Source organism: Mycobacterium sp. IDUB_9 (assembly GCF_055419505.1).
The window spans coordinates 653,921-711,591 of sequence record NZ_JBVAXU010000003.1; the positions used below are offsets into that span (position 1 = coordinate 653,921).

Genomic DNA, 57,671 nt, shown 5'->3' on the forward strand with positions numbered 1-57,671 from the left:
GAACGTGTCACCACAAGCCATGAACAACGTGGTGCGCGGCCTTCAGGACCGCGGCGTGGTGCGCAGGCCGGCCACCGTCGACTCCGGACGGGCGCTGCCCGCCGAGTTGACCGCCGAGGGTGTCGAATTACTCAAACGTGCCGAATCGGCAGTGCTCGCCGCCGAGGACGAGGTGCTCGACCGCCTCGACCCCGAGCAGCGCCGCGAGCTCAAACGGCTCCTGGCGCACGCGGTCAACTGAGCTGCCTTCAGTTCTGCCGCGCCGAGCAGCGCCGCAGTCGGTAATGTCCCGAGCCGATGAAGATCGTGCTGGCCCCGGACTCCTTCAAGGAGTCGATGACCGCGTCGCAAGCGGTGGCGGCGCTGCGCGAGGGCGTCCGGTCGGTCCTACCCGACGCCGAGTGCATCGGGGTGCCGATGGCCGACGGCGGTGAAGGCACAGTCGACGCCGTTGTCGACGCCCTCGGCGGTGACCGCGTGGCGGTCGAGGTCAGCGACCCACTGGGTCGGCCTACGCGCGCCACCTATGGCTACATCGACGGCCGTCGCCTGGCCGTGATCGAGATGGCCAGCGCCTCCGGCCTGGAGCTGGTGACCCCTTCCGACCGGGATATACTGTGCGCCAGCACATTCGGTGTCGGACAGTTGATCATCTCGGCTCTGGACCACGGCGCGACCGAGTTGCTGATCGGCATCGGCGGTTCGGCGACGAATGACGGCGGGGCCGGCATGCTCACCGCTCTGGGCGTCGCCTTCACCGATGCCGACGGTGCTGCCCTGCCGCCCGGCGGCGCGGCACTGGCACGGCTGCAGCACATCGACGTCTCCGGCCTGGACCCCAGACTGGCCGGTGTCCACGTCCGGATCGCCTCTGACGTGACCGCGCCGCTGCTCGGAACCGATGGCGCCAGTGCGGTTTTCGGACCGCAGAAAGGCGCCGGCCCGGCAGACGTTGCGACCCTCGAATCCGCGTTGACCCGCTTCGTCGAGGTGACCGAGACCTCGCTCGGCCACGCCCGACCCGATCGAGCGGGCGCCGGCGCTGCCGGGGGCCTGGGCTTCGGGCTGATGGAATTCCTTGCGGCCGAATGCGACCCGGGCGTCGAGATGATCGCCCAAACCGTTGGACTGGAACAGGCGTTGACCGGAGCCGACTGGGTGTTCACCGGGGAGGGTGGTGTCGACGCCCAGACCATCTTGGGCAAGACACCGTTCGGCGTCGCCCGGCTGGCCGCGCGCACCGGCGCCAGGGTGGTGATCTTCGGCGGCCGGGTGTCCCCCGGCGCCGAGGTCCTCCTGGCCAACGGCGTGGACAAATTGGTGGCAATCACCGCACCGGGCGTCCCACTGGAACAGGCTCTGCGTGACGGCCCGGCCGCGTTGGCCCGTGCGGCCGCCGAAGTCTGCCGCACGCTCGGGCCAGAGGCCTAGAGGATCGCAGCCGCCACGATCAGCCCGAACGCCAGGTAGGACGCCGTCACGACCAGGACCTGGGGGGTAAATCGTTCGGCGGCGAGCACCCCGCCGATGTCGATCCCTTTGATCGCGCCGACCAGCCGCACCGAAAAGGCCTGGGCCGCAATGCCCACCAACCCGAACACCAGGGTGGTGATCAGCCCCTGGACCAGGTCACCCGACGAGCTGTAGATGGCCAGCACGATGATCAACGACATCGAGACCACGCCGGAGGCCGCCACGGCGGCGGCGTTGGGTCGCCCAGCCTGAACCAGGGTGCGCAACGGGCCCGGGGTGGTCCAGTCGATCACGTAGAAACCCAGGACCATCAGCGCCACACCGACGATCGAGTACAGCACGATGGCCGATACCCCATGGCCGAGGACCGACCAGTAATCGGAGCCGAGCGCAACCAAGGTGGTTGTCATAGGTTATTCCTTCCGGGTCACTGCGGGATGCGGTGTGGCACAAAGGCAGCGCCGTTGTCGGTGACGAGACCGGAGGTCTCGCGGATCCCGAGTCCGGCGGATTCGTCTCCGACGATCCATGCGCCCAACGCCGGGCGCATGTCGTCGAATTGCGGTAGCGGATCGAGCAACTGGTACACGTAGCCCTCCTCGCCGTACACACCGCCGGTCTCGGTTTCGTATCCGGCGCCGACGATGGTGATGTTGGCGCCCTCCCGGCCGAGTTTCGGTTTGCGCACGTACTCGGTCAGCTCATGCGGGTCATCGACGTAGGCCGGCAACAGGTTCGGGTGCCCGGGATACATCTCCCACAGCACCGCCAGGATCGCCTTGTTGCTCAACAGTGTCTTCCACAGCGGCTCCACCCACATGGTGGCGGGCAACTGCTCGATCGCCCGGCGGCCGAAATCGTCGTCGAGCATCCACTCCCACGGATAGAGCTTGAACACCGACGACATGGGAGCTTCCTCCAGGTCGACGAACCGGTCGAGGTCCTGGTCAAATCCGATGTCCTCGATCGCCAGACCCACGGTGCGCAGACCGGCTTCGGCCGCACACTCCTGGAGATAGGCCACGGTCACGTGGTCCTCACCGCTGGTCTCGGCCCCTGACCAGGTGAAGTACGTCTCGGCGCCCGGAAGACGATCACGGATCTCGGTCCAGCGGGCAACCAGTCTCTCGTGCAAGGAGTTCCATTGATCATCGGCCGGGTAGACGTCGGTCTTCCAGTGCCACTGCAGGATCGCCGCCTCGAGCAGTGTGGTCGGGGTGTCGGCGTTGTACTCGAGCAGAACTGGTGGCCGGCGACCGTCGTAGCGCAGGTCGAAGCGGCCGTACAGGTGTGGATCACTGCGCCGCCACGACTTCTCGATGTGCTCCCAGCTCCATTCGGGAAGCCCGAAGTCGCGATAGCGGCCGGTCAGCACGACGTGCTCGACAGCCTCCAGGCACATCGAGTGCAGCACCTCGACGGAAGCCTCGATCGACAGCACCTCGTCCATGTCGAAGACGTAGTGCACCGATTCATCCCAGTACGGGCGGTCGGCACCGGTCGCGTCACGCGCCGGAGTTCCGTAACACATACCTTGGTCGGCGATGATCTGTTCCCAGCCGAGTCGCGGGGAACTACGTTGACGGCGCATTCAGCTTCCTGAGCTTCCGCCGTAGCTCGATGACGAGCCGAATCCGCCTCGTTTGATCGACGTGCCCGATTTGGTCTTGGCCGTGGTGCCCTTGGGAACCTCCAGGGTGCCACCCCGGGCCACGGTGCCCACCCCGCCGTTGCTGCCGCCGTAGTAATAGCGGTACGGCGAGCCGAGGTAGATGAAAGTGCCCCCTGAACTGCTGTGGCCACTGGAGCAGTACGAGTCGGGCACCACCTCGTTGGAGCCGTCCTTGACGCAACTGGCCGCGATTTCCTCTTTGTGCAGCAAGTGGTAGCCCAGGGCAACCACCCCGACCACACCGACCACGGCCACCGAGCCCATCAGTATCTTCTTGTTGGTAGCGGCCCGCCGTTCGCGCGTCTCCTCCTGCTGCCTGGCCCACTCCTCGGCGGCCTCGCGCTCCTTCTGCATCTTGTCCCGCTGGCGCGCTTCGGCCACGGTCGGGGGCCGCGGCGTCGCGGTACTCGGGTCCTGCCAGCGGATCGAGCCCGGCTTCGGACCCGGCGGGTCGTGACTCATCGAGTGGTTCGGCTCGTTCGGCCCAGACGTCATTCACACCCCCACAGCAGTGACTCCTGCCGGTCATCATAGGAGCACACGGCCGTTGGGGGTCCCGGCACCTGACGTTTATCTGGTCGGAGTGCTATCACTCAGTGGTGGTGGCAGGCCGCCGGAGGTGACGGCGGAACATCCAGCGCCGGGTTGCCGTCGAAGAAACCCACCGGCTTGAGCTTGAAGCCGGTGTAGTGGCAGGGCATCACCGGCCAGTCCTCCGGGCACACGACGTGATGGGCGCCCACCGTGTACCAGAGCACGACGTCGGTGTCCTCCAGCGGCGCGTCATCGGCCACATACTGCGGTAGCCCCTGGGCCTCGGCACACTGATACATGTAGTCCCCCGCCGCGTACAGCTCCCGGGCGTCGTAACGGGTGACCCACAGGTTGTGCTGAACGAATCGGGCCCGGTCGTAGATCACCGACCCTTCCTGCACCATCACCGGGACGATGTCCTTGGGCATCAGCTTGTAGGCCACCGGTGTCCCGAACTCGTTGAGCTTGGACGGGTTGACCACCTTCCAGTACCGGCCGGTCGAGTGCTCCCAGTCGCGTGCACCCTCCGTCTCGGATGCCACCAGGGTGTCCCGGGTGATCCAGGCGTTGTGATGCGGGTTCAGTGCCGGATCCGGTTCGGGAATCGAATCCACCTCGTACACACTGTTTCCCGGGCCGTCGACGCTCATGTCCATCCGGAAGTTGAAGAAGTGCTGATGGTTGGGCCCATACATTCCCGGCGCCACCATCTTGCCCCAGCGCGGCGACTCTCCCCCGACGATCGCCCCGGTGGTCAGCACGCCCGTGAGTTTGACCTCCATCTCGATGGACGCGTCGTTATAGAGATACCAGAAGAAGCCGTACTCGTAGTTGCCCACCGTGCAGATCATCGAGATCACCAGCCGCCGCGACCGCCGCACCTCGACCTCCCCGGTGCGGAAGTCGGTGTGCTTCCAGGAGATACCGAAGTCCTCCTCATGCATGCAGATGGCATTGGGAATGGTGACCGCGTTGCCGCTCGAATCATTGACCGTGCCGTCGAAGTAGAAGATCTCGCCCAGACAGTCACAACCCAGGGTGAGCGGGTTGGCCGAGAAGCCCATCCCCACCTCACCCATGTCGAAGACGTTCTTGTTCCAGTGGGTAGGCGACGAATCTCCGTAGGGCACCACCATTTCCGAAAGCGCCGCCCGGTACATGATGGGCCGAACCGTACCGCGGTCGTTGTAGCTGAGCTCGTGCAGTACCAGGCCCTCACGCGGGTTGAAACCGACCCGCAGCGACCACTTCTGCCACGTGACGTTCCAGCCGTCCACGGTGTAGCTCGGCCCGTCGGGCTGGATGATCTCGATGGTCTTGACGTCGTCACGGAACTGGGTGAATGTGGGCCGATTTTCCCGGGTGAACATGAACTGCTCGGAATAGTTGCCGCCCTTGGACGGTAACGGCACGGCACCGTGGTCCTCGATACCGATGACCTCCATGTTGTCCAGGTCGAAGGTGACGATCAGGCCTTCGACCGGTCGCGCATAGCCGTTCTCCGACGGCGCCGCGCGCATGAAAGTCAGCGGCCGGCAGATCAGCGGCGAGTTCTCGTAATGGTCCTGCGCGCCGTAGTAGCCGGCCGGCCACGGGTCGATCATCGCCAGACTGAAATCGGTGACGCCCCGTTTACGCATGGCCTCCTGCCAGCGGGGGTCTTCTCGCACCTTCTCCTCCACCCCGGTCATGTGCTCGACCAGGTAAGACGGGAATCGGCCGGGAATCGGTGTCCATGAGTCGATGACACGGGCGTCGATGTCCACGATCGCCTCGTAGATCATCTTCGCGGCACCGTCGTACATCGTCACGAACGCCTGGCGCGGAACATCGGTTGTCCCAGCGAAAGACAATGCGGCGGACTTGGCCGGTTCAGCCAGCTGGATCATGACGAACTTCAATGTCGGTGTGGCGTAGTCGGATCCGTTGATGACGGCGGCAGCCGCCTCGATCTCGGCACCGGTCAGTGGGTCGAGCGGATACCGGGTTGCGCCCCCGGTCGATTCGGTCGGGGCCAGGGTGCTGTCCATGGTCATTTGGTTGTGTCCTCCGCTTCAGTCTTGTCGAGGTCGAATACGGCCAGATGCGCCAAGCTGTCGGCCTGCGACACCTTGTGCGCCGAGCGGCGCCCGAAGACGTACACGAGGAGCCCGAGTGCGAACATCCCCAGGCTGATCCCGCCGACCCACGTCATCCAGGTCGCGGTGGGTACGTCGAGCCATGGGGTGACGAATGAGTAGTAGATGCCGCCGATCGTGGCCAAGGTCCCGACCACGACGGTGATCCACACGCCCACCATGCCGCCGGGGATGCGCCAGAATTGTTCGTTCTCATAGCGATCGGAGTACTTCTTGCGGGCCACCACCACCGGGATCAGGAAGAAGAACCCGGACAACAGCCACACCGTGGACAGGCCGCCCTGCAGGTAAACGGTGACATTGGCCATGCTCGACTGCGAGTAGAGCCCGACCAGGATCAGCGACGAGATGACACCCTGGATCAGGATCGCGGTTACCGGGTTGCGGGTGCGCGGATTGAGATGGGTGAAAATGCGCGGCAGATGCCGTTCCAGCCCGGAGACAAAGATGAGCCGTGAGTAGGCGACCTGGTAGGTCATCAGCGCCACGATGATGATCCCCGCCAGCACCACCGCGCAGATCTCCATCAATCCGGGGAAGCCGGCGACGTCCAACATGCCGATTATCCCGGTCACCGGGTCGATCTCGTCACCGGGTAGAGCCATCATGGTGCCGAGCGTGGTCATCAGATAGATCGCCACCAACGCGGCCGAGCCCCACAGGATCATCCGCGGTCCGCTCTTGCGCACCGATAGAAACTCCGCGCCCATGTTGTACGGGGTCTCCACACCCAGCAGGTAGAGCAGCACCGTGCCGTAGAGGAACCCTGCGACGGCGAAGTTGGGGATCGTTGCCTCCGCCCAGCTGAACGGGGTGGCGGAGCCGTGCTCGACGGCGAAGAGCAGTCCGCAGACGAAGATCGTCAGCGTCAGCACGCCGTAGACGACGAAGACCACGTTCATGATGCGTTGGTTGGCAGCCAGTTTCGCCAACGCCAACCCGACCACCGTCCACAGGATCACCAACTGCAGGATGATGGTCGTCATCAGTCCGAGTTCGGTGTGGAAGGCCAGCAGTAGTAACTGCAGCACAATCGCCGGCGAGGATGCGGCGTTGAGGATCACCGGCACCCACGACAGATACCCGCCGATGAATCCCCAGGTTTCACCCATGGTTCGGGTGGCCCAGATGTACACACCGCCCTGCCCGGGCCAGAGGTTGCCGAGTTCCACCACGGCCATGCCCGCCGGGATCAGAAAAGTGAGGATACCTAGCACCCACATCGGGATCGCGGTCCAGCCCCCGCCAGCCATCACCGAGGATCCGGTGACCCAGCAGATGATGAACACGTACGCCGCGGTCAGACCGAACGTGCTCATCACCTTGGGCAGGATCTGCTCCGGCACCAGCTCGGTCGTCATCAGCTTGTCGCGACCCGCCGGTTCCAACTCTGTTGAATTGCTCCTCGCGTGCGAGGCCGCTAACTCTTGGGTCATACACTTTCTCCCAATGCCGTTGGTTCAGTTGACGATTTGTCCGTCTCGCATCCGGACGACACGGCTCGCTTCGTCGGCCACCGTGGGATCGTGGGTGCTCGCGACGACCGTGACGCCCAATGTCGAGCACAGGTCGCGCAGCATGCGCACCACCGTCTCCCCCGTGCGGTGGTCGAGGTTGGCCGTCGGCTCGTCGGCAAGCACCAGTGTCGGACTACTGATCAGCGATCGCGCAATCGCTGTGCGCTGCTGCTCGCCGCCCGACATCTTGGTGGGCTGGTGGTGCACGCGATGGCCGAGGCCCACCATCTCCAGCAGTTCGGTTGCTCTCTTGCGCAACGACTTCCGATCGTAGGGCTCGAACATCAAGGGCATTTCGACGTTCTCGACCGCGGACAGGAACGGGATCAGGTTGTAACTCTGAAAGATGAAGCCGATGGTGTCGTGACGCAGCGCCGCGAACTGGCTCTCGGTCAGTTGCGCGGTATCCTGCCCGCTGATCACGACGGAGCCCTTCGTGGGACGGTCCAGCCCGCCGATGATGTTGAGTAGTGTGGATTTTCCGCTGCCGCTCGGCCCCATCAGGCAGACGAACTCCCCAGGCAGCACCCGGAGTTCGGCGGCAACGAGGGCCTTGACCACCTCGTCGCCGAGCTTGTGCAGTTTCCATACGTTGCTGACCTCGATCACGGGCTTCTTGGGCACCTCCGCATCGCCCAAGCCGGCCGTGACGGTGTCGTCGAGTGCAGTCATGATCGGATCAACCCTCCGCGGTCAGGGATCGAATGGGCGGACGTGAAGCGGCATTGAAGGTGGGGACGAAACTCGTTGCGACCGCGGCGAAGACACTGACCGCGACGGATACCATCGCGCCGGCCGCCAACCCGGCGTAGGAGACTCCGGTGGGCGCCAAGCCCAAAAGTGCAACCACGATTCCGGCGATCGCCGCGCCGACGGCACCCACCAACGCACCGAGAACGGCAGCCAGCAGCGGTTCGACAAGCAGGGCGGCGATCACGGGAGCACGGGGAATGCCGTTGGCGCCCAGCACACCGAGTTCGCGGGTTCGGTGCGCCACGGTTCGGGTGGTGGCGACCGCAACCTCGACCACGCCGACCAGCAGTACGGTCACCGCGATGAGGAACACTGCCCGGTTGATCTCCTCGGCGTGGCCCAGTGCCGCCGACTGCGCGCGAATCCCTGCCGACAACCCGAACACCAGCACCACCAGGAATGCCCCGGTGGCAGTGGTGACCACAGGCAACACCATCTCGCGGATGCGCCGGCACGCCGACAACCAGCCGTATGCCAGACCTTTGCCGATCACCTTGCCCCCAGGAGCTCGACGGGCCGTTGCTGCAGCAGCCGGTGCACGGGAACCAGGGCGCCGACGATGGCCATCGCGGGTAGAAACGCCGCCACCATGCCCGCGGCCTGGGCCCACGCTGTAGGTGTGGCGATACCCGGAATAACCAGTGCCACAGCCACACCCGCGCCGATGACGCCGAGCGCATAGGCCACGACGAAGACGAACGCCGATTCTACGAGAAAGAAATACAGCACCTCGTCGGCCAAGCCGATGCTGCTCATGATCCCGAATTCACGCTTGCGTTCGGTGACTGCGGCCAGGAATGACGACACCGCGATGACAAAGCCCAGCCCCAGCCCGATCGTGGAGATCAGGCCCAGCGTCGAGCCCGTGACCTTGCCCGAGAACAACGCCGAGAACTTCTGCTCGAAGCTCAGTGGCCCCGAACCGCCGACCGTGTCGTAGATCAGGCCAGGTCCATCGGGCGTCGGAGACACTGACGGATCCGACGTGGACGGCAGCCCCACCGCGGCACCGAGGGTCTGGGCCAGGTCGCGGCGATGCTCGTCACCGGCCGGCGCCGTGATCGTCCACCACCCGTTGTCACCGACCAGCAACCGGGCCAACGCCGGAGCCACCGTCATCGACTCCCCCGAGCCGGAGACCCGCGCGACCAACGGGAGGGCACCCACGTCGATCACATCCCCCGAGGTGATGTGCAGGCGATCAGCCAGACCGGTTCCCAAAACTGCTTGACCCGAGTCGACTTCGTCGCTGCCGCGCAGTGATACCGCGGTGCCGCTGACGGTTGTCACCCCCGAGATGGTCAGTCTGCCCTGCCAGCCGTCGGGCAGGGCGAGTGACGGCGGTGGCCCGTCGGCGACCAAGGCGCGTGCCTCGTTGTCGAAGTGCACACCGGCTGCCGGCACCGCCCACAGCTGAGCGCCACCGAGCACATCGGTGACCGAGTCGGCCCCGGTGAGGGCAAAGCTCGCCGAGATGGTGCGCACCACGGTGACGCAGGCGATCGCCAGCGCAATCCCGAGTACCGACAGCACAAATCGTTCCGGCCGGCGGCGAATGTTCGCCAGTGCGAAACGGATCAGGCACCCGAAGGTACCCCCGGTGCCCATATCACCGGTCGCGATCTCCGGCGATCGATGGGCTGTGGACGATTGAGACGACGATGGGAAAGCTACGGTTTCCACAGAGAGGATGCTGCGAGCCGCGTGTTTCGTCCAGAGCAGATCGAAGCGTCGCCAGAGTTAAATGCCTCGGATTGGCGTTACGTCATCATGTCGTCGGCGCAACCGATTTCGTCGTCCAGGAGCATCATCGGACGCAAAACCAGCCTATTTCACCGCTTTTCGCGCCCGTTTCCGCGGGGTTGCCGGAACCGGCTCTTGGATGCGCGGCCAGGGCCTGGCCTCTTCGAGCTCGTACGCCAGCTCCAGCAGCAGAGCTTCGCGGCCACGGGCCGCCGACAGCATCATGCCGGCCGGGAGGCCGGTCTTCGTCTGGGCCAGCGGCAGCGAGATGGCCGGATCCCCGGTGGCGTTCTGCAGAGGTGTGAACGCCACCCAACCGAGCAGCCGGTCGATGATCTGCTCGTAGTCCGCGGCCGGGTCGAGCCGGCCGATCTCCAGGGTGGGTTCGGCCAGGGTCGGCATGAGCACTGCGTCATAGCTGTTGGACAACCGCTCGGTGATCCGCCGCGACCGGGCCAGCCGGGTGATTGCGGCCGGGAGCCGGTGCAGGTTGCGGGAGGCGAGTCGCTCCAGCCCGAGGGTGAGGTTGTCGAGCTTGGCCCGGTCGAAACTGGGGCCGAAGGACCGCTTCCCGCCTCGCACGATCGCGTACGCCAGGAACGCCCAGTACAGCAGGAAGTCGTCCTTGAACCGGGCCGGGACCGGGTTACCGATCACCGTGATCTGGTGGCCGAGCTCCTCGAGCAGTGCGGCGGTCTTGTGGGTCAGCTCGGTCATCTCCGGACCGGCGTCGTGCACGACGGACTGCGTGCACACCGCGATGCGCAGGCGCTGCTTGCCCGGGCGGCTGACGTCGCCGATCGGCGGCAACTTGGGGTTGCGGTAGACGCGCTCCATCTCCCGGTAGAGCGCCGCGGTGTCACGCACCGATCGGGTGAGCACCCCGTCGGACACGATCCGCAGCGGCATCATCCGCAGGTCCCTGTCCTGCGGCAGCCGGCCTCGGGTGGGCTTGAGACCGACCAGCCCGTTGCAGGCGGCGGGGATCCGGATCGAGCCGCCGCCGTCGTTGGCGTGCGCGATCGGGACCGCGCCCGCCGCGACGAACGCGCCCGAACCCGACGAGGAGGCACCTGCGGTGTACAGGGGGTTCCACGGATTGCGGACCGGTCCCAGGCGCGGATGCTCGCAGGAGGCACTGAAGCCGAATTCCGAGAGCCTGGTCTTGCCCAGGGGCACCAAGCCGGTGGCGAGGTACGCACGGGCAAAGTCGCCGTGGGCCGTTTCGGGACGGGGTTCCCACGCGTCGGTACCGCGCATGGTGGGCATGCCCTGGACCGCGGCGTTGTCCTTGACGAAAGTCGGGACACCGTCGAAGAACCCGCCGTAGCGGCTCGGTGCGGCTCCGCGGGCGTGCGCCCGGTCGAAGGCCTCGAACGCCAGTCCGTTGAGGGTGGGGTTGACCGCTTCGACCCGCGCCACGGCGGCCTCGATCAGGTCGGCCGGCGAGACCCGGCCTGCTCGCAGCTCCTCCACGAGGCCGACTGCGTCGTGCTCACCCAGGGCGTCGTCGCCGAAGGCGAAGATTCGACTCATGCTCAGACGGTACCAAGTAGTACCGCGCTGCGGCGGTCGGCTCTCGCCGCCGCCGGAAGACCACCGTCACTGCGTCCGGGCCACGGTCTGCAGCGCCGCCAGATGCTCGTCGACGGTCCGCAGACCCGCTCCCATGGTGTTCACCGAGACGTGGGTGGCTCCGGCGTCGGCCCACGCGGCGATGTCGGCCGCGGTCTTGTCCGGGTCACCGGTCCAGGCCACCCGGCCCTCCATGCCGATGGTGGCGGGATCTCGCCCGGCGGCGACGGCGGCACGCTCGACCCGCGCACGTGCGTCGTCGAGTTCCAGCCCGGGCCCGACCATCGGGAACCAGCCGTCGCCGAGTCGCCCGGCCCGCTCCAGTGCCCGGGCAGAGACCGCTCCGAACCACACCGGGATCGGACGCTGCACCGGCAGCGGGGCCAGACCCGCACCGGTCACCCGGTGGTGGCGGCCCTCGAAGGTCACCGACGATTCGGTCCACAGCCGGCGCATCAGCTCGACCTGCTCCTCGGAGCGCCTGCCGCGGTTCCTGAACTCCTCGCCGAGCGCCTCGTACTCGACCGCGTTCCAGCCCAGCCCGACACCCAAGCGCAGGCGCCCGCCGCTGAGCAGGTCGACCTCGGCAGCCTGCTTGGCCACCAGAACCGCCTGGCGCTGCGGCAGGATGATCACCCCGGTCACCAATTCCAGCGAAGTGACCGCGGCCAGGTAGCCGAACATCACCATCGGCTCGTGAAATGTGGTGTAGAGGTCATAAGGCCCGGCCCAGTCCCGATGGACCGCCGGATCGGCGCCGACGACATGGTCGTAAGCCAGGATGTGGGTGAAGCCCAACTCTTCGACACGCTGGCCGTAGGTTCGCACGGCCCCTGGATCCCCGCCCAGTTCCGTCTGGGGGAAAACAACCCCTACACGCATGCTCACCTCCAACACCATTGGTACCTGCCACACTCCCACACCGGCAAAGCTCCCCGCGCCGGCGTGAGCAACTACCCGGCACCGACCACGTCACGAATGAACAAAACCCCGCGCTTTCCGGGATCGCCGGATGAGCGCGGGGTTTTGCGACGGGCGGCGGTGGGTGTGCCGCCCGAGTCTTCTTCGGTGCTAGGCCTGGCCGACCTCGAACCGCACGAAGCGGGTCACGGTGACCCCGGCCTCGTCCAGCAGGGCCTTCACGGTCTTCTTGTTGTCGGACACCGACGGCTGATCCAGCAGCACGACGTCCTTGTAGTAGCCCGTGACGCGACCTTCGACGATCTTGGGCAGCGCCTGCTCCGGCTTGCCCTCTGACTTCGCGGTCTCCTCGGCGATACGGCGCTCGTTGGCGACGATGTCCTCGGGCACCTCGTCACGGGTGAGGTACTTGGCCTTGAGCGCAGCGATCTGCAGTGCGACCGCGTGCGCGGCCTCCTTGCCCTCGTCCGCGTCGCCGGCCTGGTACTCGACCAGCACACCGACGGCCGGCGGCAGGTCCGCGGCGCGCTTGTGCAGGTAGGTCTCGACCGTGCCGTCGAAGTAGGCGGCACGACGCAGCTCGAGCTTCTCGCCGATCTTGGCGCTCAGATCCGCGATGGACTGCTCGACCGTGGTATCGCCGACCTTGGCGGCCTTGAGGGCATCCACGTCGCCGGCGTTCGCAGCGGCGGCAGCCGCGACGACCTTGTCGGCCAGCTCCTGGAATTCGGCGTTCTTGGCGACGAAGTCCGTCTCGGAGTTCAGCTCGATCAGCGCGCCGTCCTTGGCCGCGACCAGACCCTCGGCGGTGGCGCGCTCAGCGCGCTTGCCGACGTCCTTGGCGCCCTTGATACGAAGCAGCTCAACGGCCTTGTCGAAGTCGCCGCCGGCCTCGACCAGAGCATTCTTCGAGGCGAGCATGCCGGCGCCCGTCAGCTCCCGCAGTCGCTTGACGTCGGCAGCGGTGTAGTTAGCCATTTAAGACTTCTCCTGAATTACGAAGCGTCAGTGGATGTTTCGGGTGCAGCCGCAGCCTCGCCCTCGGCGGTACCGGCGGTCGCGCCGGCCAGCAGTTCCTGCTCCCACTCGGCAAGCGGCTCGACACCCTCGGTGGCCTGCTTCTCGCCGGCACCCGCGCCGGCCCGGGCCTTCAGACCCTCGGCGACCGCGGAGGCCACGACCTTGGTCAGCAGTGCCGCAGAGCGAATGGCGTCGTCGTTGCCCGGGATCGGGTAGTTGACCTGATCCGGGTCACAGTTGGTGTCCAGGATCGCGATGACCGGGATGCCCAGCTTGATGGCCTCGTTGACGGCCAGGTGCTCCTTGTTGGTATCGACGACCCAGATCGCCGACGGCACCTTGGCCATGTCCCTGATTCCACCCAGCGACCGCTCGAGCTTGTTCTTCTCACGCGTGAGCATGAGGATTTCCTTCTTGGTGCGACCCTCGAAGCCACCGGTCTGCTCCATGGCCTCGAGCTCCTTCATACGCTGAAGGCGCTTGTGCACGGTGGAGAAGTTGGTGAGCATGCCGCCCAGCCAGCGCTGGTTCACGTAGGGCATGCCGACGCGGGTGGCCTCTTCGGCGATGGACTCCTGCGCCTGCTTCTTGGTGCCGACGAACAGGACGGTGCCGCCGTGGGCCACCGTCTCCTTGACGAACTCGTAGGCCTTGTCGATGTAGGTCAGCGTCTGCTGCAGATCGATGATGTAGATGCCATTGCGGTCGGTGAAGATGAACCGCTTCATCTTGGGGTTCCAGCGACGGGTCTGATGCCCGAAGTGAGCGCCGCTATCCAGCAGCTGCTTCATGGTCACAACAGCCATGAGCTCATTCCTTTGTTTTGTCGGTTGTCGCCCAGCGTCGGGTGATGCCGGGCCCTGGTGCCTGCCGGCTGCCGAACCCGCTCTGGGAAATCCCAGGTCAGGACCGTCGGCATCCGTGTACGACCCCGTTGAGGCGATCGATATGCGCAGACATGCGAAGTCAGCCCGCTAGCGAGCTGCGGGTAGAAGTTTACACGCTGCACAGGCGTGCTTTTACCACGCGGCAAACGCCGACGCGTTCATCCACAGCCCCGGGTTTCGGGGCTTCCGGAACGCCCGGGTTGGCGCTGAACTGGGATGGTGAGGTTTGCCGCGACGGCGCTGCTGGTGATCATGGCGTGGATGTGGCCGGCCGCCGCCTACGCCGAGGGCTCCCGCCTGCAGTGGCCGGTGTCTCCTCGACCTGCGGTGACCAGGGGTTTCGATGCCCCCTCCCCCAATTGGAGACGCGGCCACCGTGGCGTGGACCTGGCTGCCGCGCCGGACCAACCGGTCTATGCCGCAGGTCCGGGCACCGTGGTGTTCGCCGGCGTACTGGCCGGCCGTCCGGTGGTGTCGCTCGCTCACCCAGGTGGGCTGCGCACCAGCTACGAGCCGGTGCAGGCCGCGGTACGGCCCGGACAGACCGTCACCGCCGGGCAGATGCTCGGCACACTGCTGGCCGGCCATCCCGGCTGTCCGGCGGCGGCCTGCCTGCACTGGGGAGCGATGTGGGGTGCCGCCGCCCGGGCGGACTACGTCGACCCTCTCGGCCTGCTCGCCGGGACACCGATCCGGCTCAAGCCGCTGGGCGGCTGAAATTTGGTGCTGATGCGGCGCTGATGGTGCCGCTAGTTTCATTCGTGGTCTCCGACGCGAAGGGTGCACAGGTGAGTAAGGCGCGATGGATCTTTCTGTCGATATGCACCGTGTTGTTTTTCGGCGTCGGCCTGGCACTGACCATTCCCGGTTTTGAACTGGCCTGCGGCACTGATGTCACCTGCGGCGACTGGGTGATGCACCCCGGGGACCAGTGCCGCAACATCGTTCGAAGCTCGTCGTATCTGTATGACTACGACCGGCAGCGGTCACGAAATCAGGACGAGGGCTGGCTTCTGGTGAGCGTCGGCGGGACACTCCTCTTCGCCGGCGCGCTGTCCGTTTTCGCGTTGATCGTTGCGTACCTGCACGAAAAGCGCGAAGCCACACTTGGCACGACGAGTACCGACTAGCAGTTCCTGTACCCACACCGCTTCGAGGACGGCCTACTGTCGAAAACATGACCGTGGCGTCACAAGCTCACCGCAACCGGCCCATGCGATTCGGCCTGCACACCGCGCTGCCCCGTGGCGGTGACTTCGCCGAATTCGCCGTCACCGTCGAAGAATCCGGATTCGACGTACTCACCATCCCCGATCATCTGGCACCGACGCTGGCCCCGTTCAGCGGCGCCGCCACTGCATGTGCCGTCACCTCGCATCTGCGCACCGGCACGCTGGTGCTCAACAACGATCTGCGCCACCCGGTCGATACCGCCCGGGAAACCGTGAGCGTGGCAGCGCTGTCCGGCGGGCGGTTCGAGTTGGGCCTGGGGGCGGGCCACATGAAATCCGAATATGACGCGGCCGGGCTGAAATTCGACAACGGCGCCACCAGAGTGGATCGGCTGATCGAGTCGGTCGACGTGATCCGCCCGCTGCTGGCCGGCGAACCCGTGGACATGGACGGCGCGCATTACTGCGTGCGGGCGGACGCCGGCGCTCTGGTCGCGCCACCGGGAGTCGACGTCCCGCTGCTCATCGGCGGCAACGGCAGGCGGGTGCTGCAACTCGCGGGCCGGGCCGCCGATATCGCCGGACTGGCGGGCTTCAGTCACAACCACGACGCCACCGAGGTCCGGCTGACTCATTTCGATCCCACGGGTCTGCTGGACCGGATCGCGATAGTCGCCGACGCCGCCGGCGACCGGTTCGAAGCCATCGAACTCAACGCATTGCTGCAGTTCGTGGTGCACACCGACGATCCGGCGGCCGCGGCAGCAGAGGTGGCCGGGACGTTGGGAGCCTCCGCAGAACTGCTGCTGGAATCTCCGTTTGCGCTGTTCGGCAGCTACGAGCAGATGGCCGAGTCCCTGATGGACCGCCAACGCCGGTTCGGCATCAGCTATTGGACCGCGATCGACGCCTGGGCGGACCGCCAGTCGGCGCTTCCGCACCTGGCCGAGGTCATCAAGCTGTTGCGCTAGCGACCGGCGAGAAACCCCGTCATCGCCTCGAGTACGACGTCCGGGCGGTCGCGCTGCACCCAATGTCCCGCACCTGCAACGACTTTGAGCTGTGCTTCCGGGATGAGCTCGGCGGCCGCGCGGGCGCGCGCGATCGGTACGCCCGGGTCGCGGTCACCGTGGACGATCAGTGCCGGGCGGCGAAATGACTTCAGGCGTCCGGTGTAGTCCGTGCGCAGCCCATTCCACCTGACCTGGTCACGCTGCCACTGCTCGAATGCGCGGAACCCGTCCGGTCGCTGTGCGGCAACCATGATCTCGTCCATCAGTTCCACAGTGAGTTCAGTGGGGTCTCGGATGAGTGATTGCATGCTCTTTGTCATCACCGCCCGGTTGGTACCCACCCAGCGGGTCGTCGCACCCAACAGACCGCTGCGCAACGTCGCCCAGGTGATGACCTGCCGCACGCCCGACAGCAGGCCGTCCGACAATCGGGGCATCAGCCCGTAACTGCCCAGGAGCATCGCTCCGGTCACCCGGTCCGGCCGGTCGAGCACATGACCGATGGTGATGCCGCCGCCGAGCGACAATCCGCCGATCGTGTAGCGCTGCAGACCGAGCCCGTCGACGAACTCCCCCACGTAGCCGACCAGCCGTTCCTGCGTCACAGGCAGCCGGGCCAGCGGACTGTGGCCGTAACCGGGGTGGTCCGGTGCGACGACGCGGTAGCCCGCCCGGGCCAGCCGCGGGCCGATACCGCCCCACGACAGCGATGCACTGTCCACCCCACCGCCGTGCAGCAACACGACTGTCGGCGCCATGCCATCGGTAGACCAGGTGAGATAGGACACCGGCCCTGACGGCAACTCGACGGTACTTCGGGTTGGCTCGACGGCTGACTCCTGCACTATCTCCCTCTTCAGGCTCGCGGGTGGGCCTGGTCGTGCACGGCACGCAGTCGCTCCACGGTGACGTGGGTGTAGAGCTGTGTGGTGGCCAGCGAGGAGTGGCCCAACAACTCCTGCACGATGCGCAGATCCGCACCGCCTTCGAGCAGGTGGGTGGCCGCACTGTGGCGCAGTCCGTGCGGGCCGATGTCAGGCGCACCGTCGACAGCGGAGACCGTCTGGTGCACCACCGTGCGCGCCTGACGCGGATCGAGCCGCTTGCCGCGGGCGCCCAGCAGCAACGCGGGGCCGGAATCGGCGGTGGCCAGGGCAGGCCGGCCCTCGGTGAGCCAGGTTGTGAGTGCGTGGAGTGCGGGCTCGCCGAACGGAACGGTGCGCTGTTTGTTGCCCTTGCCCAGCACCTGCAGCACCCGGCGTGCGGTGTCGATGTCGTCGATGTCCAGCCCGCACAACTCACTGACGCGGATACCGGTGGCATAGAGCATCTCGACGATCAGCCGGTCCCGCAGCGCCAGCGGATCACCTTCCTGTACAGCAGTATTCATCGCTTCCATGGCGTCTATCGCCTGGTCGCGACGAAGCACCGAGGGCAGAGTGCGGTGGGCCTTGGGTACCTGCAAGCGGGCCGCGGCGTCGGCCGGAAGAATTCCCCGCCGGGCGGCCCAGGTGCAGAAGGTCTTGACCGTGGAGGTTCGCCGCGCCAGCGTGGTCCGTGCCGCTCCGGCCGCCGCCTGGGTGGCCAACCATGACCGCAGCGCCGGCAGGGTCACGGTGTCCAGACCGCCGCCGGTGTGCTCGAACAACGCCCTCAGATCACCCCGGTACGCCCGGCGGGTGTGCTCGGACCTGCCGCACTGCAGCGCCAGGTATTCGTCGAACTCGGCGAGCACATCTCCGACTGCGGGCACCGTGTCACCGTGACAGAAGCGCGCACGCCCTGCACACGACGCGCCGGGCCGCTACCGTCGCGTGACCATCACGGATTCATCTCGTAGCGGTCGGCCAGGCCGCGCACAGCGGTCACCACGCGGTCGCGACGGGCGGCATCGGCCGCGGGCTGCCTGACGATGTCGAGGGCGCGCTGCTGTTGCACCGCCGTGGCATCCGGATGGCAGTGCAGCTTGGTCGCGTGCGTGGACATGTCGGTGACGAGCACGTCGAAAAGCTGGTCGATCAGATCGGTGTCGAACGCCTCGATCTCTGCCTGCTCCAGGATCAGCTGGGCGTACGGGATGAGGGTGAACATCTCACCGATCGCGAAAAGGAAGTCAACGTTGCGCTGTTGATCGGCGGTGGGCGTCGCCACGGCGAGCAGGGTCTGCAATGCCCGGGCCTGGTCCAGGAAGACCGCGACATTCGGCGTCGAGGAGAATCCGCGAAGCACCGACTGCCAGTCCCCGAACCGGATCTTCGCCAACCCACTGCTGGGCCCCTGCCGGAACAAGAAGTCGTCATTGGCCGCATCCCTGCGTGTCGGAACCTCCGGCACCTCGGCCAGCAATGGCTTGAGTTGTGGAATACGTTGCGCCACAGGCGACCCCGCGACAGCGCCGCCGGCCGCACGCAGGCCACCGGCAAGCGCGCTCACCAGCAGTGCCGGGGCCCGGCCGACAGGCAAAACGGACATCGCCGCCAGCGCCGCATCCGATGCGCCGAACATGTAGTTCTGCATGAACTTCAGCGACAGCGCCATGTTGACGTGCACCGTGCCCTCCAGCCGCGGCAGGCCGGTGAGCCCCAGCAACGCCATGGTGAAATACATGTCGGATTCGAACGCCCGGGCCGCGATGGTGTCGGCGAGCAACGTAACGATCTTCTCGCCCTCACGGGTGACGTTCATCTTCTCGATCGCATTGAACAACAGGTAGCGCCGGTCGTCCGAGCTTGCGCTGCGCATGTAGTCGATGGCCCGCTCGCTGTAGAGCTTCATTCCGATCAACCGGGCGTAGCCGTCGGCGAGCATGCGGCGGATCTGCGGGAACTCGGTGACCCGCTGGCCGAACAGCACGCGGTTCTCGGCGTGGGTGACGGCCTCGTACATAGCGTGCTCGCAGGCCCCGATCGCACCGAATCCGAGGTTGAACTTGCCGATGTTGACGGTGTTGATCGCGGCATTGAAGGCTGCCTTGCCCTGATGCAGGATGTCGTCGGCGCTGACCGGATAGTTCTCCAGATCGAACGCCGCGACGTACATCTGACCATCGACGACGTTCTTGCGCAGGTGGTAGTTCGAATGCTGGCTGTCGGCCGCGAAGAACAGGTATCCCGTGAAATCCTCCTCGGGACGGCGCCGGTCGAGATCGGAGCTGTCGATGATGGGTTTGTCGGAACGACGGCCGAACACCGAGACCATGCCGGCCAGGTTGCCGTTACCGATGTAGTACTTGCCGCCGTTCGCGGTGTACGAGCCGCCCGCCTCGTTGTCGGGGCCAGGTGTCAGCACCATGTCGGTCGAATACACGTCGGCGCCGTGCGCCTGCTCGGACAGCCCGAAGGCGAAGATCTCCCCCGAATCCAGCAGGGCGGCAGCCTTTTTACGGGCCACTGTGTTCTCTGACTGCCAGATCGGTCCGAGACCGAGGATGGTGACCTGCCAGACGTACCAGTACTGCATGCCGTAGAACCCGAGGATCTCGCTGTACATGGCGTTGCGTGCGGTGTCCCAGCGCTTGTCGGGATCGCCGTTGGCTTCCGACGCAGGGGTGAGGAACGTCGCGAAGATGCCCTCCCGCTTGACCAGATCGAGAAAGTCGCTGTACCAGACCCGATCCCGGTCCTGCTGCTTGAGCCACCGCTTACCGTGCGACTCGAAGAACTCGATGGTGGCCCGGAAGATCTCCCGAGTTCTGGTGTCGAACTGGTCGAAGTCGGTCCGGTTCGGGTCGAACAGGACATCGGATCGTGCGGTCACGCCAAACTCCCCAGGTAGGACTGAGATTCGATGAGGCCTTCGTCGCTGGGCCGTTGGCCGCGACCGAACACCCGCTCGTGTTGGCGGGCTCGCAGCTCCTGGTGTGCATCAGCGGGTTTGGCATAGCCGTAGCGTTTGCGTCCTTCTTCGGGGCTGAGCACTTCGGTTGACCGCGGCGGTATGCCCATGATGTAGGGACCGGCGATCGGAACCACAGACGGTGCAATGATCTTGGACACCAACAGCTTCAGCCGGGGCACCCGGTTGACCACCCCGAAACCGAGCTTGAGCACCGGCCGCACGGCCAGGTCGACCACGCGTGGCTGGTCGAATCCACTGAGCTGGCGCATCCAACGCGGCATGGTGGCGATGGTGCCCGCCCGGAGAAAGTAGTTGAGAATCTCTACAGCAGGCTTCGCGATCCGCGGCACGGGCGGTAGCACCACCTTGGCGTTGAGCAGGTGGTCCATCATCGCGCGGGCGGCCTCACTGACGGCGAGGCGTGGCCGCACCTGTTCGAAGTACTCGTTGATGCCGTCACGAGACCGCGGGACGTCAGCCGGATCGCAAGTCTGGAACTCGGCCGCGCGTGCACAGTCCTGCCAGTAGCGGGCCTCTTCCTCGGTCGTCAGCTCTCCACCGCCGTACAGCTCGTAGGCCTTGAGCACCGAATGCCAGCCGGTGAGCAGGATCCACAGCTGCGACCGGGGGTCGTTGGCGTCGTACTTGTTCCCGCTCAGGGGTTCGGTGCCAATCGCTTTCGAGTGGACTTTCACCAGAACGTCGGCGGTCTTGAGCACCGATTCGGTGTCGGCGAAAGCCACCATCGCGAAGTAACGCACGGTCCGGTCGTATCGGGTACGTGGCCGATCGTAATTGGCGCCGGTGGTGTCGACCGCGGCGATCAGGGCGGGGTCGAGTTCTTCGACCACCACGGCTCGTTGCAGTCCGATGATCGGCGTGGTGGCATGACCCCAGACCTTCCAGGTCACCGAATCCGGCCCGAAGAACCCGTAGTCAGCCATCGGCTGGAGATCAGACATGTGACAACTCCTCTGTTCTGGATCAGGCGCCGCGGAACGCCCGGTAGGTGGCCGATCCGACGAATTCACCCAATGTGGTTGGTGTCCAGTCTTTTCCGTTGTCTTGTAACAACGTCCGCACCGCGCCTTCACAGGTGGACACGAACTGCTCGACCAACACCGGCAGCTTTTTTTCGGCGTCGGTGGTGCCCCAACGTTCCAGCGTGGGAGCCAGCCGTCGGGAGACCTTGCCCACCATCAGGGCGCGACCGTCACGGAAGTGTTTCGCCACGGCCGGGTCCGGGTCGGCGCTCATCACGAGCCGCCAGGAATCAGGCCGGCGGGCAACCGTCTCAAGCAGCGCCTGGAAGCCCTCGACGAAGACGGTTTCGTCGGCATCCGCTCGGCCGTAGGGCAGCGCATCGATCGCGCCCTGGACCAGCAGCGTCAACTCCCGCTCGAGCAGCGCCCTCAACAATTCGACCCGGTCGGGAAAACACGAGTAGACCACCGGCCGGGTGACCTTGAGCCGCTGAGCCACCGCGCCGATCGTGACCGCGGCGACCCCCTCGGTCACCGCAATCGCCAGGGCCGCATCCAGCACCTGCGGGCGCCGCCGCTCGGGCCCCAGATGGGCAGCCCTCTCGCGAACGGTTTCTACACTCACGAAGGAAAATGCTACACGTCTGAATAATCATTGACCAGACGCAATGACCTGCCTTTTTGTTGCAGCCTTTACTCCGGTTTCGTCACCGTAGAGTGCCTGCCGAGCCGAGCGTGCTTCAGGTGTCAGTCGACGCGCCGCAGAGCCTCGGGGGTGAGATCGGCCAGCGTCGGGTATCCGTCGACCCCCATGATCAAGTCGGCCTCGGCGAGCAGGGACCGCAGCACGTGCACGATGCCGTCGACACCACCGAGCGCCAGCCCGTACGCATATGGGCGCCCCACGCCGACGGCAGTGGCACCCAGGGCGAGGGCCTTCACGATGTCGGCCCCGTTGCGGATTCCCGAGTCGAACAACACCGGCAGCCCGTCGGCCGCCTCGACCACACCGGGCAGGCAGTCGATCGCCGGCAGACCGCCATTGGCTTGGCGCCCACCATGATTGGAGCAGTAGATGCCGTCGACGCCACCGTCTTTGGCCCGCCGGACGTCATCGGGGTGACAGATGCCCTTCATGATCAGCGGCAATTTGGTCAGCGACCGCAACCACGGCAGGTCGTCCCAGGTCAGCGGATTGCCGAACTGGCTGACCCAGCGCAGTACCGTCGCCTGCGGGTTCTCCTCGGGCGGCTGCTGCAGGCCGGCGCGGAACACCGGGTCACTGGTGTAGTTGGCCAGGCATTTGCCGCGTAACTGCGGGAAGTTCGAGGTGGCCAGGTCCCGCGGGCGCCACCCCGGAACCCAGGTGTCCAGCGTGACGACGATGCCCTTGTACCCGGCCGCTTCGGCGCGCTGCACGAAGCTGGCCGCCAGGTCCTTGTCGGTCGGCGTGTACAGCTGGAAAAAGCCTGGGGTATCGCCGAATTCGGCGGCGACGTCTTCCAGCGGATCCTCGGTCAGGGTGGACACCATCAGCGGCACCCCGGTACGCGCTGCGGCGCGCGCTCCCGCCAGGTCGCCGTGCCCGTCCTGCCCGCAGATGCCCAGAACCCCGATGGGTGCCATGAACAACGGAGAAGGCAGTGTGAGGCCGAACAGGTCGACAGACAGATCGCGCTCCCGGTGCGCGTTGAACATCCGGGGCATCAGCCCCCACCGGTCGAAAGCGGTGCGGTTGACCTGCTGGGTACGCTCATCGCCGGCCCCGCCGGCGACATACGACCAGATGGATGGCGGCATGGCTGCTTGGGCCTTGGCTTCCAGGCTCGCGTAGTCCATCGGCATGGTCGGCAGCACGCCGGACAGCCCCTGCAGGTAGATCTCGAGTTGATAGTCGCCGTACGCCATGACGGCTACCTTTCCATCCCGGACAGCCAACTTGCCATCAGCCCGCGGTGTCGGCCTCCGCTTGCGCCAGCTCGGCCTTCCACTGCCGGAAGGTCTCCTCGGTACGCCCACGGCGCCAGTACCCCGAGATCGACCCCGCCCATTTCGCTGCGACGCCGCGCTCCTTGCGGATGTAGGGACGCAGGTTGTGCATGACAGCCTGAGCCTCGCCGTGGATGAACACCTGAACCTGGCCAGGCAGCCAGGCCGCCTCCTTGACCGCCGCGATCAGCGGTGCGTTGTCTCCGGACTTGTCGTCGCCGACCATGTCCGCCCGTCCCCCTCGATGGATCCAGTTGACCTCGACCCCGGCGGGAGCGGTGAGCTCAATCTCGTCCTCATGGCCGGCGACCTCGATGAAGACCTTGCCGGTCGCATCGGCGGGCAAGGCTTCGAGGGCGGCACCGATGGCCGGCAGAGCGGCTTCGTCGCCCGCCAGAAGATGCCAGTCAGCGGCCGGATCCGGCGAATATGCCCCGCTGGGACCCATCAGGTAGGCAGGTTGGCCCGGCTGGGCCGCGGCGGCCCAGGGTGCGGCCACGCCCTGCTCACCGTGCACGACGAAGTCGATGGTGATCTCGCCACGCTCGGTGTCGACCTTACGAACGGTGTAGGTGCGGACCGTGGGCCGTTCTTCGGCGGGCAACTCCTGAAAGCTGTCCAGCGTCAAGGGTTTCGGCAGTACCGACACGTCGACACTCTCGGGAACGATGACCAGCTTGACGTAGGCATCGGTGGACTCGTTGGGCGAGAACGTGTCGAAGCCGTCTTCGCCGTTGCCGCCCAGCACCAGCCTGACCATGTGGTCGGTCAGTTGCTCACGACGCACCACCTGAAAGGTATGCACGGGTCGTCCTGCCATACCGCCTCCAAAACTCGCTCGGCCGATCTCTTTGTTAGCCGACCTCATCGACTATACGGAGACGGGACCCACGCATGGGGTCTACCGGCGCCGGCGCAACCGCCAGCACCCGTCCTCGCTGACGACCAACCCCGCGAGTTCCAACGTCGTCAACGGCGCCAGGATCTGATGCGGTGGAAGTGCGGCGAGCATCGCAATCTCGTCCACAGGGTGGGCACCGCGCGACGGCAGCGCGTCGTAGACCTGTTTCTCAGCCGCTGAGAGCCCATCGAGCGGCCCAGCCGCGCGCGGCTCTTCCGGTGCGAGTTCGCCTATGCGGCCGACGAGTTCGACGATTTCCTCGGCGCGGCCGACCAGGGTGGCCCCACCCCGGAGTAACACATGGCAACCCGCCGATGCCGCCGAGGTCACCGGGCCCGGCACCGCGCACACTCCCCGGCCCAGCGACCGGGCCCACGCAGCGGTGTTGGCCGCACCGCTGCGCAACCCGGCCTCGACCACCACCGTCGCACCGGAAAGGGCCGCGACCAATCGATTGCGGGTGAGAAAACGCAGCCGGCCCGGCGCGACCCCCGGCGGATACTCGCTGACCAACAGGCATTCCTGGCGGATCCGGTGGAACAGTGCGCTGTGCCCGGCGGGGTACGGATTGTCGATGCCACCGGCCACGATCGCGATGGTCACGCCCTCACACGCCAGCGCGGCGCGATGCGCTGCCCCGTCGATGCCATAGGCACCGCCGGACACCACCGTCACGTCCCGGTCAACCAGACCTGCGGCCAGGTCAGCGGCAACGTGCTCGCCATATGCCGTGGCCGCGCGGGTACCGACGATTGCTGCGGCACGCTCAGTCGCCTCATCGAGCCGCACCGGCCCACTGGCCCACAGCACCAACGGCGGATGATCATTGGCACGCTGGTGTTCCTTGTCGACGCCCAACGCACGGAATCTCAGCAATGGCCACTCGTCGTCATCGGGGGTGATCAACCGCCCTCCCATTCTGTCGATGAGGTCCAGATCCCGGACTGCACAATCCAATTCCCGACGAGCCTCGATCCGGCTGAACAGCTCCTCCCTGACATCACCGGATTTGACCCGACCGGCCGCCTCGACCGGGCCCACCTGCTTGACCAAGGCCGTCAATTCCGCGCATGGCGGTTCGGCCACCCGTGACAGATACGCCCACGCACGCCGCACCTCGTCGGTCATGGCACACCCGCTGCCCGACGGAAGCTCAGCGCGGTGGCCACATCCTCGTGGGCCGGCATGGTCCGGCCGGCCAGATCGGCCAACGTCCAAGCGACCCTCAAGCACCGGTCGGCGCCGCGCATGCTGATCAACCCGCGGTCGAGGGCAGACCGCAACGGCTCCATGGCGGCTTTGGGTAATCGGAATTCGCGCCGCAGCAACGGGCCACCGACCTCGGCGTTGGTTCCGATCCCATACGGTTTCCACCGTTCCTGGGCGGCGAGGCGCGCTGCCGCAACGCGTTCACGCACCACGGCGCTGGATTCGCCGGCCTGAGGAGCGAACGCCCCGGCGCTGACCGGATACAACTCCACCTGCAAGTCGACGCGGTCCACCAGCGGCCCCGACAGCTTGCCGCGATACCGCAGCTTGGCCTGGGCCGAACAGACACAATCCTGGGATTTGGGCGGTGCGCACGGGCACGGGTTCGCCGCCAGAACCAATTGGAACCGTGCCGGATAGCACGCCACCCCATCCCGGCGAGCCAACCGGATCTCCCCATCCTCCAACGGAGTTCGCAGCGCCTCCAGGGCACTTGAACCCATTTCGGCGAACTCATCGAGAAACAACACGCCCCGATGGGCGCGGCTGACTGCTCCGGGACGGGCCAGACCACTTCCGCCACCGACCAGTGCGGCCACACTCGAAGTATGGTGCGGGGCCACGAACGGCGCCCGTGTGATCAGTGGCGTATCTCCCGCCAGCAAGCCCGCCACCGAATGAATCCCGGTCACCTCCAACGACTCGCCGCGCGACAACGGAGGTAGCAGGCCGGGAAGACGCTGTGCGAGCATCGTCTTCCCGATACCGGGTGGCCCGGTCAACATCAGGTGGTGGGCACCCGCCGCGGCCACCTCCAGGGCGTAGCGAGCCTGGCCCTGTCCCACGACGTCGGCCAGATCGGCCGACGGCTCCGGCGCACGCCCGGGCGCCGTGACCCGGGCCTGCAGATCCCCCTTGCCGTCGAGCCAGGCCTGCAGCTGCCGCAGGGTGCGCACACCGCACACCTCGATTCCGTCGACCAGGCTCGCCTCGGCCAGGTTGTCGACGGGCACCACCACCATGGGCCAGCCGTCGCGCTTGGCGGCCAGCACCGCGGGAAGTACGCCGTGAACGGGACGGACCCGGCCGTCGAGGGCGAGCTCCCCGAGCAGCACCGACTTCTCCAACCGCGCCCAGGCCGTCTTGGTGTGCGCCGAGAGCACTGCCACCGCGAGCGCCAAGTCGTAGACGGAACCGACCTTGCGCAGGGTGGCCGGGGACAGCGCCAGGGTGAGGCGTGACATCGGCCAGCTGTTGCCACAGTTGGTGATCGCCGCCCGGACCCGGTCCCGCGATTCCTGCAAGGCAGTGTCGGGCAACCCCACCAGGTGCACACCGGGCAGCCCCGAGGTGATGTCCGCCTCGATCTCGACGATCACCCCGTCCACCCCGCGCACGGCCACCGAATAGGCTCTCCCCAAACCCATTTCAGCCCACCCCCTTGAGGTGCGCCAGCTCCGGCTCGCGCCGACGCCCGATGCGGACCCCGATCACATCGATCCGCAGGGCGGCGAAGCGCACGTCCTGTTCGGACAGCCAGAGCGCCGCCAGCCGCCGGATCCGGCGGACCTTCTGCGCCGTGACCGCCTCGGCGAGCCCGCCGAACCCGTCCCCGGTGCGGGTCTTCACCTCGACGAACACCACCGTGTTGGTGGCGACCTCCTCGGCAATCACGTCGAGTTCGCCATAACGGCAACGCCAATTGCGCGTCAACGTGCGCATTCCCTGCGCCGCCAGATGCTCGACGGCCAACTGTTCACCCAGTGCGCCGATCTCGGCCCGTGTCAAAGAACTCATGTCCACACCGTGCGGACATGGTCCGACAGCATCGGCCCGGTCAGGCCTGGTTATCCCCAGCGTGGAGTTCATCCACAGGCGCGGCACCCCCGGTAGTGTCCTTAGGTGATGCTCAGCTAACGCCGAAAGGGATCACTTGATGCGCACACGTTGGAGCCGCCGGGTTGCTGTTGTCCTGTCTGCCGTCGCGGTCACCGTCGGTGTGGTCGCGTGTTCCAGTTCCGGGTCCGACGAGCTGCTGATCTACAACGCGCAACACGAATCGCTGACGAAAGAGTGGATCGACGCGTTCACCAAGGAAACCGGCATCAAGGTCACCTACCGGCAGGGCGGTGACACCGAGCTCGGCAACCAACTGGTGGCCGAGGGCAACGCCTCACCCGCCGATGTCTTCCTCACCGAGAACTCCCCGGCGATGGCCGCCGTCGAGAAGGCGGGGCTGTTCGCGGACGTCGAGCAGCAGGCCCTCGACCAGGTCCCAGCCCAGTTCCGGCCGTCGTCGGGCAAGTGGACCGGTGTGGCGGCCCGCTCGACGGTCTTCGTCTACAACAAGGCCAAGCTGCCGGCCGACCAGCTGCCGCATTCGATCATGGATCTGCAGCAACCGCAGTGGAAGGGGCGGTGGGGTGCACCGCCGGCCAAGGCGGACTTCCAGGCGATTGTTGCGGCCATACTCGAACTGAAGGGTGAGCCGGCCACCTCGCAATGGCTGGCCGGTTTGAAGACCAATGCCGTTGTGCTCCAGGACAACATCGCCACACTGCGCGCGGTAAACGACGGGCAGGTCGACGGCGGCATCATCTACCACTACTACTGGTTCCGCGATCAGTCCAAGACCAAAGAGATCAGCGGTAACACCGCGCTGCACTATTTCAAGAACTCAGACCCCGGAGCATTCGTCAGCCTGTCCGGCGGCGGCGTGCTGAAATCCAGCAAGAAGCAGGATCAGGCGCAGCAATTCCTGCGGTTCGTCACCGGCAAGGCCGGCCAGGAAGTACTGCGTAACGGCACCTCGTTCGAGTATCCGGTCGCCAGCGGCGTCGCCGCCAATCCCGCTCTGCCACCACTGGACTCGTTGCAGGCGCCCGCGGTCAACCCGTCCAACCTCGATGCCGCCGAGGTCACCGATCTGATGACAAAGGCTGGCTTGCTGTAATTGGTTGCCACAGAGCCCCCGTCAACGCAGCCGGCCGCGCTGCAGCGCTCGGCGGGAGTCCGGCCGGGACCGGGGCTGAGCACCGCCGTGACGCTGTTGCTGCTGGCCACGTTCATCCCGCTGGGCTACGTCGCCTGGTCGGTGATCACGACCGGTCCGACCCGGGTGATCGAGCTGGTGGTGCGGCCACGTGTCGGAGAGCTCCTGATCAACACCGTAGGTCTGGTGCTGATCACCGTGCCGGTGTGCGTGGCACTCGGGGTCGGTTCGGCCTGGCTGGTCGAGCGCACCGACCTGCCGGGGCGGACGTGGTGGCGGCCGGTGTTCGTCGCACCGCTGGCGGTGCCCGCGTTCGTCAACAGCTACGGCTGGGTCAGCGTGGTGCCGTCGTTGCACGGGTTGTCGGCCGGGGTGCTGATCGCGACGCTGTCGTACTTCCCGTTCGTCTACGTGCCCGCGGCGGCCACCCTGCGCCGTATCGACCCGGCTCTGGAGGAATCGGCCCGTGCGCTGGGATCCGGATCGTCCGGGGTGTTCTTCCGGGTGGTGCTGCCACAGCTACGCCTGGCGATCCTGGGCGGCGCCCTGCTGATCGGTGTGCACCTGCTGGCCGAATACGGCGCGTTCGCGATGATCCGATTCTCGACCTTCACCACGGCGATCTTCGAACAGTTCCAGGCAACCTTCGACGGGGCTGCCGGCGCCACGCTCGCCGCTGTCCTCGTGCTGCTGTGCCTGCTGCTGTTGGTCACCGAGGCCGCCGCCCGGGGTAACGCCCGCTTCGCCCGGGTGGGCCCGGGCGCCCAGCGTGCCGGCGCGCCGATGCGCCTGGGCCGCAGCATGTTGCCGGCCACCGCCGGGCTGTTGGGCCTGGCCGCGCTGGCGTTGGGAGTGCCGTTGTGGACGCTGACGCGCTGGCTGTGGATCGGCGGCTCGCAGGTGTGGGAGCCCATGGACATCGGTACCGCGCTGGCCCAGACCGCGACGCTCGCCGCGGCCGCCGCGGTCCTGACCACCGTGCTGGCTTTCCCGTTCGCCTGGGTCGCCGTCAGATACCGCGGTCTGCTGGCCCGTTCGATCGAGGGTGCCAATTTCATCACCAGCTCGATGCCCGGAATCGTCACCGCTCTGGCCCTGGTCACCGTGGCGATCCGCTACGCTCCCCCGCTCTATCAGACTGCGGCCCTGGTGATCTGCGCCTACGTGCTGCTATTCCTCCCGCGTGCCCTGGTCAGCCTGCGGTCCGAACTGGCACAGGTGCCGCCGGCGGTGGAGGAGGCCTCACGCTCCCTGGGAAGCTCGCCCGCACGCACGTTCGTGCGGATCACCCTCCGGCTGACCGCCCCGGCCGCGGCTGCCGGCGCCTCACTCGTATTCGTGGCGGTGGCAACGGAATTGACTGCGACCCTGTTGCTGGCGCCGACCGGCACCCGCACCCTGGCGATGCGGTTCTGGTCACTGAGCAGCGAGTTGGACTACGCCGCGGCGGCGCCCTACGCCCTGATGCTGATCGCCCTGTCGATCCCGGTGACCCTGATGTTGTTGCGCCAGTCGACGAAGGTGGCCGCTCTGTGACCGACGATGTTCTCCAGGTACGTGGGCTTCGCAAGTCCTTCAACGGCACCGTGGTGCTCGACGGCATCGACCTGACCCTGGCACCGGGAACCATCACCGCAGTGGTCGGTTCTTCCGGGTGCGGCAAGACCACGCTGCTGCGCGTGATCGCCGGCTTCGAATCTCCCGATGCCGGCACGGTAACCATCGTGGGACGCCAAATGGCAAGCCCGACAGACACTGTCGCCCCACACCGCCGCGACGTCGGCTACGTGGCACAGGATGGCGCGCTGTTCCCGCACCTCACGGTGGCCCAGAACGTCGCCTACGGCCTGCGCGAGCGTGGAACCCAGGCCCGTTCCAGGGTCATCGAGCTGCTGGACAGCGTGTCCCTGGATTCCTCGTTCGCGCAACGCCGGCCGCACCAACTCTCCGGTGGTCAACAGCAGCGCGTCGCACTGGCCCGGGCCCTGGCGCGCCGGCCGGTGGTCATGCTGCTCGACGAGCCGTTCAGCGCCCTGGACACCGGGCTGCGCGCGGCCACCCGAAAATCGGTGGCGCGGACGTTGTCTGACACCGGGGTGACCACCCTGATCGTGACGCACGACCAGGAAGAGGCGCTCTCGATCTCCGATCAGGTCGCGGTGATGCGCGAGGGCAGGTTCACCCAGGTCGGAACACCCCAGGAGGTGTACCGGCACCCCGCCGATCGGTTCACCGCCGAATTCCTCGGGGATTGCATCACGTTGCCGGGCATCGTCGCCGCTGGGGCGGCCGAATGCGCGCTGGGCCGGATACCTGTCCAAGCCGGCGCCGCCGACGGACCGTGCAGCCTGGTGCTACGTCCTGAACAACTTGTCGCCACGGCGATTTCCGACAGTGCAAGTGATGCCGAAGCGGCAGCCACGATGGGAACCGTGATCGCCACCGAGTTCCTCGGCCACGATGTACTGCTCACCATCGAACCGCCGGCCGCCGGTGAACCCATCGTCGTGCGCCAGCACAGCCTGAATCCGCCGGCATGCGACACCAAGGTCCGGATCGACGTGCGTGGCGCCGGGACGGCATTGTCTTGAACCCCATAGTCGAGGCGCTGCGGGCTCACGGCGACCGGATCGCGGTGCTGACCGAGACTCAACAGGTCAGCTACTCGACTCTTGCCGGTCTCGTGTCGCAGGCCTCGGCGGAACTGGGTCCCGAACGTCGGCTCGTGCTACTCGAAGCACGCAATGACCTGCCCACTCTGGTGCACTACCTCGGTGCCCTCGCGGGCGCCCACGTATCCCTGCCGGTACCCGCGGGCACCGATCACCGCGAGATCCTGCAGACCTACTCCCCTGACACCGTCGTCGACACCGCGGGTATCCACCACCGGCGCGCCACCAGCACACACCGGCTCCACGACAATCTGGCGCTGCTGATGTCGACCTCGGGTAGCACCGGGTCACCGAAGCTGGTGCGCCTATCCCACACCAACCTGGTCAGTAACGCCGCCGCCATTGCCGACTACCTCGCGATCAGCGAATCCGACCGGGCGGCAACCACATTACCCATGTCCTACTGCTACGGACTGTCCGTGATCAACAGCCATCTGCTGCGCGGTGCGGGATTGATCCTCACCGACCGATCCGTGGTCGACGACGAGTTCTGGGAGTTGTTCACCCGTCACCGGGCCACCACCTTCGCCGGGGTACCGCACACCTTCGCACTGCTCGACCGGATCGGGTTCGACGCCATGGACCTACCCCACCTGCGCTACGTCACCCAGGCGGGTGGACAGATGGCTCCTGATCGTGTGCGCCGCTTCGCGATGCTGGGACAGCGCCGCGGCTGGCAGCTGTTCGTGATGTACGGCGCCACCGAGGCGACTGCCCGGATGGCCTACCTGCCACCGGAACTCGCCCTGTCACATCCTGCAACCATCGGTCGTCCGATCCCCGGAGGCAGCCTGTCCATTCGCCGTGGCGACGCGTGGCCCGACGGCACCGGTGAACTGGTCTACCGCGGCGCCAACGTGATGCTCGGATACGCGCAACGGCCCGAGGATCTGGCGCTGGGTGCCAGCGTCGAGGAATTGCGCACCGGCGACATCGCGCGACGCGCTCCTGACGGCCTTTACGAGATCATCGGCCGCAGTAACCGGTTCGTGAAACTGTTCGGATTGCGGATCGATCTGGACCGCCTGCAGGCCGCCCTGGCTGAACATGGCGTGACGGCGCTGTGCACCGAGGGTAGCGGCACTCTCGCGGTCGCAGCCCTGAGCATCGGGAACACCAGCGTCGAGGAGGTGCAGCGACTGACCGCCACCGTGGCTGGTGTGCCCGCCGGCGCGGTGCGCGCCGCGATCGTCTCCGGACTGCCCCGGCTGGTCTCGGGCAAACCGGACTATCCGGCGGTGCGGGCCCTGGCTGCCGGCTCCCCTGACACCGATGCCGCCGAACTTCGGGATCTGTTCGCCGAGGTCCTACATGTCCCTGCCGAGTCCATCGGCCGCGAAGCGAGTTTCGTCGACCTCGGCGGTAACTCACTGTCCTATGTGGCGATGTCGGTTCGTCTGGAGCGCACCCTGGGTCGACTTCCGAAGGACTGGCACCGGATTCCCCTGTCCGAACTCGAACGAAGCAGCAGTCCCGGACCGCGCCGGTGGGCGACAGTGGAGACGAGCGTTGCGCTACGCGCCGCGGCCATTGTGCTGATCGTCGGCTCGCACGCGGAACTTTTTGCGCTGTGGGGTGGTGCGCACATCCTGCTCGGCGTGGCCGGCTACAACTTCGGCCGGTTCTGCCTGACACCGGTGCCGCGGCAGACGCGATTGCGTCACCTACGCAACACGATCACCTGGATCGCGGTGCCGTCGGTCGTGTGGGTCGCCCTCGCACTCGTCCTCACCGACGACTACCGCGCTTCGAACCTGTTGCTGGCCAACAAGTTCTTCGGGCCGCACGACAGCATGACCGCCGGACGTTTGTGGTTTGTCGAGGTGCTGGTCTGGATCCTGGTGGCACTGGCCGTGGTGTGTGCACTGCCGGGCAGCGACCGGTACGAGCGACGCCGTCCCTTCGCCTTCGCCGCGACGTTCCTGGCGTTCGGGCTGATATTGCGTTACGACCTGCCCGGTTTCGACCTGGGCCGCGAAGCCTGGTTCACGGTGTTGGCGTTCTGGTTCTTCGCCGCCGGGTGGGCGGCGGCCAAGGCCACCGCCACCTGGCAGCGGGCGATCGTCACAGTGGTGCTGATGGTGGGCTTGCACGGCTACTTCGACAACAGGGCCCGGGAAACCTTGGTACTGGCAGGATTCGCATTGCTGATCTGGCTGCCGGCCCTGCGCTGCCCGACGATGGTGGCGGCCGGGTGCGGACTCCTTGCCGAGGCCTCGCTGTACACCTACCTGACGCACTACCAGGTCTATCCGTTGTTCGGTGACCACCGGCTGCTCGGTGTCCTGGCCGCACTGCTCGTGGGCACCGCACTCACCTATGTGGTCAACATGATGCGAAGATGTCTGGCATCAATCGCCACTGGGACCAGGAACGGACAGGGCGCTCGATCAAGAACCGTCTTCGGCCTTGCGATGCGGATTGGGAACTGAGGACTGTGGAACACCGCTGAGCTTGCGGAGCGTGGCGATGCAGGCATGGAGTTCTTCGAGGGCCACACCGGCCGCCTTGGCACGGAAGAAGTCATGCAACTGGCGCAGTGACTTTTTTTGCGCGCCGGCGCCTCGACGCGTCACCTCGATGCGGATGACCCGCCGGTCGTCGTCCGATGGAGTTCGTCGCAACAGGTCTGCCGCAACGAGTTTGTCGATATCGGAGGTGATCGTGCTCGGCAATACGTTGAGGTAGTCGATCAACATGCCGGGACGGTCCAACCCCGCATGGACCAGAAAGATGATGCCCAGTGCGCGTTCGGAGATCCCATACTCGCGGGCGACGGGCGTGGTGAGAGTTGAAATCATGCGTCGGATGTCGGTCGCGGCGCCGAGGAAGTCCACGATGTCGCCGTCGTCGGCAGCTCCAATGGTGTCAGCCACGACGCAACACCCTACCTGACCTCGCCTTCTAGCACCGACATCCGCCAGGTAGTTCATTATCTGAAATATATGCGCTACTGTCTCACCCAGGCGAGGTTCGCCTCGCGCGTCATCTGTCGCGGGCAACAGTGCGGAGTGTTATGAAGCCATCAACTCGTGTTCACCAGCCTTCGGTTGCCGACCCTGGCGGAGGCTCACGCGCGCATCTGCCGTGGAAGCCCCTCACCTGTTGGGTGATCGGAGCCGCGCTGGCGGTCGTATTCCTGGTGACCGCGGAGAAGCACGGACCGGCATCGTCGGACAATGCGAATCCAGCGGGTGCAGGCAAACCACCTCCGGTGCAACCACTCTGGCCCAGCATCGACTTTGTCTTGTGGGGACAGATATTGGGCGCCGCGCTCCTCGTTGTCACTATCGTCGCCTCGGTTCTGGTGTGGAGGCGTCATCCCGGCCATCCGGTCATCCTCATGATCCTCGCCTCCAGCACACTCTTCTGGTGGGATCCGATCAACAACTGGGCGATCGGCTTGGTCTACAACCCGGACCTCTGGCACTTTCCGCGGAATTGGTCCTGGCTCAACATCTCTCCGATTATCGAACCACTCACCTCGTTCATCTACGCGCCCTACGTCCTGCTTCCGTACTTCCTGGCCATGCCGATCCTGAGAGCAGTCCAACGACGTAGCGGCCCGAAGGCTTTCGTGTGGCGCCACCCGCTGATTTCGATAGCCGTGCTCACGTTTGTCATCGGTGCCATTTGGGATGCCGCCCAAGAGATCCTGCTCACTCGCACCCAATTTCTGACCTACAGCCACGTCGTCGAATTCGGCTCGATCGACGTGGGCAAAAACAGTCAGTTCCCCCTTTTGATGGCCAGCGTGCTCATCACCATCATCATGATTCCCGCGTCGATTCTGCTCTATCGGGACGACAGCGGAAAATCCCAGGCGCACAAGATCGCCCAGCGATTACGCTTCCATTCTCGTCGGCCCAAGTTGGCCACCTTTCTGGTGATGGCGATCATCCTGAATGTCGCAATGATGAGTTTCAGCTCAGCTTTCTGGCTGGTGCGTGCCACCGGCGCTGCCACCAGCGTCGCCTGTCCGTGGCCTTATCCAGAGGCGAAGACCTGGGATCCACGCGGTTATTACCAATCCCAGGGAGCCCCCGGGCCTTTCACCGCCGGCAAGGCCAGTTCGTGGCAGATCGGGCAACCCGACGGCCGGCCGACCGACATCAGCGTGGAATCCGACCGCTGCAATCCTCGATGACTTCGGTGCCGGCGGGGTCAAACCATGGCGCCCCGCCGGTCAACCGCCGACGATGAGTTCGGCGGCTCGCTCGCCGATCATCATCGCCGCAGCATTCGTGTTGCCCCCGACGATGCTCGGCATGATCGACGCATCAGCCACGCGTAACCCCTCAATACCCCGGACCCGTAGCTCTGGATCGACGACCGCACGCTCGTCGGTACCCATCCGGCACGTCCCGACCGGGTGGTAAACCCCCGACGCATTGCTGCGCACAAACTCGGCCAGATCAGCACCGGTGCGATTCGAACCCGGCAGCACCTCGCGGCCGACTTCCCCCGCAATCGCCTGGTGGGTCAACGTCTCCCGGACGAGCTCCATGCCGGCCACCAGAGTCGCCACGTCCCGGGGCTCAGCCAGATAGTTCGGATCGATCAGTGGAGCAGTGAACGGATCGGTCGACGCCAGGCGCAGGCTCCCCCGGCTCTCGGGATAGATCATCGTCGGCATGAGCGTCAGCGACGATGACGACTCGGCGGCCAGGTGCAGACCCGGACTGTCCTGGTTCGCGGGGTAGCTCATCGGAAGGATGAACATCTGCAAGTCCGGAACGTCAGTACCCGTTCCCACCCCGCTGTCGACGAACGCCACCGCTTCGAACAGGGTGTGGGCAAGGTAGGTAGATCGCGGACGCACGCATTCACGCACCGCTGCCCTGGCGAAACTCAGCGGCGACGCGCTGCGACCGCCGCGAGCCTGATAGGACATCGGCACAAACAGGTGATCATGCAGATTGTCACCGACGGGCAGGTCGGCGATCACTTTGATCCCATGTTCACGTAAATGGGCCGCATGGCCGATGCCGGAGAGCATCAGGAGCCGCGGCGAACCGAGGGAACCGGCGCTCAGGATCACCTCGCGGCTCGCGCGAGCAGGACCGATCGGTCGCCGGTTGCGGCCCGCCACCAGCTCCACACCCGTTGCGCGCCCGCCCTCCACGATCACCCGGGTCGCCGTGACACCGGTGAGTACGCGCAGATTCGGCGGCGCGTCCGATAGGTACCCACGATCGGTGCCCACTCGTCTGCCGGCGCCGGCGCTCTGCTGTAGCGGCGCCACCCCAACCTGCTGCGCACCGTTGTAGTCGTCATTCATTCCGACGCCGGCGATCGCCGCGAGGGCGACCATGTAGCTTTCGGTGACACTCGCCAGGCCCGTGGCCCGCTCCACTGCGATCGGACCGTGTCCGCCACGCAGCTCGCTGGGACCGTCCTCGAAGCTCTCCAGCCGCCTGAAGGACGGCAGTACCTCAGCGAACCCCCAACCCTTCGCTCCGGCGGCGGCCCAATCGTCATAGTTCTGGCGGTTTCCGCGCACAAAAGCCATACCGTTGATCACGCTGCCGCCGCCGAGTATCCGGCCGTGAGACTGTGGAAGGGTGCGGCCCTTCATGTGTCGTTGGGGGACGCTGAACGCGGGCCAGGTGACCAGGCGCTGCAGGGGTGTGACCGCATGGATGGCCCCACACATGCCGGGGACGGTGACCAGCGGGCCGCCCCGCTGACGCCCCGACTCGATCAAGGTGACCGTAGCGCCGGTGTCGGCCAGACGTCGGGCCACGATCGCACCTGCACTACCGGAGCCCACGACGACGTAGTCCGCCGACTCCAACCCGGCCGAACCCTTGGTCGCCGCTGCTCGCTTCATTACCAAGACCTTTCATAGACCGCATTTATTTCATATTCTGAAGTATATAGAGACACTAGCGTATTCAGACCACGGATCCGTAGAGTCCAGGAACTTCACAGATTGGATCATTCCCTGGGGTGCAACGAATTTCGTCGCGCGGCCGGCCTCACGCTGTGATCGAAGCGATGCTCCCCGTCATGTACCCGGCGTCGCCTGGTAGTCGCTTCTCGGTCGTGCCGCTGACGGTACTCACGGTTCACCGAATTCGGGTGAGCTGAAATGGCATCTCGATGACCAGAGACCGGTTGATCCCGCAACCACCGCTGATCCCTACCGTCCGGTCCCAACCGGAGAAGGATGTCACCTCGTCGAAGCTCGGCGATCCTGACAGATCGGGCGAGAAATACATCAACTGCTCGGCCGGTGAAGCAGTGCCGTCGTGGCACGGCTCCCACCGGTCGAGGTGTCGGCGCACCGACCACAGGCCAGCTGAGTCACATCGTATCGGCGCGTTCCACCCTTGGCTGCTGCTCACGTCGCCTGCACAATCATACGTTTCGACACTGCACGTAGTACTGATCGTCCAGGTACTCGTCACATTGGCTTCGTCATGAAAGATCTCGTTGGTTTTCGCCCAAGTCCCGTCTGACACTGCGCGATACACGCCGTTGAGGGTGGGATCACAGAATGCCGCGGCAGCGCTCGGGGCGGTAGTCAGGGCCGCGACAAATGCCACAGCGACCAGTACCACCGTTGGCAGCACAGCAGTCGCCGGTCGCCGCCCCACGGTCTGTGCCGATGTCACGGGTGATCCTCCATCACGAGGTCCTTCCAGCTCGCCGGCCGCTTGGCAGCGACGAGGTTGGATTGCTGATAGGTCTGGCCGTCAGGCGTGACGTAGCGTCCGGAATTGGGGTCGTACTGTGCGAAGACCACCGCAGGCGCAGAGTGAGTGGTGTTGCCACCGAACGCACTCGGTGCCACCGGGGCCGGGCCGACCGGGTCGGGGGTCGGTCCCGGAGGTGCGAGGTCTGGCGCCGGGGCTGCCGGCGGCATCGGGGTGCCGTCGATCGGACCGAAAATGTGGTCGTCGTTGGTGACACGAGCGTCGGGTGGCACGCCTTGAGCAATCAGGTTGGGGTCCAGCGGGTAGGGCCCGGTCAAGTGTTCGCGCATCGCCAGGGGCACATAGGGTTTGTCGCTGTTGCACATCTCAGCAGTGGGCGCGCGCTTTCCCGGCTTGTTCATGCAGGGGTAATTGCGGGCCCCGCGCACCGCCAGCGGTGAGTCCTGTGGCAGCTTGCAGTACAGACCGTCAGGCGTATCCACTTCGGAGGTGTCGTCAGGAGACCGCCATTGGCTGGGCGGCAGGAAGCCAACGGTGCACGACGGTGGATCCCCGAAGGACATGGTGAAATCGCCTTGTCCCAGCCCGGTCGGATTGTGGTCGGGTGCTGCCGAGATGATGTTGGCGACAAAGGGTGGCAGCAACACCAGGATTTGTTCGAGGCCCGGCCGGTAGGTGACGAGAATCTGTCCGATCGAGGTCAGGTTGGCCAGCAGCACCGGCAGTGTCGGCTTGACCTGTTGGAAGAGCCGGGACGCTTCGTTGATGGAGCCCGGTCCGTCGGTGAGCACCTTCCGGATCTGTTGATCGTCGTCGACCAGGGTGGTGGTGATATTGGCCAGGCTGTGCACCCAGGTCCGCAGATCGGCGTCGGCGGCGGCCTGGGAATCGAGTAAGGGTCCGGAGTCCTCGACGAGAGCTCTCGTGGAGTCGCGCACATCGTGCAGACCGCCCGAGACTTTCGCTGATGAGTCCATCAGGGACCCAAGGTCGTAGCCTGCGCCGTTGAAGGCTTTGAAGCTTTCGTCGAGCAGTAAGCCGAGTTTGTCTTTGGGGATGCTCTGGATCAACGCGCTGGTTTGGTCCAGTAGTGGTCCGACTTGTTGCGGAACGGTGGTGTCTGCCATGGCAATCGTCGACCCGTCGTGCAGGTACGGGGGCTCGTCCGCGGTGGGCAACAGGTCGAGGTATTGCTCCCCGATCGCCGACACGCTGCGTACATCAGCCCGCAGTTTCACGGGTATCTTCGGCGACGCATCCAGCGACAGAGTTGCTTTGGCTCCGCGTGGAATCAGCGAGATCGCCGTTACCTTGCCGACCTGCACCCCGCGGTATGTCACGTTGGAAAAGCGGTACAGCCCACCGGTTCCCGGCAGCTCCACCGTCACGGTGATGCGTCCCACACCGAGCAACGTCGGCGCCTGGATGTAGACCACGACCATGGTGACGAGCCCCACGATGGAGCCGATCGCGAAGAGCACCAACTGAATCCGGACCAACCGAGTCAGCACTTAGCGACCTCCCTCATCAGCCGGGGGAATTGGCGCGGCTGCGGGAGGGACGGGTCCACCCGGGAGGACCACCGGCGGACCTGCGGGCGGAGCCGGCGGGGCAAACTCAGCACCCTCCGGCGGCACCGCCAGCGGTGCGCCCAGCGGATTGTTGGTGTAGTACCAGTCATAGCCCGGATCTCCGGGGGCGGGCACCAGTACTGCGCCGTCGACCCCCCAGCGGGTCCCCAGGAACATACCGCGTTTCAGGCGGGGAACGGTCAGATCAGCAACGGCGAACAAGTTCATGTAGTCACCTTTGAGGCCGCGGTCGATCACGTTCTGGCCGTATGGAAAGACCGTGGCATACATCAGGCCGTCGATGATGCCCGGGCCGGCATCGGCCAGCGCACGAATGGTGGGCTGTAGGTTTTGCAGGTTTGTCACCAGGTCGGCCTGCGTGTCGTTGATCAGCGTGGTGGCGGTGTTACTGAAAGCCCGCAACTTGTCCAACGCGGTGATGATGCGCGGCTTCTCGGCCAGGAGCACCTGGAGCGCGGGGGGCAGCGTGCGCAGCGTCTCGGTGAGCACGTCATGCTGTCCGGCGAACGTACCGGACAGCCTGTCGAGGGCATCGATGGAGGCAATCAGATCGCCGCGCTGACGATCCAGCACGCCGACGAACCTGTCGAGGCGGCCGATCAGGTCACGGATGGCGTCCTGGCGACCGGACAATGCCGCATTGAAATTGTGAACAATGTCGCCCACCTGACCCAGGCCCCCGCCGTTGACCACCGCAGACAACGAGGACAACGTCTGCTCGGTAGAGGGATAGGTCGATGATCGGTTCAAGGGAATGGTGGATCCCGGTGCGACCTGCCCCTGCGGCGGCTGCCCGGGTGGCGGATCCAGCGCCAGGTGCTGTGATCCCAGCAGGCTGGTCTGCCCGACGGTGGCGACGACGTTGGCCGGGACCTTGGCTCCACCCTGAAGCCGGACTTCGACGTCGGCGTGCTGACCGCGCAGCATCATCCTGCCGACGCTTCCGACGACCACATCGTTCATCAAGACCGGCGAATTCGACTCAAGCGTACCGACATTGGCGATCTCAACGTGGTAGACCGTGGCTCCAGAACCATGTCCGACAGTGCCTGGCAGCGGCAGGGAGTTCACCCCATTGAAGGCACACCCCGACAGCATGAGCACCGTGGTGGTGCTGACCGCCATGCGCATCCCCATTGAACGCCGGCCGATCATGATGGCGGTGTCCCGGTGAAGGCCGAAACAGACGGAGGCAGTTCGGCCGGTATGGGGGCGCCTCCGGTACCGCCGGGTGCCAGCGCGGGGTCGGTGTAGATGATGTTGCGTGGCGACGGAGCCAGCGCGGGGTTGATCGGGATGGGCAAGTTGTTGAAGTTGAGTTGGTCCAGTGCCGGACCGAGGTACTGCGCACAGAGTTTCGCGGTTTCCGACGCGGTGGTGTTCTTGACGGCACCGATTGCAGCACAGACGAACTGCACCGGGTTGGCGAAGTTCGTGAACGAAATCGAGCCGAGAATAGTGCCGGTATCAGGGTTGTAGTCGGCGTAGCCGTTCGTGAGCGCGGTCGGTGTCACGTGCAGGAGTTGCTCAAGGTCTTTGCGATGGTCGACGAGGTTGGAGGTGACATTGGCCAGGCGTTGGACTTGTTCGCTGGTTTTGTCGCGGGTTCCGGCAATGAACCGTTGGACTTCGCCGAGTGCCGAGGACAGATTGTTCAGTGCGGCGTCCAGGTCGGTGCGGTTGTCGTCGAGGATGCTGGTCAACGTGGCGAACCGGCCCTGGAATTCGACGATCTGAGGGTTGGTCTCGCGCAGTGTGGTGACCAGGGTTTGCAGGTTTTTGACGGTGTCAGCGATGTTGCCGCTGCCGTCGGCAAGGATGCGCCCGACACCGGCCAGTTGGTTCAGCGTTTGGCGGAGTTTGTCACCGTTGCCGTCGAATGCGTTGGCGGTGCTGTCGATGAATCGCGCGATCGCCGGAGTCGAGACCTGACTGTTTGGTCCCAATTCGGTTGCCAGGCGCATCAGTTGGGATTTGACTTCGTCCCATTCGACCGGGACGGCAGTTCGGTTGATCGGGATCACGGCGTGGTCGGCCATGACCGGGCCGTTGGCGTGGGGGTCGCTGGACCGATAGGCCGGGGTCAGTTCGACGTAGCGGGCAGCGAGCAGGTTGGCGGCGACGACGACGGCTTTGGCGTCCGCGGGGATGGGCACGTTGCCGTCGATGCCCAGCGACATCCGCACCTGGCTGCCTTCCGGGGCGATAGCCGTGATGCTGCCGACTTTGATTCCCGCGACGCGGACGTCGTCGCCCGGGTAGATGGCAGTCGCAGAGGCGAAGTAGGCAATCACTGTTTTCGTGCCGAAGAACGAAGCGTGCACCAGCACCGCGCCGGCCGCCACGGTCAATGCGATGAGCACTCCCGCCAGTGGGGTGCGATGTCGAGCGTTCATGGCGGTCCCCATTGCTCTTGAGGTTGTGGGATGCCGTTGCGCGGGAACGGGAATTCCGCGCGTGGGCCTGCGTTGTCGGGCGGCTGCCCTGCGTCGGCTCCTCTACGGAATCCGAAGGCGTAGTCCAAGAAGGGCTGCAACAGTTGGGGCATGCTCAAGTTGGCGATCTGGGCTTGGTAGTACGGGCCGCTGGAAACCAGCTCACCCGTGCTGAGTTCGTATTTCGCCAATCCGGGCAGCGCTTTGGCAATGTTGTCTCGGTTCTTCTCCAGAACAGCCGTGACGGCGTTGAGTTTGTCGAGCGTGGGGGCCAGTTCGGCCTCGTTGTCGTGCACCAGGCCGGTCAGCTGATTGGCCACTGCGGAGGTGTTGGCGAGCAGTTCAACGATCGCTTGACGCACTTGCACGAGCACATCCAGTAGTGCGTTGCCGTCGAGGATGAGCGTGTTGACCTGTTGACTGCGTTCGGAGAGGACCGCACTGACATCGCTGACGTGTGTGAAGAGCTCGCCCAGGGTTTGGTTACGTGCATTGAGTGCCCGGGACAATCGGGTGAGGCCGTCGAAAGTCGATCCCAGATCCGGAGAGATCTCCTCGATGGTGGCCGAGAGAGTATCCAGAGACTGGTTGAGCGTGTCGGTGTCGGTGCCGGCGATGTCGGTGGCGAGGTCGCCCACGGCTTCGGTGAGTGAGTAGGGCGAAGAGGTACGGGTCGTCGGGATGACGTCCAGCGCGCGCATCCGGCCGGGCCCGGCCGTGTTGACGGTCAGCACCCGCTGTCCCAGCAGCGAACCCGTGCGGATGTGAGCGGTGGTTTGCGATCCCAGCGAAATGTCACTGGCAAGCGAGAAGGTGACGAGGGCCTGCCCGTCATCGAGTTCCACGCTCGATACCGTTCCGACTTTCGTTCCCGACATGGTCACGTTGTTGCCCACGGTCAACCCGCCGGCTTGCCCGAACAAGGCTTGATATCGGATCTCGGTGGCATAGGACACCAACAGCTGGGTCCGCAGGCCGACAGCGATCACCAGCAGGACCACAACGAGGCCGAGGAAGCCGCGCCGGATCAACTGGGGTCCACGATATTTCAGCATCAGTTGTCTGAGCACCTTCCCGTTTCTTGCTTCATCCAGGGAAAGACCGCAGTGCGTCCTTGAAGATCGGTGACTCGAACGGCCACGCCGCACAGGTAGTAGTTGAAGAAGCTGCCGTAGGCGCCCAGACGTGCCAGTTTGCGGTAGTTGTGCGGCATCCGCTGCAGTCCGGCGTCGAGGTGGTCTTTTTGCGTATCCAGGTTGGAAGCCAGACGGTTGAGTTCGTCAACGCTGCCGGACAACGGTGGGCGCGTCTGGGTCAGCAGGTCGGCCAGCGACGCGGTTCCGTTGTCAAGGGCAGTGACCGCCTTGCCGATCGGATCGCGATCGGCGGCGAGTTGACTGGCGAACTGCTGTAGGCGATCGATCGTGCCGGAGAACTTCTCGCCGTCTTTGGCCAGCGTGCCCACGGCGGTGTTGAGGTTGTCGATGAGCTGCTGAACGAGTTGATCGTTGTTGGCGAGGTCGGTTGTGAAAGAGGAGGTTTCCGACAGCAGCGACTGTAAGGCTCCGCCCTGCCCCTGCAGGACCTGCAGCAACGATTGGGTGAGCGCATTCACGTCGTCGGGCTTCAAACCCTGGGTTACCGGTCGCAGGCCGCCCAGGAGCAAATCGAGGTCGAGCGCCGGCGCGGTACGTTCGACCGGGATCTCGGCTCCGGCGGGCAAGATGGCAGTGGGCCCCGGTGCAGCGGCGAGCTCGAGGTAGCGGTCCCCGGTCAGGTTGAGATAGCGCACCACCGCTCTGGTTCCGGTGGTGAGCACCGCCGTGCGATCGGCGTCGAAGGTGACCAGCACCGTGGTGTCCGGCCGCAGTTTGACGCCGTTGACCGTGCCGACTCGGATGCCGGCCACCCGCACCGAATCCCCCTTTTTCAAACTGGAGGTATCGGCAAATACTGCGGAGTAGTCCTGCGATGATCCGGTCCGATACTGACCGAAGACAACGAACAAGCAGGCAGTCAGTATCGCCATGACGACACCGAACACGCCGAACTTGGCGGCCGTGACCATCGTCGAGCGCCTCATCCGGGTTGCCCGATCTGCGCGGAGTTCCTCGGCGGTCCCGAGATCGGTCCGAACAGCGTTTGCTTGAGGCCATCGGAGTTCAGTAGAACGCCGTCGTTTCCATATCGCGCCGGGTTGGTGCCGACGTCAGCAATGACGAACGGCGGCCGGGACAGATACCGCACGTTCGGTAGCCCAGCGACGCATTGCGGACCGCCGGTCGCAGCAACCTTGGGCAGATCGACTGGGTACCGGTAGCGCTCCTTGCCCAAGACGAACCCCGCATTGACCATGGCTCCGGGCACTTGTGGTTGCTTGATGTAGGCGGCTTGGATCAACCCGCCCATCAGGCAGTACAAGGCTTGGTCGTACTTACGGGTCAAATCGGTGGTCGGCACCAGCAGATGCACAGCATCGGTCAGCGGCGCGCGATTGGCCGTCAAGACGTCGTTGCCGACATCGGCGAGACCGATCATGCTGACCAGAAACGCATCGAGGTTGTGTTGCTCGTCAACGATGCTCCGGCTGATCCGGCTTGCGTTGCCCGCAGCGGTGAGCAGAACGGGTGCTGTGTCGGCATAGGCGTTGAGCACTGTTGGCGCAGTGGCCAAGTCGTGGCTCAACGCCGGCAATCCAGGTTCCAGGGTCGCGAGGTAGGCGTCCAGGTCGACCAGCATCTGACCGATCGACTGTCCCCGTCCATCGACGGCGGTGGCGATCGCGCCCAGCGTCTGGTTGAGTTTGACCGGATCGATCTTCGACAGCACCGAGGTGAGTTGCTCGAAAACGGTGTTCACTTCGACGGTGACCCGTGAGGCGTCCAGCACTTGACCGGGCGCCAACGTCTCCGATGACGGATCGGGAGGGTCGACAAGCTGAACGTACTTCGCGCCGAACACCGTCGTCGACGCGACATCTACCCCGACGTTCGCCGGAATCTGCTGCAGCTGTGCCGGATCCATCGCCAGATGAAGTACCGCGCGCCCGTCGGGCAACGTCTCCAACGACTTCACAGCTCCGACTTGGACCCCTCGCAATTTCACCTTGGCATCGGGGTTCATCACCAGTCCCGCTCGAGACGACATCACCGTGACCGGGACCGCGGTGTTCAGATCACCGCGGAACAGCACCGCCACCATGGCGATCACCAGTCCGATGATCAGCACTGTGATCGACCCGGCCACCGGGCGCGGCCACGCAGATCCATCCCCGTGTCGGTTCATCGGCGTTCCGCCCCCTCCCAAGTCCGCGATCACACTGCCGCAGCTCCATCTGACAGGTCACACCCCTGGCGGCTGCGGCCACCAAACCACCACGACAGCAACACTTTCGGGCTCCCACGCCCGTGGTGCGACGCTGCACAGTCCTTCACCACCCCCGGACACCGCAAGCAGATCGCACCTGCGACGCGGGCCGTTACCTGAATGCCGAATGTCTCATACCTCTAAAGGTATAGCGCAGCATCCGTCTGATTGTCCACCCCCCTCGAAAGCAACACTCGGTTGCGATCAAAACAACGCTGCCGCGCGGATTTCACAGCTAATATGCTGGTCAAAGCGCTACTGTGGCACCCAATCGTCCGCGATTACAGGTGCTCCGATTCCGCGCCTACGGCAGATTCAGCGGGCAACTACCACACTCGGATGGGTGATCGTTCTAGATATGTATAGATATAACCGCGACTATCGGGGCCTGGCACTACTCACATGGCCCTCGATGGTCGCGTGCAGTACAGACGCGCTGCTGTCTGGGAGTACGCGCCGGGCGACCAGAAATTCGCTGCCGACCCAACCGTGTCGGATGAACTTTCCGAACCTCAGCCGCGTCCCGGGCGCTCCAGTGGCTGCGGGCAGCATCTTGATGCGCTCCAACGCTTCTTTGACAGCCGGCCCCGTCAATGGTCGAGCATCGGCGAGTGCAGTCATCATCAGCCGGCCAACGTCGTAGCTGTACAAGGGAAAGAAATACTCGGGGCGCCGCCCGTAAACCTGCTCGAAACGATCCAGGAACGCTTGCCCGGTCTGATTGCGCTCGTCGTACTGGTCAAGCCCGATCCAGCCGGCGAGTTGCTCACGCCACCACCGACTGGTCGCGGCAAATTCGAACGCCGTCGTCGTGTAACGCGGTGGCATCCAGCCAATGCCCTCCAGCGCGGCGTTCATGCCGATGATTCCCAGGCCGAAACCAACATGCATGATCGCGTCGGGCTTGCCTCCGGCCAGCGTGGACATCGCGTCCCGCTTGTCACTTTCAACCTGCGGTATCGCCACCTCGGCCGTGATGGTCAATCCGGCTTCCCGGCAAGCCTCTCGGGTGCTTCGCAGGTACTCGCGGCCGATGAGGCTGTCCTCGAAGGCAAGTCCGACAGTGCGACAACCATCGAGCGCCGCGACAGTGGCCATGATGATCGGCTCTTCCTCCATGGAACCTGCCGGCAGCCCGAAAACCCACTCCCCCAGCATGTTCTCGGAAGCCGCCATGGTGATGACGGGCACTTCGGCGAGGTCCTCGACATACCTGCGCAGCGCCACGCCATTTTCTGACACCCACGGCCCGAAGATCACCAACGCATCGGCTTCGACCAGCTCATAGAATGCGTCGCGCACCGCACGAAAGGTCCCGTTCGGCAACCCCTGCACCGCGCGTACGACGAATTCGACAGGACGCTCGGCCAGTCCGCGCTCCAGAAATTCTTCAGCGACGAGTTGCAGTGCCGGAAGGATGTTCTCGTCGTAGTTGCCGTCCTCATCGAGGTAATCGATGAGCAACCCGATGCGGGCCGGGGCCACGTCAGCCATGGGCGCCTTCCCGTCAACCTCCGGGCAGGGACCCGGTCGAAACATCTGACATTTTGAAGGCCTCAAAGCTAACGCATCATCGCCGGAAGAGTCCAGAAAAACATCTAAAGGTTTGCGAAGGGGACGCACTCGTCCGCGTCAGAGATGACGGGCCAGCTCGACTGTCGAACTGCCATGGTCGCCGAGCAATGTCCGCCGCAGACGCGCCATATGCGCGGCACAATGCGCCTGCGCGCCGTCGCCATCGCCGGCCGCGATCAAGTCGAGGAGTTGCTCAAATTCCCGAATCGTGCGGCGCCGCGACGCAATGGGCTCTTGCTGGCTTCGGGTAAGCACGTCGGCCACCGCTGCGCGGATGATCACCTCGTTGATCATCTCGCAGATGAGAATCAGCGTCTGATTTCCGGCCAACTGCACCATGTCGCTGTGGAATCCGACCATCGCAGCAGTACATGCCGTCGGATCCTTCACGGTGCGCTTCATCTCGATCACCAACTCACGCAGTTGCTGAGCGGCCCGCTCACGACCGCGTGACATGGCCACCATGCGCGCCGCCGCAGGCTCGATCACCGCACTGGCCTCGAACACATCGGCCAGCGACACGCTGCGGGATTGCAGCACCAACGCCGCGGCGCGGGCGGTCATCCGTTGATCGGGCCGGTGCACGACGACGCCGCCGAGCGCGCCCCGCGCCACCGAGATCAGACCCTCTGCCTCCAGAATGCGCAACGACTCGCGCAAAGATGGTCGAGACACCTCGAAACGTTCCAGCAATTCGGCCTCGGTTCCCAGCAGGTCACCTTCATCGAGCCCGCCGGCGATGATCAAACCGCGTAGTTCGTCGGCGATCTGTTTGGGTTTTCCGGAGGAGGAACCGCCCGACGCCCCGCCCTTACCCGCTGTCGGTTTGGCCACTTCTCTCCCTACCGCGCAATCGATACGAACAACCAGTCAAGCAAAGATCAAACTAACCGATGGGTCGCGGACCCCACATTCCGGCGCGAACCCACCCTTTACACAAAATACCTCTAGAGGTTTAGATGTGGAGATGGGCGCCGATCTTGTACCAACGCAATACCTGGCCCTATCAGCTCTACCCCGGGGATGAAGACATGAGTGACGCGTTCAGAGAACCGAAGCCCGACATCGAGTTCACCGTGGCCACACAGCCGCCTACCGCGAACCACTACCGCCGGCACTGGACGCCGGGGCAAGATGTGGGGCTGGCCGGCATGTGGATCGGCGCCGTGGTCAACGACGATGCGGGACAGACATACTGGGGACTACGCGGAGCCGATGACTTCCTCACCGGAATGACCCACGTGGTATCACCGATCACCGGCTTCAAGAAGCTCCGGCCCACATTCGACCCCGACCAACCGCATCTGTTCGCGGAGTATTCGACCATCGACTGGTTCGAACCGATGACCTACGCCGACGCCGGCGACAAGGTCACGCTGAACTATCCCAGCGGACGCATCGAGCGCGACGGCGACGGCTTCCATTGGCACGACGCCGGCGGGCGCTGGGAAATGCACGGTACCAACGTCACCGACATATTCACCGTTCACGTTCCGGTCCAGAACGGTGTCGCCGAGCAGGCGTATTACCGGCACGAGCTGATGGCCGCCACCGGAACCGTCGACGGCATCCCAGTCTCGGGGTATCTGCATCAGGACTACGCATATGGGCCGCCGGGCCGCGTTTACCCGGAGCTACCCATAGTCCGGCACCTACAGGGGATGTGGGTGTCGTGGCTGCACGAGTACCCGGACGGACAGTGGGGCGGTGGCTGTTTCTGGCAGGGGCGCGACGGAGTCACCTTCGGCCCCGGATACCACGTCACCAACGGTGTCACCACCGCACACGACGACATCACGGCGACACCCTTATTCGACGATGCAGGCCAACTGACCAGACTGGAAGCCGAGATCGGCTCAGAAACATACACATTCAGGTTCAACACGTCCGGCAGCTACATCCACTACTTCGGCCGTCTCACTGCCAGTTCGTCGGGCAAGGTCCCATCGCGCAGTTGGTGCTGGGTCGAATACGCCGGTGCGCTGCTCACCCCCGAAATCCTCGACATGGCGATGGCGCCCTTCGACCTCGCGCGCGGGCGGTGACCCAGGCCGGTAGCGATCAGTCCGCCGGGCGGTCGGCGACCAGCCCTTCCTGCACCAGGGTGGCGGCGACAGCACCGTCCGCGCGCAGCAGGCTTGACGTGATCAGCCCGCGGCCCCGCGCGGCGGCCGGTGAGCGCGACTCCAGCAGATTCCAGTCCGCAGCCTGAACCGGGCGGTGAAACCAGATCGACGAATCGGTGGTGCCACTGCGGTGACTGCGCGACCGCATGCTGTGCCCGTGTACGGCCAACGCCGGATCGATTCCGTACAGATCGGTGATGTACACCGCGATCAGCGTGTGCACCAACGGATCGTCCGGCAGCTCGGTGGTGACCCGCCACCACATCCGGCGCACGAGCTGCTCCCCCGAGCCGTCATCGGAGATGCGAATATCGAACTCGTCGAGCGGCAGGGATGGCGCCGGGCCGGGCGGACCCGTGCGCGGAAGCACTTCGGGATCGTGCGGCATCGCACCCAACCCGTGTTCGGGCCCGGCGAGTGCCGTCGCGAACGACACCGTGGCCGTCGTCAGCATCCGGCCGTGCTCGTAAGTTTCGACACGCCGGGCAGAGGCCGTGCGCCCGTCGTATACGCGCTGCACGCGGTGCTCGGCGGCTTCTCCGGCGTCCCCGCCGCGCAGGAACTGCAGGTGCATGTTGGTCGGTGACCGGTCATCTCCCACTGTGCGGCAGGCCGCCGCCAGGCTCTGCGCAGCCAGCAGACCGCCGTAGGCCCGCTTGCCGGCCGGGCCACTGGCCCGCCCGGTGAACACTTCACCGTCGGTAGACGTGTCCCGCACGTCCAAGAGCGCGAGCAGGGTGCTCACTGAGCGCCGGTACCTGTTGCAACAGTGCCTGATTCGGTCAGGGCCGCGATCTCGTCGGCACCGAGCCCGAGGTGCTCGGCCAGCACCGCGGTGGTGTCGTCGCCAAGGGCAGGCGCGGGCACCGCGGGCGGATACACCCCGCCGATCGACACCGGCAGGCCCGGCGCCAGGTACGTGCCGATTCGGGGTTGCTCCAGCGGACTGAACAGCGGGTTGGCCACCACCCGGTCGTTGACGGCGACTTCTGCGAAACTGCGGTACTGCTCCCACAGCACCGAGGTACCTGAGAGTGACGCGCTGATCTCGTCGGCGGTGTGCTCGCTGAACCACAAGGTGAACAAGCCGGTCAGGGCGTCGCGGTGGGTGTAGCGCTGACCCTCGTCGGTGAAGTCGGCACCGAATGCCTCGGCAAGGGCGGCAACGGCTTTGGTGGTCCCGGTGACCTCCGTGAGGTCACGGAAATGCCGACCGGTGAGAGCGACGAGCATGAACCCGACGCCGTCGCTGCTGGTGAAGTTCTGCCCGTAGGTGCCGTACAGCGTGTTACCGAGACGTTCACGGCCCGTGCCGTTGATCATGACCTCGGTCAGGAATCCGAGATTACCCGCCGTGGCGAGTGCGACGTTCTCCAAGGGAATGCTGATCCGTGCGCCTTCGCCGGTGGAATCGCGGTGGCGCAGTGCGGCACTGACTGCCAGCGCCACATACAGCCCGCAGCTCACATCCCAGGCCGGAAGCACATGGTTGACCGGGGTGGCCAACTGGGCGGGCCCCGTGACCATCGGGAAGCCCAGCCCCGCGTTGACCGTGTAATCCACCCCGGTGCCACCGTCGGCGCGCCCCGACACCTCGACGTGGATCAGGTCGGGACGCAGCGCAGACAGCACATCGTACGAATGCCATTGCCGCCCCGCCACATTCGTGATGAGAACACCGGCTTCGGCGATCAGACGTTGCACCAGTTGCTGCCCCTCAGGCGACCGCAGGTCGGCGGCCACCGAGCGCTTGCCCTTGTTCAGCCCGGCCCAGTAGATGCTGTCGCCACCGTCGGTCAGCGGCCAGCGGTGGTAGTCGGCGGCACCCCCGAGAGGGTCGACGCGCACCACCTCGGCGCCCAACTGTGACAGGGTCATGCCGGCCAAGGGCACGGCGACGAAGCTGGAGATCTCGATGATCCGCACCCCGGCCAGCGGGCGGGTCGGATCCGGCGCCACAGGTTCTGCCATCAGGTCAAGCTATCAAGGCCGGTGTCCGGCCAGTTTCACCGCGGCAGCCTCGACGGTGTCCTCGGACAACAGCACCTGTAGCGCGGCGTCGCCGAGCGGGATGAAGCTGTCGGCACTGGCCACCCGCTGCACCCGGCCGGTGTAGCCGTGGTCCAGGAGTTCAGCCAGGACGCCTTCGCCCACTCCCCCGGTTCGACGGGTCTCGTCGACGATGAGCACCCGCCCGGTCGCATCCGCCTCGCGCAGCATGTCCTCGACCGGCAGCGGCGACAGCCAGCGCAGGTCGACCACCCGGGTGGCGATCCCGGCCCGCCCCAAGCGGCGAGCCACCCGAAGGCTCAGCCACAGACCGTTGCCGAACGTCAGAATCGTCAGGTCGGCGCCGTCGCCGTAGGTGCGGGCCCGCCCGATCTGTACCGGCTTGTCCGGGTAGGCCGCCAGCCACTGCTGATCGCCGTCATCGTGCAGATCCCTGGTGTGGTACAACGCGATCGGTTCGAGGTAAATACACACGGCACCGGTGGTTTTCGCGGCGGCGACGCAGGTGTGCAGCATGGCCGCGGCGTCGTCGGGCCGTGCCGGTGAGGCGATCACCACCCCGGGGATGTCGCGGATCGCCGCGATCGAGTTGTCGTTGTGGAAATGGCCACCGAACCCCTTCTGGTACCCGTAGCCGGCGATCCGCACCACCATCGGGTTGCGGTACTGGCGGTTGGAAAAGAACTGCAGGGTGGCTCCCTCACCACGGACCTGGTCGGCCGCGTTGTGGAGATAGGCCAGGTACTGGATCTCCGGGATCGGCACCAGTCCCGACACCCCCGCTCCGAGCGCCAGTCCCAGGATCGTCTGTTCGTCGAGCAGGGTGTCGAACACCCGCGCCCGCCCGGCGGCCGCCTCCAGACCACGGGTCACCCCGTAGACCCCACCCTTTCGGGCGATGTCCTCACCGAACACGATCGTCTCGGGGTGGGCCTGCAGGATGTCCTGCAGGGCCGTGTTGATGGCCAGCGCCAGAGTCAACGGTTCGCTGCCCGGCTCGCCCGACGCGTCGACGCAGACTGCCCTGGCCTCGTCGAGTGTGTCGCACAGTGGCCGCATGACAGCTGCGGCACTGTCCAACTGCGGATAGTCACCGACCTCGCGGGCCAGCTCCATCACCTCGGCACGTTTGGCCTCATAGCGTTGCACAACCTCATCTGGCGTCAGGATGCCATGGGCCACAAGTGTTCTTGCGGTGTTCAGCACCGGATCTCGCTCGTAGTCGGCGAGGATGTCGGCGGGACGCCGGTAGGCCGGCTCGTAGTCGCTGCCGGCATGACCCATGAGCCGCACCGTCCGCAGATGCAGGAAGGCCGGCCTGCGTTCGCGACGAACCCAATCGGCCGCGGTCCGTGCGGTATCGAACGCGTCGACGACGTCGCAGCCGTCGGCGGAGAAGTACCGCAGCCCCTCGCGATCGCCGTAGGCCCGGGCGATCCAACCGCGCGGTGTCGGCGTGCTGATCCCGATGCCGTTGTCCTCGCAGACGAACAGCAGCGACATCGGCAGGCCCTGGTAGGCGGCGTGCAGGGCGGCGTTGACGGCACCGACGGTCGTCGAGTGATTCGCCGAGGCGTCGCCGAAGCTGCACACCGTGACCGCATCCTCCGGCCACGGGCAAGCCACTCCGAGCTTGCGGGTGCGGGCGATCGAGAAGGCCACCCCGACCGACCGCGGCAGATGTGACGCGATGGTCGAGGTCTGCGGAATGATGTTCAGGTCATGACGGCCGAACACCTTGTGCCGCCCGCCGGAGATCGGTTCAGAGGTGGCCGCCACCAGCCCCAGCAGCACGTCACGCACCGGATCGGAGCCGTCGACCTGCGCGGCGCGGGCCAGGTAGAAGCCGCCCGACCGGTAGTGCAGTAGCGCCGGATCGCTCGGGCGCAACGCCGCGGCGACGGCGGCATTGCCCTCGTGCCCTGACGAACCGATGGTGTAGTAGCCCTTGCCCTGTGAGCGCAGCCAGCGCGCGGCCAGGTCCAGATGCCTGCTGCCCAGCTGAGCATCGAAGAGAGCCAAGGGATTCGGTACGTTCAGCGTGAGCGGTTCGGCCGGTCCGGGGCCGGTCAACACGGATACCGTCGCGGTGAAGTGTTCATCGATGGATTCGGTCACCGGACCTCCTGAATTTGCGGCTGGTTGATACCTCACCTAGTGCGCCAGTGCAGCCCTGGCAAATTCGACGACCCGACCGGCGCCCGCCAGTGACGGATCCTGGTCGGGGTCGTAGATCGCCATGCTGCACCCGATGCACTGCATTTCGGTGTCGCGCAGGCTCAGGACGAGTTCGGTGAGCTGGCTCCAGGTCAGGCCCCCCGGCTCGTCGGGTACGCCGGGCAGTCCCTGGGCCGCAAACTCGGCCGGGTCCAGCACGTCGAGGTCGATGTGCAGCCACCAACGCTCCGCATTGCGCGTCAGGTGCCCCATAGCCCGACGACCGACGGCGGCCGGATTGCGCGCCACCTCGGCCAGCGGCGCCAGCCACACGCCGCAGTCGGCGAGGGTGCCGACGTTGAATTGCTGCCGCCAGCTGTCGTCGCGGGGGCCCAGCACCACCAACAGCTCGCGCCGCAGCGCAGGCAGCTGTCGGGCCAGCGGCCCGGTGAGCGTCCGTCCCGTCAGTCCGAGGAGCAACCCGATCTCGGTGTTCGCCGCCTCCCCGTCCTCGGATACGTCCAGCGGCATGGTGTCCTCGTGGCCGTCGATGAAGACCAAACCGATGTCCTCGGCGTGGTCACGCATCCCGGTGGCGATGCCCAGCAGAACCGAACAGTCACCTCCGTACACGACCGGGAACCGTTCGGCCACCAATGCATTGCGAACTCTGTCGTGGAGTGACGACGTCATCGCGAGGAGTGCGGGCTCGTTGATCAAGCCGGTCGACGGTCCACGTCGGGGATCGGGGGTAGGCAGGTCAAGATCGCCAGCCCGGACTACGCGTTCGGCACCAAAAGCGTTGAGCAGTCCGGCATCCCGCAGCACCTGCGCGGCCCGCGCCTGGTTGCCGCGGCGGCCATAACCGTCGAACGGCACCCCGATCAGCTCGACGGACGTCATCAGATCAGTTCGATCGCCTCGGCGATCGAGGGCAGCACCCGACTCGGCCGGAACGGATATCGCTCGATGTCGTCGACCGACGTCGATCCGGTGAGTACCAGGATGGTGTCCAGCCCCGCCTCGATCCCGGCCACGACATCGGTGTCCATCCGGTCCCCGACCATCACGGTGTTCTCCGAGTGCGCCTCGATCCGGTTGAGCGCGCTGCGGAACATCATCGGATTGGGCTTGCCGACGAAGTACGGGTCGCGTCCGGTGGCCTTGGTGATCATGGCGGCCACCGACCCGGTCGCGGGCAACGGGCCCTCGGCCGACGGGCCGCTGACGTCGGGGTTGGTGGCGATGAAGCGGGCACCGCCGAGGATCAGCCGGACGGCCTTGGTGATCGCCTCGAACGAATAGGTGCGGGTCTCTCCCAGCACCACGTAGTCCGGATCGATGTCGGTCAGGGTGTAGCCGACCTCGTGCAGCGCGGTCGTCAGCCCGGCCTCACCGATCACGTAGGCCGAGCCGCCCGGCAGTTGATCGTTCAGAAAAGCCGCCGTCGCCAGGGCCGACGTCCAGATCGACGCTTCTGGCACGATCAGCCCCGAACGCGCCAGGCGGGCGGCCAGGTCGCGCGGCGTGAAGATCGAGTTGTTGGTCAGCACCAGGAATGGCCGTTCCTTGTCGGCCAGGGTCTGCAGGAATTCGGCGGCACCCGGCAGCGCATGTTCCTCGCGCACCAGGACGCCGTCCATGTCGGTAAGCCAGCACTGGGCAGGTGCACGCACTCGTCCAGTGTCTCAAGTCGCGGCGCCGATCAGGGGCCAACGGCGTTATCCACAGGGTGTCGTGATGGCGTGGCACGCGCCGCGATGAGTCAACCGCTGAGCCTCAGCTTGCCCGTCACCTGAGGCGCTCAGCTGTCACCGGCGGCCAACCAGGCGCCTGCCGGCGCACAGGGCAAACCCACGTCACTGAGAGTCAGAATGCCGGCCGGTGCCGCCGCGACGTTGAACGCGGCATTCACCGCCGGCATGGCCGTCATGGTGTCCCATTCGTGGTTTCCCCAATGCTCTGCGGGGACGAAGCGGATGCGGGTCCGCACCTCGGGCTCGCCGTCGATTACGACCTGGTAGTGATCATCGTCGAATTCCCAGTCCCCGTTGAGATTCTTGGTGAGATACCAGGCGACGCGTGACTCGATGACCGTCTTGCCCTTCACCTTGGCGTTCCAGCCACCCCGGATTGCGGCGATGGTGTCCTTCTCCATACAGAACCACCCGAGATCGGTCTTTTCCGAGGCAGTCTGGTACTCGACGACGAACTCCAGGTCATCGATGTCGAATCCGAGTTCCACCGCCATCCGTTGAACTGAGTCGGCGAAAGTGCCGAACCCGAACTTCGCCATACCGATGACTTCCGGAGTCGCCTCGGGGAGGCCGAAGCCCAGCGCCTGCCACGTTTCAGCCGACTCGTAGACCGAGACGTCTGCAGATTCGATGATCGAAATCTTTTGGACGTCACGGCATACGGCGGTCATCGCCGTCACCATCGTGTTGATCCAGCCTGGATTGACGCCGGTGATGTACAGCGAACTGTTACCGCGTTCGCATGCCGCCGCCAGCTTCTCCTTGGTTTCCCCCTGGATTCCGCCCACGTTGAGGAACAGGTTGGTGCTGATCACGTCGAGACCGCTTTCGAGCAGGCGGACGGCGTGGTCGAGATCGGCCATGAACGGCGTGTACAGAACGGTGTCGGCGCCCAAGGCGATGAGGGCATCGATGTCGGTCGTGGCGAGCACTCCGGTGTCGGGGCGGCCGCACAGCGGTCCGGCGTCGGTGCCCGCCTTCTGGGCGGAATACGCGTAGACCCCGACCAGTTCGAGGCGAGGATCGTCGATGATCCCCCGCATGCTGAGCTTGCCCACTTTGCCGGTGGTCCATTGGATTACCCGTAGCTTGTTCATTGGTTCCTTTCGGGTTCGACGACGCTCGATCACGCGGCACGCCGTGCGGTGGTGAGGTGGCTGAGCAGGTTCAGGGTGCGCTCACGCGATGCGGCCCGCCCGGCGCGGTCCTCGCCGACGGCGACCGGTTGGGCCCAGATGTCAGTGGCGCCGGCCTCGACGAGTTGCTCCAGTTGCCGCTGGATTGACCGTTCATCGCCGACTACGGCGACATCGGCCGGGCTCGATCCGCCACCGATTTCGATGATCCGGCGGTAGTTGGGCATCGCCGCGTAGATTCCGGCCGTCGCCGCGACTGCGGAGCGGGCCTGATCCTCGTCGTCGTGCACGGCCACCGGAAGTCCGGCGATGATGCGGGGCGCGGGGCGACCGGCTGCCGCTGCGGCAGCCGAAATACGTGGCGCAATGAGTTTTTCGATCGCCGCCGCTGAGGCCATCCACAGTATGGTCCCGTCGGCGTACTCCCCCGCGATACGCAACATCCGGGGCGACAGCGCCGACAGGAGTACCGGCACGGACACGGGCGACGGCCCGGCCGAGACGTGGGCGCTCCAGTCACGTCCCGTGAAGTCGACGGCATTGCCGCGTAGGAGTTCGGTGACGATACGCAGATACTCCTCGGTGTTCAGGCCGGGCCGGTCGTAGGAAATACCGAAGACGTCGCGGATGAGCGGCGCGTGCGACGGACCGAGACCGAGCGTGAATCCTGGTCGTCCCATTGCTTCGGCCGCGGCTGCGGCACGATTGGCCTGCAGGATGGGATGGCACGGATAGGTCTGCAGTACCGCGGTCCCCAGTTCGATACGAGTGGTTTCCCTACCTGCGATGGCCATGGCGGTGAGCGGGTCGCGCAAGACGCTGCTGGCGTACCACAGCGCCGTGAAGCCGCGTTCCTCCGCGTCGCGGGCCTGCTGGACGACCTTCTCGGTGGTGGAGCCGCCGCCCGTGAGTCCGATGCGCATCGTGTGTCGCCGCCTTAGAAGAGTTGGTCATACTTCTGCATCAGCTCGTAGATGTCATCGTCGATACCGAGATCGAGAGCGCTGAACATCCTTGCGAGCGTGTCGTATCCGCCGACGGTGAAGATCAGGTCGAGTAGCTGTTGCTTGTCGAGTTCGGCCGCCAGCACACCCCAGGTGGCTTCGCTGATAGTGCCGTCGATGATGAGTTCGTCGACGGCACGCAGCATCGCCGATTCCACAGCGCTCCAGAACGGTGCGTCCGGCCCGTACGCGATGCGGCCGATCTCCTCGTCGCTCAAACCCGCGTCCCGCGCGACGAACAGGTGCTGCGCCCATTCGTAGCCGCATTTGCGGACCACGGCGATGCGCATGATGAGCAGTTCACGATGGCGCTCGCTCAGTGTTGTCGCCAGCAGCAGATGGCCGTTGAAGGTGAAGTACGCCTGTGCCAGCGCGGGGTGGTGAGCCAGGGTTCCGAGCACCTTGAGCGCCTTGGGCCGGTCGGTGGTCGGAAGTGGTTCGTGCCGCGGGTTGGGTGGCCGCAATGCCGCCAGCGCGGCGCGCATCTCGGGCGGAAAGTCTCGTGGCCGGAGAGGTTCGATTCGTGGTGGCTTATCCGCTGACCTCACGCGATCTCCTCCTCACCGACGAGCGTGGTGCGGTGCATCAAACGCGGCGAGGCCGGCTCGTAAGGGATTGCGCGGTGCAGCATTCCGGTGTTGTCCCACACGACCAGATCACCCACGGTCCATCGGTGTCGCAGCACGAATAGCGGTTGAGTCGTCCAGTCCAGCAACTCGTCGAGGAGCGCGCGGCCGTCTTCGGGTGTCATGCCGACGATCTCGCCGGCCGTCGCACCGATCAGCAGCGAGTGGCGTCCGTCGCGGTGGCGCCACACCAGGGGATGCTCGCGGGACGGCGCGCGGTTCCA

Annotated in this window: 53 protein-coding genes (2 of these 53 running past the window's edge); 11 read left to right on the forward strand and 42 right to left on the reverse strand. The window is 65.6% G+C overall.

Annotated features, from left to right (window positions below; all coding sequences use genetic code 11):
• Positions 1-241, forward strand: the 3' portion of a protein-coding gene (locus ACZY08_RS17580) for a MarR family winged helix-turn-helix transcriptional regulator (protein ID WP_463745398.1). Its footprint begins 191 nt before the window's first position; only the last 241 of its 432 coding nucleotides appear in the window; its start codon lies beyond the left edge, outside the window; its stop codon occupies positions 239-241.
• A 56-nt stretch (positions 242-297) separates the two neighbouring features.
• Positions 298-1,431: a glycerate kinase gene (locus tag ACZY08_RS17585; RefSeq protein WP_463745397.1), complete on the forward strand. Its 1,134-nt coding sequence runs from the start codon at positions 298-300 to the stop codon at positions 1,429-1,431.
• Here ACZY08_RS17585 and ACZY08_RS17590 read toward each other — a convergent pair.
• The 12 genes from ACZY08_RS17590 to rpsB form a co-directional block, all read right to left on the reverse strand.
• A complete protein-coding gene (locus ACZY08_RS17590; protein WP_463745396.1) occupies positions 1,428-1,883 on the reverse strand; it encodes a DUF350 domain-containing protein in 456 nt (151 codons plus the stop codon). The two genes, ACZY08_RS17585 and ACZY08_RS17590, sit on opposite strands and share 4 nt — an antisense overlap.
• Before the next feature lie 17 nt (positions 1,884-1,900).
• Positions 1,901-3,064, reverse strand: coding sequence for a glutathionylspermidine synthase family protein (locus ACZY08_RS17595; protein WP_463745395.1), 1,164 nt, complete (start codon positions 3,062-3,064; stop codon positions 1,901-1,903).
• Complete coding sequence (locus ACZY08_RS17600; protein ID WP_463745963.1) at positions 3,065-3,571, reverse strand: hypothetical protein; 507 nt, start codon at positions 3,569-3,571, stop codon at positions 3,065-3,067.
• Between the two features lie 167 nt (positions 3,572-3,738).
• Positions 3,739-5,715 carry a primary-amine oxidase gene (locus ACZY08_RS17605; protein ID WP_463745394.1) on the reverse strand — a complete coding sequence of 659 codons (1,977 nt, stop codon included), beginning with the start codon at positions 5,713-5,715 and terminating at the stop codon, positions 3,739-3,741.
• The gene (locus ACZY08_RS17610) at positions 5,712-7,253 is read right to left on the reverse strand and encodes an APC family permease (RefSeq protein ID WP_463745393.1); all 1,542 of its coding nucleotides are present in this window, start codon (positions 7,251-7,253) and stop codon (positions 5,712-5,714) included. Before ACZY08_RS17610 ends, ACZY08_RS17605 begins: the two co-directional genes overlap by 4 nt.
• A gap of 24 nt (positions 7,254-7,277) precedes the next feature.
• Complete coding sequence (locus ACZY08_RS17615) at positions 7,278-8,006, reverse strand: ABC transporter ATP-binding protein (protein ID WP_463745392.1); 729 nt, start codon at positions 8,004-8,006, stop codon at positions 7,278-7,280.
• A gap of 7 nt (positions 8,007-8,013) precedes the next feature.
• Complete coding sequence (locus tag ACZY08_RS17620; RefSeq protein ID WP_463745391.1) at positions 8,014-8,580, reverse strand: ABC transporter permease; 567 nt, start codon at positions 8,578-8,580, stop codon at positions 8,014-8,016.
• Positions 8,577-9,695, reverse strand: a complete 1,119-nt coding sequence (locus tag ACZY08_RS17625) for an FtsX-like permease family protein (RefSeq protein WP_463745390.1) — start codon at positions 9,693-9,695, stop codon at positions 8,577-8,579. Before ACZY08_RS17625 ends, ACZY08_RS17620 begins: the two co-directional genes overlap by 4 nt.
• A gap of 219 nt (positions 9,696-9,914) precedes the next feature.
• A complete protein-coding gene (locus ACZY08_RS17630; RefSeq protein WP_463745389.1) occupies positions 9,915-11,366 on the reverse strand; it encodes an amidase in 1,452 nt (483 codons plus the stop codon).
• 66 nt (positions 11,367-11,432) lie between these two features.
• Positions 11,433-12,287 carry an LLM class F420-dependent oxidoreductase gene (locus ACZY08_RS17635; RefSeq protein ID WP_463745962.1) on the reverse strand — a complete coding sequence of 285 codons (855 nt, stop codon included), beginning with the start codon at positions 12,285-12,287 and terminating at the stop codon, positions 11,433-11,435.
• 189 nt (positions 12,288-12,476) lie between these two features.
• A complete protein-coding gene (gene tsf / locus ACZY08_RS17640; protein WP_463745388.1) occupies positions 12,477-13,304 on the reverse strand; it encodes a translation elongation factor Ts in 828 nt (275 codons plus the stop codon).
• Positions 13,305-13,321: 17 nt separating this feature from the next.
• Complete coding sequence (gene rpsB, locus ACZY08_RS17645) at positions 13,322-14,152, reverse strand: 30S ribosomal protein S2 (RefSeq protein ID WP_463745387.1); 831 nt, start codon at positions 14,150-14,152, stop codon at positions 13,322-13,324.
• Positions 14,153-14,485: 333 nt separating this feature from the next.
• Here rpsB and ACZY08_RS17650 point away from each other — a divergent pair, with 333 nt between their 5' ends.
• The 3 genes from ACZY08_RS17650 to ACZY08_RS17660 all read left to right on the forward strand — a co-directional run bounded on the left by ACZY08_RS17650 (position 14,486) and on the right by ACZY08_RS17660 (position 16,376).
• Positions 14,486-14,950, forward strand: a complete 465-nt coding sequence (locus ACZY08_RS17650; RefSeq protein ID WP_463745961.1) for a M23 family metallopeptidase — start codon at positions 14,486-14,488, stop codon at positions 14,948-14,950.
• A gap of 71 nt (positions 14,951-15,021) precedes the next feature.
• The gene (locus ACZY08_RS17655; protein ID WP_463745386.1) at positions 15,022-15,363 is read left to right on the forward strand and encodes a hypothetical protein; all 342 of its coding nucleotides are present in this window, start codon (positions 15,022-15,024) and stop codon (positions 15,361-15,363) included.
• A 47-nt stretch (positions 15,364-15,410) separates the two neighbouring features.
• Positions 15,411-16,376: a TIGR03621 family F420-dependent LLM class oxidoreductase gene (locus ACZY08_RS17660; protein ID WP_463745385.1), complete on the forward strand. Its 966-nt coding sequence runs from the start codon at positions 15,411-15,413 to the stop codon at positions 16,374-16,376.
• On the opposite strand, the gene ACZY08_RS17665 is transcribed toward ACZY08_RS17660, so the two are convergent.
• From ACZY08_RS17665 to ACZY08_RS17710, 10 genes are all read right to left on the reverse strand, one after another.
• Positions 16,373-17,263: an alpha/beta fold hydrolase gene (locus ACZY08_RS17665; RefSeq protein ID WP_463745384.1), complete on the reverse strand. Its 891-nt coding sequence runs from the start codon at positions 17,261-17,263 to the stop codon at positions 16,373-16,375. The two genes, ACZY08_RS17660 and ACZY08_RS17665, sit on opposite strands and share 4 nt — an antisense overlap.
• A gap of 11 nt (positions 17,264-17,274) precedes the next feature.
• Positions 17,275-18,153 carry a tyrosine recombinase XerC gene (locus ACZY08_RS17670; RefSeq protein ID WP_463745960.1) on the reverse strand — a complete coding sequence of 293 codons (879 nt, stop codon included), beginning with the start codon at positions 18,151-18,153 and terminating at the stop codon, positions 17,275-17,277.
• 86 nt (positions 18,154-18,239) lie between these two features.
• Complete coding sequence (locus ACZY08_RS17675; RefSeq protein ID WP_463745383.1) at positions 18,240-20,174, reverse strand: acyl-CoA dehydrogenase; 1,935 nt, start codon at positions 20,172-20,174, stop codon at positions 18,240-18,242.
• The gene (locus tag ACZY08_RS17680) at positions 20,171-21,217 is read right to left on the reverse strand and encodes an oxygenase MpaB family protein (protein WP_463745382.1); all 1,047 of its coding nucleotides are present in this window, start codon (positions 21,215-21,217) and stop codon (positions 20,171-20,173) included. The genes ACZY08_RS17675 and ACZY08_RS17680 overlap by 4 nt, the downstream gene beginning before the upstream one ends.
• 22 nt (positions 21,218-21,239) lie before the next feature.
• The gene (locus tag ACZY08_RS17685) at positions 21,240-21,863 is read right to left on the reverse strand and encodes a TetR/AcrR family transcriptional regulator (protein ID WP_463745381.1); all 624 of its coding nucleotides are present in this window, start codon (positions 21,861-21,863) and stop codon (positions 21,240-21,242) included.
• 122 nt (positions 21,864-21,985) lie between these two features.
• Complete coding sequence (locus tag ACZY08_RS17690) at positions 21,986-23,146, reverse strand: alpha-hydroxy-acid oxidizing protein (protein WP_463745380.1); 1,161 nt, start codon at positions 23,144-23,146, stop codon at positions 21,986-21,988.
• A gap of 37 nt (positions 23,147-23,183) precedes the next feature.
• The gene (locus ACZY08_RS17695; protein ID WP_463745379.1) at positions 23,184-24,047 is read right to left on the reverse strand and encodes a siderophore-interacting protein; all 864 of its coding nucleotides are present in this window, start codon (positions 24,045-24,047) and stop codon (positions 23,184-23,186) included.
• 81 nt (positions 24,048-24,128) lie between these two features.
• Complete coding sequence (dprA, locus tag ACZY08_RS17700; RefSeq protein WP_463745378.1) at positions 24,129-25,256, reverse strand: DNA-processing protein DprA; 1,128 nt, start codon at positions 25,254-25,256, stop codon at positions 24,129-24,131.
• Positions 25,253-26,764 (reverse strand): YifB family Mg chelatase-like AAA ATPase, encoded by a 1,512-nt coding sequence (locus ACZY08_RS17705; protein ID WP_463745377.1) that lies wholly within the window; start codon positions 26,762-26,764, stop codon positions 25,253-25,255. The genes dprA and ACZY08_RS17705 overlap by 4 nt, the downstream gene beginning before the upstream one ends.
• A 1-nt stretch (position 26,765) precedes the next feature.
• The gene (locus ACZY08_RS17710) at positions 26,766-27,134 is read right to left on the reverse strand and encodes a YraN family protein (RefSeq protein ID WP_463745376.1); all 369 of its coding nucleotides are present in this window, start codon (positions 27,132-27,134) and stop codon (positions 26,766-26,768) included.
• A gap of 139 nt (positions 27,135-27,273) precedes the next feature.
• On the opposite strand from ACZY08_RS17710, the gene ACZY08_RS17715 reads away from it, so the two are divergent.
• From ACZY08_RS17715 to ACZY08_RS17730, 4 genes are read left to right on the forward strand one after another with little or no spacing between them, the layout of a single operon-like run.
• Positions 27,274-28,290 carry an iron ABC transporter substrate-binding protein gene (locus ACZY08_RS17715; RefSeq protein ID WP_463745375.1) on the forward strand — a complete coding sequence of 339 codons (1,017 nt, stop codon included), beginning with the start codon at positions 27,274-27,276 and terminating at the stop codon, positions 28,288-28,290.
• Positions 28,291-29,865, forward strand: a complete 1,575-nt coding sequence (locus ACZY08_RS17720; RefSeq protein WP_463745374.1) for an ABC transporter permease — start codon at positions 28,291-28,293, stop codon at positions 29,863-29,865.
• A complete protein-coding gene (locus ACZY08_RS17725) occupies positions 29,862-30,920 on the forward strand; it encodes an ABC transporter ATP-binding protein (protein WP_463745373.1) in 1,059 nt (352 codons plus the stop codon). The genes ACZY08_RS17720 and ACZY08_RS17725 overlap by 4 nt, the downstream gene beginning before the upstream one ends.
• A complete protein-coding gene (locus ACZY08_RS17730) occupies positions 30,917-33,433 on the forward strand; it encodes a non-ribosomal peptide synthetase (RefSeq protein WP_463745372.1) in 2,517 nt (838 codons plus the stop codon). Before ACZY08_RS17725 ends, ACZY08_RS17730 begins: the two co-directional genes overlap by 4 nt.
• Here ACZY08_RS17730 and ACZY08_RS17735 read toward each other — a convergent pair.
• A complete protein-coding gene (locus ACZY08_RS17735) occupies positions 33,392-33,877 on the reverse strand; it encodes a MarR family winged helix-turn-helix transcriptional regulator (protein ID WP_463745371.1) in 486 nt (161 codons plus the stop codon). The genes ACZY08_RS17730 and ACZY08_RS17735 overlap by 42 nt on opposite strands.
• Before the next feature lie 266 nt (positions 33,878-34,143).
• On the opposite strand from ACZY08_RS17735, the gene ACZY08_RS17740 reads away from it, so the two are divergent.
• Positions 34,144-35,148, forward strand: coding sequence for a spirocyclase AveC family protein (locus ACZY08_RS17740; protein WP_463745370.1), 1,005 nt, complete (start codon positions 34,144-34,146; stop codon positions 35,146-35,148).
• Positions 35,149-35,187: 39 nt separating this feature from the next.
• Here the strand turns inward: ACZY08_RS17740 and ACZY08_RS17745 are convergent, their stop codons facing one another.
• From ACZY08_RS17745 to ACZY08_RS17790, 10 genes are all read right to left on the reverse strand, one after another.
• Positions 35,188-36,834 (reverse strand): GMC family oxidoreductase, encoded by a 1,647-nt coding sequence (locus ACZY08_RS17745; protein WP_463745369.1) that lies wholly within the window; start codon positions 36,832-36,834, stop codon positions 35,188-35,190.
• Positions 36,835-37,072: 238 nt separating this feature from the next.
• Positions 37,073-37,621, reverse strand: coding sequence for an Rv2253/PknI dimerization domain-containing protein (locus ACZY08_RS17750; RefSeq protein ID WP_463781828.1), 549 nt, complete (start codon positions 37,619-37,621; stop codon positions 37,073-37,075).
• Positions 37,618-39,174 carry an MCE family protein gene (locus ACZY08_RS17755; protein ID WP_463745367.1) on the reverse strand — a complete coding sequence of 519 codons (1,557 nt, stop codon included), beginning with the start codon at positions 39,172-39,174 and terminating at the stop codon, positions 37,618-37,620. Before ACZY08_RS17755 ends, ACZY08_RS17750 begins: the two co-directional genes overlap by 4 nt.
• Complete coding sequence (locus ACZY08_RS17760; RefSeq protein ID WP_463745366.1) at positions 39,175-40,410, reverse strand: MCE family protein; 1,236 nt, start codon at positions 40,408-40,410, stop codon at positions 39,175-39,177. It lies immediately after the preceding gene.
• Entirely contained in the window at positions 40,407-41,651 is a 1,245-nt protein-coding gene (locus tag ACZY08_RS17765) for an MCE family protein (RefSeq protein WP_463745365.1), read from the reverse strand. The genes ACZY08_RS17760 and ACZY08_RS17765 overlap by 4 nt, the downstream gene beginning before the upstream one ends.
• Complete coding sequence (locus tag ACZY08_RS17770; protein WP_463745364.1) at positions 41,648-42,745, reverse strand: MCE family protein; 1,098 nt, start codon at positions 42,743-42,745, stop codon at positions 41,648-41,650. The genes ACZY08_RS17765 and ACZY08_RS17770 overlap by 4 nt, the downstream gene beginning before the upstream one ends.
• A complete protein-coding gene (locus ACZY08_RS17775; protein ID WP_463745363.1) occupies positions 42,745-43,773 on the reverse strand; it encodes an MCE family protein in 1,029 nt (342 codons plus the stop codon). The genes ACZY08_RS17770 and ACZY08_RS17775 overlap by 1 nt, the downstream gene beginning before the upstream one ends.
• Positions 43,770-44,975 carry an MCE family protein gene (locus ACZY08_RS17780; protein ID WP_463745362.1) on the reverse strand — a complete coding sequence of 402 codons (1,206 nt, stop codon included), beginning with the start codon at positions 44,973-44,975 and terminating at the stop codon, positions 43,770-43,772. Before ACZY08_RS17780 ends, ACZY08_RS17775 begins: the two co-directional genes overlap by 4 nt.
• A 459-nt stretch (positions 44,976-45,434) precedes the next feature.
• Complete coding sequence (locus tag ACZY08_RS17785) at positions 45,435-46,550, reverse strand: ABC transporter substrate-binding protein (RefSeq protein ID WP_463745361.1); 1,116 nt, start codon at positions 46,548-46,550, stop codon at positions 45,435-45,437.
• Positions 46,551-46,688: 138 nt separating this feature from the next.
• Positions 46,689-47,465 carry a FadR/GntR family transcriptional regulator gene (locus ACZY08_RS17790; RefSeq protein WP_463745360.1) on the reverse strand — a complete coding sequence of 259 codons (777 nt, stop codon included), beginning with the start codon at positions 47,463-47,465 and terminating at the stop codon, positions 46,689-46,691.
• Positions 47,466-47,662: 197 nt separating this feature from the next.
• Here ACZY08_RS17790 and ACZY08_RS17795 point away from each other — a divergent pair, with 197 nt between their 5' ends.
• On the forward strand, positions 47,663-48,676 hold the full coding sequence (locus tag ACZY08_RS17795) for a hypothetical protein (protein WP_463745359.1): 1,014 nt from the start codon (positions 47,663-47,665) through the stop codon (positions 48,674-48,676).
• Between the two features lie 16 nt (positions 48,677-48,692).
• Here the strand turns inward: ACZY08_RS17795 and ACZY08_RS17800 are convergent, their stop codons facing one another.
• From ACZY08_RS17800 to ACZY08_RS17840, 9 genes are all read right to left on the reverse strand, one after another.
• Positions 48,693-49,502 carry an acyl-CoA thioesterase gene (locus ACZY08_RS17800; RefSeq protein WP_463745358.1) on the reverse strand — a complete coding sequence of 270 codons (810 nt, stop codon included), beginning with the start codon at positions 49,500-49,502 and terminating at the stop codon, positions 48,693-48,695.
• Positions 49,499-50,728: a CoA transferase gene (locus ACZY08_RS17805; protein ID WP_463745357.1), complete on the reverse strand. Its 1,230-nt coding sequence runs from the start codon at positions 50,726-50,728 to the stop codon at positions 49,499-49,501. The genes ACZY08_RS17800 and ACZY08_RS17805 overlap by 4 nt, the downstream gene beginning before the upstream one ends.
• Before the next feature lie 12 nt (positions 50,729-50,740).
• Positions 50,741-52,885 carry a thiamine pyrophosphate-dependent enzyme gene (locus ACZY08_RS17810; RefSeq protein WP_463745356.1) on the reverse strand — a complete coding sequence of 715 codons (2,145 nt, stop codon included), beginning with the start codon at positions 52,883-52,885 and terminating at the stop codon, positions 50,741-50,743.
• 36 nt (positions 52,886-52,921) lie between these two features.
• The gene (locus tag ACZY08_RS17815; RefSeq protein ID WP_463745355.1) at positions 52,922-53,827 is read right to left on the reverse strand and encodes an arginase family protein; all 906 of its coding nucleotides are present in this window, start codon (positions 53,825-53,827) and stop codon (positions 52,922-52,924) included.
• Complete coding sequence (locus tag ACZY08_RS17820) at positions 53,827-54,567, reverse strand: HAD-IIA family hydrolase (protein WP_463745959.1); 741 nt, start codon at positions 54,565-54,567, stop codon at positions 53,827-53,829. Before ACZY08_RS17820 ends, ACZY08_RS17815 begins: the two co-directional genes overlap by 1 nt.
• Positions 54,568-54,728: 161 nt before the next feature.
• Complete coding sequence (locus ACZY08_RS17825; protein ID WP_463745354.1) at positions 54,729-55,778, reverse strand: NAD(P)H-dependent amine dehydrogenase family protein; 1,050 nt, start codon at positions 55,776-55,778, stop codon at positions 54,729-54,731.
• A 29-nt stretch (positions 55,779-55,807) separates the two neighbouring features.
• Positions 55,808-56,740, reverse strand: a complete 933-nt coding sequence (locus ACZY08_RS17830; protein WP_463745353.1) for a TIGR03564 family F420-dependent LLM class oxidoreductase — start codon at positions 56,738-56,740, stop codon at positions 55,808-55,810.
• A gap of 14 nt (positions 56,741-56,754) precedes the next feature.
• A complete protein-coding gene (locus tag ACZY08_RS17835) occupies positions 56,755-57,306 on the reverse strand; it encodes a carboxymuconolactone decarboxylase family protein (protein WP_463745958.1) in 552 nt (183 codons plus the stop codon).
• Between the two features lie 59 nt (positions 57,307-57,365).
• Positions 57,366-57,671, reverse strand: the 3' end of a protein-coding gene (locus tag ACZY08_RS17840) for a TauD/TfdA dioxygenase family protein (protein WP_463745352.1). 525 nt of this gene lie beyond the right edge of the window; only the last 306 of its 831 coding nucleotides appear in the window; the start codon falls outside the window, past its right edge; its stop codon occupies positions 57,366-57,368.

Excerpts from the sequence above, each read along its gene's own strand:
- ACZY08_RS17805 (WP_463745357.1), bottom strand. The coding sequence starts at position 50,728 with ATGGCAGAACCTGTGGCGCCGGATCCGACCCGCCCGCTGGCCGGGGTG.
- ACZY08_RS17585 (WP_463745397.1), top strand. The coding sequence starts at position 298 with ATGAAGATCGTGCTGGCCCCGGACTCCTTCAAGGAGTCGATGACCGCG.
- ACZY08_RS17635 (WP_463745962.1), bottom strand. The coding sequence starts at position 12,287 with ATGCGTGTAGGGGTTGTTTTCCCCCAGACGGAACTGGGCGGGGATCCA.
- ACZY08_RS17625 (WP_463745390.1), bottom strand. The coding sequence starts at position 9,695 with ATGGGCACCGGGGGTACCTTCGGGTGCCTGATCCGTTTCGCACTGGCG.
- ACZY08_RS17660 (WP_463745385.1), top strand. The coding sequence starts at position 15,411 with ATGACCGTGGCGTCACAAGCTCACCGCAACCGGCCCATGCGATTCGGC.
- ACZY08_RS17690 (WP_463745380.1), bottom strand. The coding sequence starts at position 23,146 with ATGGCGTACGGCGACTATCAACTCGAGATCTACCTGCAGGGGCTGTCC.
- ACZY08_RS17705 (WP_463745377.1), bottom strand. The coding sequence starts at position 26,764 with ATGGGTTTGGGGAGAGCCTATTCGGTGGCCGTGCGCGGGGTGGACGGG.
- ACZY08_RS17830 (WP_463745353.1), bottom strand. The coding sequence starts at position 56,740 with ATGCGCATCGGACTCACGGGCGGCGGCTCCACCACCGAGAAGGTCGTC.
- ACZY08_RS17715 (WP_463745375.1), top strand. The coding sequence starts at position 27,274 with ATGCGCACACGTTGGAGCCGCCGGGTTGCTGTTGTCCTGTCTGCCGTC.
- rpsB (WP_463745387.1), bottom strand. The coding sequence starts at position 14,152 with ATGGCTGTTGTGACCATGAAGCAGCTGCTGGATAGCGGCGCTCACTTC.
- ACZY08_RS17825 (WP_463745354.1), bottom strand. The coding sequence starts at position 55,778 with ATGAACAAGCTACGGGTAATCCAATGGACCACCGGCAAAGTGGGCAAG.
- ACZY08_RS17745 (WP_463745369.1), bottom strand. The coding sequence starts at position 36,834 with ATGAAGCGAGCAGCGGCGACCAAGGGTTCGGCCGGGTTGGAGTCGGCG.
- ACZY08_RS17775 (WP_463745363.1), bottom strand. The coding sequence starts at position 43,773 with ATGAGGCGCTCGACGATGGTCACGGCCGCCAAGTTCGGCGTGTTCGGT.
- dprA (WP_463745378.1), bottom strand. The coding sequence starts at position 25,256 with ATGACCGACGAGGTGCGGCGTGCGTGGGCGTATCTGTCACGGGTGGCC.
- ACZY08_RS17615 (WP_463745392.1), bottom strand. The coding sequence starts at position 8,006 with ATGACTGCACTCGACGACACCGTCACGGCCGGCTTGGGCGATGCGGAG.
- ACZY08_RS17605 (WP_463745394.1), bottom strand. The coding sequence starts at position 5,715 with ATGACCATGGACAGCACCCTGGCCCCGACCGAATCGACCGGGGGCGCA.
- ACZY08_RS17630 (WP_463745389.1), bottom strand. The coding sequence starts at position 11,366 with ATGAGTCGAATCTTCGCCTTCGGCGACGACGCCCTGGGTGAGCACGAC.
- ACZY08_RS17835 (WP_463745958.1), bottom strand. The coding sequence starts at position 57,306 with ATGCGCGCCGCGCTGGCGGCATTGCGGCCACCCAACCCGCGGCACGAA.
- ACZY08_RS17650 (WP_463745961.1), top strand. The coding sequence starts at position 14,486 with ATGGCGTGGATGTGGCCGGCCGCCGCCTACGCCGAGGGCTCCCGCCTG.
- ACZY08_RS17680 (WP_463745382.1), bottom strand. The coding sequence starts at position 21,217 with ATGTCTGATCTCCAGCCGATGGCTGACTACGGGTTCTTCGGGCCGGAT.
- ACZY08_RS17695 (WP_463745379.1), bottom strand. The coding sequence starts at position 24,047 with ATGGCAGGACGACCCGTGCATACCTTTCAGGTGGTGCGTCGTGAGCAA.
- ACZY08_RS17760 (WP_463745366.1), bottom strand. The coding sequence starts at position 40,410 with ATGATCGGCCGGCGTTCAATGGGGATGCGCATGGCGGTCAGCACCACC.
- ACZY08_RS17610 (WP_463745393.1), bottom strand. The coding sequence starts at position 7,253 with ATGACCCAAGAGTTAGCGGCCTCGCACGCGAGGAGCAATTCAACAGAG.
- ACZY08_RS17815 (WP_463745355.1), bottom strand. The coding sequence starts at position 53,827 with ATGACGTCCGTCGAGCTGATCGGGGTGCCGTTCGACGGTTATGGCCGC.
- ACZY08_RS17765 (WP_463745365.1), bottom strand. The coding sequence starts at position 41,651 with ATGAACGCTCGACATCGCACCCCACTGGCGGGAGTGCTCATCGCATTG.
- ACZY08_RS17710 (WP_463745376.1), bottom strand. The coding sequence starts at position 27,134 with ATGAGTTCTTTGACACGGGCCGAGATCGGCGCACTGGGTGAACAGTTG.
- ACZY08_RS17795 (WP_463745359.1), top strand. The coding sequence starts at position 47,663 with ATGAGTGACGCGTTCAGAGAACCGAAGCCCGACATCGAGTTCACCGTG.
- ACZY08_RS17770 (WP_463745364.1), bottom strand. The coding sequence starts at position 42,745 with ATGCTGAAATATCGTGGACCCCAGTTGATCCGGCGCGGCTTCCTCGGC.
- ACZY08_RS17785 (WP_463745361.1), bottom strand. The coding sequence starts at position 46,550 with ATGGCTGACGTGGCCCCGGCCCGCATCGGGTTGCTCATCGATTACCTC.
- ACZY08_RS17590 (WP_463745396.1), bottom strand. The coding sequence starts at position 1,883 with ATGACAACCACCTTGGTTGCGCTCGGCTCCGATTACTGGTCGGTCCTC.
- tsf (WP_463745388.1), bottom strand. The coding sequence starts at position 13,304 with ATGGCTAACTACACCGCTGCCGACGTCAAGCGACTGCGGGAGCTGACG.
- ACZY08_RS17780 (WP_463745362.1), bottom strand. The coding sequence starts at position 44,975 with ATGAACCGACACGGGGATGGATCTGCGTGGCCGCGCCCGGTGGCCGGG.
- ACZY08_RS17820 (WP_463745959.1), bottom strand. The coding sequence starts at position 54,567 with ATGGACGGCGTCCTGGTGCGCGAGGAACATGCGCTGCCGGGTGCCGCC.
- ACZY08_RS17595 (WP_463745395.1), bottom strand. The coding sequence starts at position 3,064 with ATGCGCCGTCAACGTAGTTCCCCGCGACTCGGCTGGGAACAGATCATC.